We start from the raw sequence: 57,671 nt of genomic DNA on the forward strand, positions 1-57,671 counted from the left end.
CAATGTCATCTTCGCGTGGAATGTGGATGTCGCGCTAGGCGGGGAACCGTTCCGCACCTCGTTTACAGAGGGCGATAACGGATTAGTCGTAGCGACCGATTCGATGAAAAATTTTATATTGTGGCATGCCGCTGAATTTGACGGCTGCACAATTGAATCGTTTTTGCACCAAATGGCAACTCGATTTATGAATCGGTATGGCCATATTGATACGATTGAGCTTGGGGCGGAGCGGCTGCATTTTGACGCGGCTTCCGTCGGCGGAGCAGGCGGCGTAGCGCCAAGCGATATCGTGTTCCGCCATGCGCGGAATGAGCAAGCGACAGCGCGAATCGCTATTCATCGCGGGCAGGTGGGGGGTGAACCTAGCGTTACATTTTTAGAGGGCGGCCTTCGCGGCATTCAGTTAATTAAAGTGAAGGGGAGCGCGTTCGCTGGCTTTATTCGCGATGAGTATACGACACTGCCCGAGACGAGTGATCGCCCCCTGTATATTCATCTAAATCTTACATGGGCTTACTTGAATGTTGATGACGCTATCTCGGATGACCCGGCTCGGTATGTGCCCGCACCGCAAATCGGGGATGTCGTGCAGTCGGTGTTCCATGAGGTGTATTCGCCTTCAATTCAATATCTGCTCCATCAAATCGGGCTGCGCGTACTGGAACGGTTTCCGCAGCTTGCGGCAGTTTCATTCGAATCTAACAATCGGACTTGGGAAACAATCGTCGAGCAAGCGGCAAGTGCGGGCGCTGTGTTTACCGAACCGAGACCGCCATACGGCTTTCAACGGTACACCTTGACGAGGAGCGATGCGGATGAGCACTGGCAAAATCACGACGCACGCATTAGACCTGCTTCACAGTAGGCCGGCGGAGGGGCTTAAGGTCGAGCTTTGGAAAATCGAACCGCCTGAGTGCCGCCGCCTAATGGCCGATGCCGTGCTTAATGAAGATGGCCGAACGAGCGGGCCGCTCCTAGCGGGCGAGGAGCTGGATGCCGGAATCTACGAGCTGCAATTTGCTGTCGGTGATTATTTTGCTGCAACATCTAGTGTGGCTCCAATGCCGCTGCTCTTCACAGTTGTTCCTATACGGTTCTATGTCTGTGATCGAACGCAGCATTATCATGTGCCGCTGCTGGCCGCGCCTGGCGGCTACAGCACGTACCGCGGAAGCTGATAGGAGGCGTCGCGTATGTTCGGGCCAATTGCACAATTGAAGCAGCAGCTCGCTAATCAAATCGATTGGCTATCGCATTATGGTGCAGACAGCGAAGGGGGAGTGACGAGGCTTCTCTATTCGCCTGCATGGGTAAATGCGCAGAATGGATTAGCGCAGCGGATGCGGGAAGCAGGGCTGGATACGTATTATGATGATGCAGGCAATCTATACGGGCGGCTAGAAGGGACCGAGCAGCCAGAGGCCGTTGTGCTGACTGGCTCTCATATTGATACGGTGCGATCTGGGGGGAAGTATGACGGAGCGGCAGGCATATTAGCAGGGTTGTCCTGTCTCAGGCAGTTGTATGAGCAATATGGAAGGCCCAAAAGGACATTAGAAATCGTCTCGTTGTGCGAAGAAGAGGGCAGCCGGTTTCCGGTGACATTTTGGGGATCGGGCAATATGACGGGGCGCTGGAGCATGAGTCGAATTCCTGAGGTGTCAGATATCGAAGGCATCCCGTTAGCGCATGCGATGGCGGATGCTGGGTTTGGCCTAGGGACGCACCGTCCGTGCCGGCGCCAAGATTTGATTGCATTTATTGAGCTTCATATCGAGCAAGGCATGGTATTAGAGCGGTTGGGCCGGCCGATTGGCATTGTTCAGGGAATCGTTGGCCAAGTGAGATTAACATTCGAAGTGTGCGGAGAGACGAACCATGCGGGCACGACACAGATGGGATGGCGCAAGGACGCGGTAGCCGGAATGGCAGAGATGGCGTTAGCGTTGGAGCAGGAGGCTAAGGCAGCGGGAGACCCATACGTTGCAACCGTAGGGAAAATTGTCGTAACGCCGAATGTTTCCAATGTAATCGCAGGCAATGTTTTGTTCACCGTCGACCTGCGCCATCCGAATGCATTCTCATTGGAAACCTTTGCGCGGCAGGTTGTTGAGCGCTTTTACAGCATTGCATCTGATCGGTCGCTTCAGCTTTCTCATCGCCAGTGGATGCATGCTGAGCCAGTGCCGATGAATGATGCCCTCATTCGCGAACTTGAGCAAACATGCCAAAGCCTGCAGGTCAGCTATCATGCCATTCATAGTGGAGCAGGGCATGACGCGCAACTGCTCAGTGCCATTTGCCCTTCGGCGATGCTGTTCGTTCCAAGCCGGGCGGGCATTAGCCACTCACCAGATGAATATACGAGTGCACAGGATCTGGCTCTCGCAACCATTGTGCTTGCTGATACGTTGCACCGGCTTGCTTATGGTAATTAGAAGCAACCTGGACCTTGGTTAGCTGAGTTTTGACAGAACAAGCCCCATAAGCGCGATGACGATGATGACTGTGCCGATTGCGAGCCCTACTATAAGCTTTGGCGAGATGTTCATGAATGAGCACTCCTTCTATAGGTGGTCAGAAAAAATCCCTAAAACCTTGCTGATGCTCGGTTTTGGGGATTTTGTATTTAAGCGGCTCTTTGCGCTTTGCTGATTTTATCGCATTATGAAACGCAGGACAAGTGGCTCTTTTATGTGCAATGGCATTTCTGAACCTATGGATTCCATTTTATTGCATGGGTGATATTCCTTGAAATGATAGAGATTACGGGGGTTATTTTAATGGTATTCTATCAAAATCTATATATTGGCAAGTTCGATACGTTTACTGTGATGACAGAAATATTAATGATAACGCCGTAGTGAAAAGTTTGCTTCTACTAACTACTGTTGGTAGCAGCGCTAACGAACCTGAAAATCGCAATCATGAATCTTAAGATGCTGGCTGTGAAGTAGAAGAAAGAAAAAGAGGCCGAGCGCTCCAACGCTCAACCTGGGGACTAGAATCGAACCTTACAGACCAGTATGAGGGGCGAGTAAGTAACCCTTCTTATCCTCCATTATTATCGTAAGGGCGTGAACGTAATGACGATTGTTATTGTCCTAATCACGCTCGAAGCATTAGTTGTGACGCTAGCTACGTATATTAAAAGTCGGCGCAAATGGAGGGGGTTTCGCCCACTTCGTAACAGTAGCCGCCGATGCGTATGCGACTTCCGACCGTATCTATGCGCTCAATTACACCGATTGAGTGTAGATCCTCGAATAGGATCGGGAGCTCTTCGCTTCAACGGTTCATTTCGTTAGTGAGTGCAGCTCTGCTTTTTATAGATAGTGGAATTTTATCGGACTTTCTTTAATTTATTCGAATACGTAGATAGTGTCGGAAACTTCTTGCTATTAATAAAGATATAATACTTACGAATGACATTTTGAAAATTCCCGGCACTGTCCTTGTCTTTGACATTAAGTAATGCTGCGTACATTCTGTCATCATCACGTACGGTGTAATCAATATTGATCTTAAACTCTTGTTCGATTCTCCTCGCACGAGACATTCGGGAATTGACAGCTTTTTCACTTGTAATGCTCGGATCATTTTCTAGAAATCTACGAAACTCTTCTTCTTGCATATTCAGATTCCTCCTTATTATTTAGCTTATGTGAACGTACAATTCTCACGCATAAAGTACATTACCGATTAACTCTTCGTCTTGAAACGCTACGATATCCGTTTCGTCTAGCGCGACCGTATGTAATTGAATGTCCGATGTGATCGTGCGAAATCCTACTTAAACATCTATTTTATACCCAGTTTTCCACCTCCGCATCATGAAATGCTTCTTGAATTTCATTGGTTAACTCAACGAGCTTTGGGCCGAATGACTCTATTAGTGCTTCCATTTTTGAGTAGTTATGAAAAAATAGTGTCTTTAAACCTTCGTTATAACTAGCAAGTATGATTTCATTAGTGATGGCATGCGAATTTATTTGGAGAAAAGAGATGACTTCACTAAGCAGTTCTACCAGCATTTTCGGATAGGCTGTAGTTATCTTACCAAATACATCTGATGAGTAAGAGCTGAAGTCAATGTTTGGCATCGTATACGCTGCGAAAGCAGAGTTAAAAGAACTGTGTAGAGAATTGGAAAAGAATTCTTGGTTTTGTTCTCTTTTCTTAAAAAATTTTTTCTGAATAGATGAATCGACACCAATTGACTCGAAGAAAGTTCGGAAATTCTTGTATACTTTTTTATCTTTTATGTTCTTCTTCCAGAAATCTTTATTATCATACATTTCAGTGATATTCCCATATCCACTAGCGAAGTCTTTACTTGCAAGGGCGGCATAATAAATATCAATTGATTCAATCATTGGTCGTTGTAAACATTTAATCGAATCCATCATTCCTGCATACATCATATTGCGTATAGATAAAAGATTACCAGTGATTTTAGCCGTCAGGACGACGAATGTGATTTCTGTTTCCACCAGCTTACTATTAACTAGCATTTCGTGGAGATTAATCACAGCCGCTATTCCGATGTCTAGTATATGTACGTAATCAACTAAATGCTCATTAATCAATGCTCTAAGTGCCGGTTGTTTACTATTTATTGTATATTCCAGATCGTTATAAGGGTCATAGTTATGTCTCTCCATAAATTGCGCATCCATTAATCTAGAAATGTCAAATGCCCGCATTAAGTCTCCTCCTTTAAATAACAATCAGATTATGAGTTCATTCGACATTTACAAGCATTTACCTTTTTTTTTGTTAGTATTCTTCATCTATAGGGAAACGAACGATGCAGGTAGACTCTGCATGCCCTTACGTTTATTTTGACGGAGGGATTTGACTCATTTGCTTATGTCGATGAGAACGGTGAGCGCCACTTATCTGTTCTAGCTGACACACACTATGCGCGGGTAAAGAAGCAAGACACCATGTTCAAAGAGCACGCCGAATCTATCGGCCGCAGCCCAGTATTCACGATTACGAATATGTCGACGATCGACGAGGTAATCGAGCGCGTATCCGATAAACGAAGGTGAAACGGCAGTACTCGGACGTTAGCGCGAAAGATCTTGGGTTTGTTTACAAACTGCTTCGGCATGTTCATTTCGTAACTAATACGATCTGTGCGAGCTCTTACGAGTGTCGCGTAGAAATACTTTGCCACTAAATTAAGGAGAACGTCGCAGCACTAAAGGGAATTTTTTTGTTCGAGCTTGATCGTGAGCACATAGAGACAGCAAATCAACGATTGGATTCAATAAGTACTATGTCGGAGGAGTATGCTTAAATGGGGGCATGCAACGTTGATGTAGTGAAAGATGATGACTTTCACTTGCGGCTTTTCGATTGCGTTCCTCGTATAGGTGTCTTCCCCTTGCATGGATCCACAAAAAAGCCTCCTACGTTTATTAACGTAAGAGGCGGCAATTATCCGTATGGTCTTCACCAGTGTTAGCGTGAAGAAAATCCACGTTCATTTAGCTGATTTAACGAGGTTAAAAATAAAAGTGGCGTCCCGGAAGGGATTCGAACCCCCGACCGACGGCTTAGAAGGCCGTTGCTCTATCCGGCTGAGCTACCGGGACACAACGGAAATTATTGTAGCATACCATTGTCTGTTTTTGCAATCTTAATTTTTTATTGGTGAATATCGTTTAAATCGGGGTTAACTCGGACAAAACTGCTATAGAATGCTTGCGAGAAAAGGGGGCGCTTCCATTCGTGTGTTTCATCGCGCAGCATGGTATAATGAACCAACCACAGATTGGCGAAACATTCGTTTCCCATGGCAAGGCGGTGCTAACATTACGGATAAGAACGAACCCCGGGACGACAGTCGAGATAACGTGTATCTTTTCCCGAAGATGCTAGACCACTATCAGATCCAACTGACACGGATGTTGGAAGCCGAGCAATATAGTGATGCGAAGCAATTGATCCGGTTCCTGCTGCAATGCAGAGGCGAGGATGCGCGGCATTATGAAGAATGGGGCAATCTGCTGTCTTGGCTGGAGATGGCATTTCCCGACGATGGTTCGCCGCTTGATTACTCGAGCCCAGCGGACCAAGAGGAAGAGGCTGATCTAAGGCGCGCAGCGCTTAAGCCGGCAGAGCAGGATGAGGCATATGTGAAGCAGGTGCTTTACATTATTCAAAACCATCCTTCTATCGACCAGCAGATGCTTGCTCTTGAACGTGCTGTACACTTGGATCACCCGGATGTGGACCCGACGATAATCCAATGGCTAACGGCGGCCTCCGTTCACCCGGTCGTACAGTTTAAAGCGCTGCAGTGTTTGCGTCGCCGTGATGTAACAGGGAAACTGGCGATGGAACGGCTGGACGAAGACGCGGAATTAGACATTGAGATGACGCCGCTCGCATTGGAAGATTTTCCGATCCCGATTATCCAGACCGTGGAGCGGGTAGAGTCGATGACCGAATCAGATGATCCGACGCTTCCACATTTTGCAAGAGAGCTATGGAAAGAATGCCTGCAATTTTTGTATGGAACTTCCGCTTATAACCGAATGCTCGATGATGAAGAAGAGACAATCGATTGTTGGGCAGCCGCGCTGCACTTGACGTTGCTGATTACGGTTTATGGGTCGGCAGAAGATGATGCGATTCGCGATACATATGGAATTTCAGAACCGCTTCGGTTCCGGTATGAGCAAGCCTGCCGCTCCCTGCGCCAGGTCGCTGGATTCGGACGGTTCGAGGACAGTCCCGAGTCTTGATAATTACGGGGATGTTGTTTATAATAGAATGGTTTATTAAACGTGAGATTTTCGCATTGAATGCGTAATGTTGGAGGGGAAGGCAAACCATGAAAGCAACTTGGGAAAAAATAGACACGAACTTGGTATCGCTCAACGTTGAGGTTGGAGCGGAGCAAGTGACTGAAGCGCTCGATAAAGCGTTCAAGAAAGTTGTACAAAAAGTAAACGTGCCAGGATTCCGTAAAGGCAAAGTGCCGCGCGGCATCTTCGAAAGCAAATTTGGCGTGGAATCGCTTTATCAAGACGCGATTGACATCATCCTGCCGGACGTTTACGCGGCTGCTGTCAATGAAGCTGGCATCCTGCCCGTTGACCGTCCTGAGATCGACGTAGAGCAATTTGCTAAAGGCCAAACGTTCAAGTTCTCGGCTAAAGTAACAGTTAAGCCAGAAGTGAAACTCGGCGATTACAAAGGCCTCGAAGTTCCTTCCGCTGAAGCGGTTGTAACAGAGGAAGAAGTAAACGAAGAGCTGAACCGCCTGCAACAGCGCCACGCTGAGCTGAACGTTATCGACGAAGGTACAGTAGAGAGCGGCGACACGGCTGTTATCGACTTCGACGGTTCCGTTGACGGCGTTCCATTCGAGGGCGGCAAAAGCGAGCGTTATTCGCTCGAAATCGGCTCCGGTTCGTTCATCCCGGGCTTCGAAGACCAAGTTATCGGCTTGGGAACTGGCGACTTCAAGGACGTAGAAGTAACGTTCCCAGAGAGCTACCACGTTGCGGACCTGGCTGGCAAAGCAGCAATCTTCAAAGTGAAACTGCATGAGATCAAACGCAAAGTCCTTCCAGCGCTTGACGACGAGTTTGCAAAAGACGTTAGCGAATTCGAAACGCTCGCTGAATACAAGGAAGATCTCCAAGGCAAGCTGAAAGAACGCAAAGCGAAAGAGAACGAAGCTACGCGTGAAACAGCTGTTGTAGAGAAAGCTGCAGAAGCTGCAGAAATCGAAATTCCACAAGCGATGGTTAACACAGAAACAGACTTCATGCTGAAGGACTTCGAGAACCGCCTGCGCATGCAAGGCATGAACCTTGAACTGTACTTCCAATTCTCCGGCCAAAACGAAGCAGCTCTTCGCGAGCAAATGCGTGGCGACGCTGAGAAACGCGTTCGCAACAACCTCGTGCTTGAAGCAATCGCTAAAGCTGAAGGCATTGAAGTAAGCGAAGAAGATGTGAACGCTGAACTCGAAACGCTTTCGAAAGCGTACAACCGCCCTGCGGACGAGCTTCGCGACATTTTCTCCCGCAATGGCAATCTTGACAACCTGAAGGAAGACGTTTCGCTCCGCAAAACGATCAAATTCCTTCTCGAAAACAGCAAAGAAGCAGTTAACGCTTAAGCAAAGCCTTCTCGGCTAGCTTTAGAGCGTATAGAAGGGTAAGGCACGTTCTTTGAAACGTGCCTTATTTTTCCACTAAACACATACATATAGTATCCCTGCGTTTCACATAGGGGAGTGAATCCCCGTACTTAATGGCAAGAACACGTCGTATACTGTTAGAAGCGACCTCATCTGGAAAAATGACAGCAACGCGTCGACGTGATAAAATAAGGAAGTATCCATTCCGCCTAAAGAAAGAAGGTTGGTCGCATGAATTTAGTACCGATCGTAGTCGAACAGACGAATCGTGGAGAGCGTTCTTACGATATCTACTCCCGGCTTTTGAAGGACCGGATTATTTTCCTCGGGAGCGCCATTGACGATGATGTCGCTAACTCCATAATCGCGCAGCTGCTGTTTCTGGCGGCCGACGATCCTGAGAAGGATATCCACTTGTACATCAACTCCCCTGGCGGTTCAGTAACCGCTGGCATGGGTATATTTGATACGATGCAGTTTATTAAGCCTGACGTGTCGACCATCTGCGTAGGCATGGCAGCGAGCATGGGCTCGCTTCTGTTGACGGCTGGCGCCAAAGGCAAGCGATTCTCGCTTCCGAACAGCGAAGTGATGATTCACCAACCACTTGGCGGCGTTCGTGGCCAAGCTTCTGACATTAAGATTCACGCTGACTGGATCATCAAAACGAAGCAGAAGCTGAATCAAATTTATGTAGAACGCACAGGTCAACCGTACGAGAAGATCGAGCGCGACACGGATCGCGACAACTTCCTCTCGGCAGAAGAAGCCGTTGCTTATGGGCTGATCGACAAGGTGGTTACGTCACTATAGAAAGGGTGATCCCATGTTTAAATTCAACGAAGAGAAGGGCCAGTTAAAATGCTCGTTCTGCGGAAAATCGCAAGAGCAGGTTCGTAAGCTAGTTGCCGGTCCCGGCGTTTATATATGCGACGAATGCATCGAGCTGTGCACGGAAATCGTTGAGGAAGAGCTCGGCCATGAAGAAGAGCTGGACCTCAAAGACATTCCGAAACCGAAAGACATCCGGGGCATCCTTGATTCCTATGTCATCGGCCAAGAAAGTGCGAAGAAGTCGTTGGCAGTAGCGGTATATAACCACTACAAGCGCATCAACTCGCAGAATAAGCTTGAGGATGTTGAACTGCAGAAGAGTAACATTCTTCTGGTAGGGCCAACAGGCTCCGGCAAGACGCTACTCGCGCAGACGATGGCGAAGATTCTTAATGTGCCATTCGCAATTGCGGACGCAACTTCCCTTACGGAAGCGGGCTACGTAGGCGAAGACGTCGAGAATATTTTGCTGAAGCTGATCCAAGCGGCGGACTATGATGTGGAGAAAGCTGAACGCGGCATTATTTATATCGATGAAATCGATAAAGTAGCCCGCAAATCGGAAAACCCTTCCATTACCCGCGACGTTTCTGGTGAAGGCGTACAGCAAGCCCTCTTGAAAATTCTAGAAGGCACAGTTGCTTCGGTACCACCGCAAGGCGGCCGCAAGCATCCGCATCAAGAGTTTATTCAGATCGATACAACGAACATTCTGTTCATTTGCGGCGGTGCGTTCGATGGCCTGGAACAGCTCATCAAGCGCCGGATCGGCAAGAAAGTGATCGGCTTCAATACAGCTGGCGACAGCCAGAAGGAATTGAAACCGGGCGAATACTTGTCAATGGTACTGCCAGAGGATCTGCTGAAGTTCGGATTGATTCCGGAGTTCGTCGGCCGTCTGCCAGTTATCTCGTCGCTTGAGCCGCTTGATGAGGAGACGCTTGTACGTATCCTGTCCGAACCGAAGAACGCCCTCGTAAAGCAGTACCAGAAACTGCTGGAGATGGATAACGTTAAACTCGAGTTCGAAGCTGGCGCGCTTGAAGCAATTGCTCGCGAAGCGATCAAACGCAACACGGGTGCGCGTGGCTTGCGTGCGATTATCGAGGGCATTATGCTCGAGGTCATGTATGAAGTTCCATCGCGTGACGATGTGAGCAGCTGCCTGATTACCGAGCAGGTTGTCAACGAGAAGATTATGCCAGAGTTGACGCCGAAGAAAGGCAAGAAAAAAGAAGAAAGCGCCTAATTATTAGGCGATTATACATTACCGTCGATGCTTCCACCCCGGCGGGCGGCCTTTTTTGGCCGTCTGTCCGCCGGGTGGACTTTGACGTTCATGGGAGAGATACCTCATGTATTTGCGTAAGGACACCGTACCCGTCAAGGTCGGCCCGCTGACAATTGGTGGCAGCGACGAAGTTATCATTCAAAGTATGTGTACGACAAAGACAGCAGATGTGGAAGCTACTGTTGCCGAAATTTTGCGTTTGGAAGAAGCGGGATGCCAGGTTGTACGGGTAACCGTAAACAACAAGGAAGCGGCAGATGCGATTAAGGAAATCAAGAAGCGCATTCATATTCCTCTCGTAGCTGACATTCATTTTGACTACCGCCTCGCGCTTGCCGCGATTGAAAATGGCGTAGACAAGGTGCGCATTAACCCCGGCAATATCGGCCGCCGCGAGAAAGTCGAAGCAGTAGTTAAGGCTTGTAAGGAGAAAGGCATTCCGATTCGGATCGGCGTAAATGCGGGCTCCCTAGAGAACCATTTGCTTGAGAAATATGGCTACCCGACGCCAGAAGCAATGGTAGAAAGCGCGTTGTTCCACATCGGCATTTTGGAAGAGCTTGATTTCCACGATATTATCGTGTCGTTGAAAGCTTCGGACGTGCCGATGGCAATTGCGGCATACTCGATGGCAGCAGAGAAAATCAAATATCCGCTGCATTTGGGCATTACGGAAGCAGGTACGCTGCATACCGGAACGATTAAGAGTTCTGCAGGCATTGGGGCGCTCTTGGCGATGGGCATCGGCAACACGGTTCGCATTAGCTTAAGCGCGGATCCAGTCGAAGAAGTGAAGGTAGCGCGCGAGCTGCTCAAAACCTTTGGCCTTATTACGAATGCGGCGACGCTCGTCTCCTGCCCGACCTGCGGCCGATTGGATATCGATCTGTTCTCGATTGCCAATGAAGTCGAAGACTACATTTCCAAAATCAAAGTGCCAATCAAAGTATCCGTGCTGGGCTGTGCAGTTAACGGTCCTGGCGAAGCGCGCGAGGCGGATATTGGCATCGCCGGCGCTCGTGGGGAAGGCATGCTGTTCCGCTACGGGGAAATGATTCGTAAGGTCCCGGAAGCGGAAATGCTGGAAGAATTGAAGAAAGAAATCGATGAGATCGTACGTGTCTACGAGGCGACAGGCGAAATCCCTGGCCGCAAACAGCATTCGCATATCAAGTAAACGTAAGATGCGTTTCGCCTCTCCTTTTTTGTATATTCAAACACCCGCAGGGAATACTGACAAGTATTAGGCCTGCGGGTGTTTTTTGTATTGGCCATGTGCCAACATTAAGGAGGGGATTTGAAATGACTCTAAGTTTTGTGTTGATGCTGATCCAGGTGTTTTTTGCTGTCGTTATCGGCTTATATTTTTGGAACTTGCTTCGCAACCAGAAGACCAATCGATCTGCCGTGGACCGCGAATCGCGCAAAGAACTTGATAAGCTTCGCAAGCTGCGCTCGATCTCGCTGACGAAGCCGCTTGCTGAGAAAACTAGGCCGCAGGCGATGCAGGATATCGTTGGCCAAATCGATGGCCTTAAGGCGCTTAAAGCGGCACTTTGCAGTGCGAATCCTCAGCATGTCATTATTTATGGGCCGCCTGGTGTAGGGAAAACAGCGGCAGCGCGTGTCGTGTTAGAGGAAGCGAAGAAAAATCCAGCTTCGCCGTTTATGGCGGAAGCGAAGTTTACCGAGATCGATGCGACGACTGCGCGCTTTGATGAACGGGGCATTGCAGACCCGTTAATCGGCTCTGTCCATGACCCGATTTACCAAGGGGCAGGGGCTATGGGCGTCGCGGGCATTCCACAGCCGAAGCCAGGTGCGGTCACCAAGGCCCATGGCGGCATTTTGTTCATTGATGAGATTGGGGAATTGCATCCGATTCAGTTGAATAAGCTATTAAAAGTGCTTGAGGACCGCAAAGTATTTTTGGAGAGCGCCTATTACAACTCCGAGGACGCAAATATTCCAATGTATGTCCATGATGTGTTCCAAAATGGGCTGCCTGCTGATTTTCGCCTAGTTGGCGCAACGACCCGTTCACCACAGGAACTGCCAGCCGCGCTGCGTTCGCGTTGCATGGAAGTTTATTTCCGTCCGCTGCTCGCTGATGAAATCTCGCTGATCGCTAAGAATGCAGTGAAGAAGATCGGCTTCGAGCCGTCTGCCGATGCGATTGAAGTGGTAAAACGTTATGCGACGAATGGGCGGGAAGCCGTCAATGTGATTCAGCTTGCAGCAGGCCTGGCTTTATCCGAGAAACGGGATACGCTGACTGCGGCTGATATTGAATGGGTTGTGAATAGCAGCCAAATTCCGCCGCGACCAGACCGCAAGGTGCCTTCAGAGCCCCAAGTCGGGTTCGTTAACGGCTTAGCTGTGTATGGACCGAACATGGGGACATTGCTAGAAATTGAAGTAAGTGCGATCCCAGCCCGCACGGGCAAAGGGACTTTCACAATCACGGGCGTGGTTGACGAAGAAGAACTCGGCGGTGGCTCGCGTACGCTGCGCCGCAAGAGCATGGCGAAGGGGTCAGTGGAGAATGTATTGACTGTGCTGCGCCGCTACGGCCTTCGTCCACATGACTATGATCTGCACATTAACTTCCCTGGCGGCACGCCGATCGACGGCCCTTCAGCGGGCATTGCAATGGCGACGGCAATTGCCTCCGCGATCAAAGGGGAGCCGGTTGATAACAAGCTGGCAATGACAGGCGAGGTTGGCATTCATGGCAATGTAAAACCGGTAGGTGGCGTGCTTGCCAAAGTAGAGGCGGCATTCCAAGCTGGAGCTGAACGAGTGATCATTCCGCGTGAAAATTGGCAAGCGATTTTCGAAGGCCTAGAGGGCGTGAATATTATTCCGGTGGACCGTGTGGATGAGGTGTTTGCGTTACTTTTCCCTCAGGCAGAGGAGAAATTCCATCAGTTGGATTCCGTCCCTGCGACAGAGCTGTATATCTCTCCTTCAGTGCCGTATTTGCAGGCTGATTCCGCGGAGTGATAAAATGGTATAGACATCATTAATGGAGGTGCTGGAATGGGGCCTGGAAAATCGAAAGGTCGTAGATTGCCCCTGCTTCCGCTCAGGGGGCTGCTCGTATATCCCAGCATGGTTCTCCACCTCGACGTGGGACGGGAAAAGTCGGTACGGGCGCTTGAGCGCGCGATGGTCGATGATCATATGATTCTGTTGTGCTCGCAGTCTGAAGTAAATATTGAAGAACCGACGCAGGAAGACATTTACCGCATCGGTACGATCGCGCGCGTTAGGCAGATGCTGAAGCTGCCTAACGGTACGATCCGTGTTCTCGTCGAAGGTGTCGTTCGCGCCGAGGTGCTTGATTATTTGCCGAACGAAGAGTTCTACGAGGTTATGATTAAGGAGCTGCCCGAGCAGGAATCCGAGGATTCTGAGACCGATGCGCTCATGCGGACAGTGTTGAGCCAATTCGAGAATTACATTAATTTGTCTAAGAAAGTAACGCCAGAAACGCTCGCCGCCGTATCGGATATCGATGAGCCAGGGCGTCTAGCCGATGTCATAACGAGCCATCTGTCGCTCAAGATTCGCGATAAGCAGGATATTCTTGAAACGGTGGATGTCCGCCAGCGGCTAGAGAAACTGCTGGACATTCTTCATAATGAGCGCGAAGTGCTTGAGCTGGAGCGGAAAATCAATTCGCGCGTGAAGAAGCAGATGGAGAAAACCCAGAAGGAATATTATTTGCGCGAGCAAATGAAGGCGATCCAGAAGGAGCTTGGCGACAAGGAAGGCCGTGCGGGCGAGGTCGAGGAGCTGCGTAACCAGCTTGAAGAAGCAGGGCTGCCTGAGAAGGTGAAGGAGAAGGTCGAGAAAGAAATTGACCGTCTCGAGAAAATGCCGTCGACCTCTGCTGAGGGTGGCGTTATCCGCAATTATATCGATTGGTTATTGTCATTGCCTTGGAACAAAGGAGACGAGGAAGGAATCGACTTCGATCTAGAGCGTGCTGAGGAGATTCTGAATGAGGATCATTATGGCCTGGATAAGCCAAAGGAGCGTGTGCTCGAGTATCTGGCTGTTCAGAAGCTGGTGCAGAAGCTCAAAGGGCCGATTCTATGCCTTGTAGGCCCTCCAGGCGTCGGCAAAACCTCGATTGCCCGTTCGATTGCCAAATCGCTTGGGCGGAAGTTTGTTCGCATTTCGCTTGGCGGCGTGCGTGATGAAGCGGAAATTCGCGGCCATCGGCGTACATATGTCGGTGCAATGCCAGGGCGCATCATGCAGGGGATGAAGACGGCAGGAACGGTGAATCCCGTATTTTTGTTAGACGAGATTGACAAAATGGCGATGGACTTCCGAGGGGACCCGGCTGCTGCGTTGCTTGAGGTGCTGGATCCTGAACAGAATTCGACATTCAGCGATCACTTTATCGAGGTGCCGTTCGACCTATCTAACGTTATGTTCGTCACAACGGCAAACGGCTTGCACAATGTGCCAAGGCCGCTGCTAGACCGGATGGAGATTTTGTCGATTCCAGGCTACACAGAGCTGGAGAAGCTGCAGATTGCTGAACGTTACTTGCTGCCGAAGCAGAAGAGGGAGCATGGCCTGGATGAGAACCAGTTGACCGTAGATGATGGAGCGCTGCAGCAGGTCATTCGCGAATATACGCGAGAGGCTGGCGTGCGTAACTTGGAGCAGCAGCTTGCAGCATTATGCCGCAAAGCAGCGAAGCAGATTGTTTCCAAAAATCATGATGGCTCTGTCATCGTCGTTGATTCAGACAAAATCAAAGAATGGCTCGGGCCGATCAAATTCCGTTACGGGCAAGCGGAGCAGGATGATCAGATCGGTGCGGTTACGGGCTTAGCATGGACGGAAGTCGGGGGTGATACGCTCGTCATTGAGGTAACCGTCATGCAAGGCAGCGGCAAGCTAACGTTAACGGGCAAGCTTGGCGATGTCATGAAGGAATCAGCACAAGCTGCATTCAGTTATATGCGGTCCAAAGCGGCTGAGCTGAACATCGATCCGGAGTTCCACGAGAAGAATGACATCCATATTCACATCCCAGAAGGGGCTATACCAAAGGATGGGCCATCAGCAGGCATTACGATGGCTACAGCGCTTATTAGCGCGTTGACGAATCGCCCGGTTTCCCGTGAAGTTGCGATGACAGGCGAAATTACGCTCCGCGGCCGTGTGCTGCCAATCGGCGGACTGAAAGAGAAGTCGCTCGCTGCCCATCGCGCGGGCATTAAAAAAGTGCTTCTCCCCAAAGGGAACGAGCATGATTTGGTCGATGTGCCAGAAAGCATCCGTGCAGAAATGACCTTTATTCCGGTCGCGCATATGGATGAAGTGCTGCAGCATGCTTTATTGCCGCTGCCGGTACCAGAACAGAAAGCAGGGACTCACGTTACATGAAAATTACATCAGCAGAATTTATTATTAGTGCAGTAAGGCCGGACCAGTATCCGGTGGATGCCTTGCCAGAGATTGCTCTGGCAGGGCGTTCGAATGTCGGGAAATCTTCATTGATTAACCGAATGATTTTGCGTAAAAACTTGGCGCGGACAAGCTCGCAGCCGGGAAAAACTCAGCAATTGAACTATTACCGCATTAATGAGCAAGTTTATTTTGTCGATTTTCCTGGTTATGGCTATGCAAAAGTGTCGAAGACGGAGCGTGAAGCATGGGGACGAATGATTGAGACGTTCCTTAAGGTGCGTGATGAACTCAAGCTCGTGCTTCTAATTGTTGATATCCGGCATGCCCCGTCCAAGGATGATTGTTTGATGTACGATTGGCTGAAACATTATGAGATTCCAATTTGCATTGTTGTAACTAAGGCAGATAAAATTCCGAAGAGCAAATGGGATAAACAAATCAAGCTCGTAAAAGAAACGCTTCAAGCAGATCCACGGGATAAGGTCATTATGTTCTCATCTGAGCTGGGGCTTGGACGCGAACAGCTTTGGGATTATATCCTTACCGCAACCAGCGATTAAGCGAGAAAGTCGCGTGACTTTCAATCAAAATCAAAGGATAAAGGATTTTTAAGCAGGCTGTTCGGGGAAACTAACGGATTTTTCTGAAATATGCGCGAATATCGCGAACGCTCGGCAGGAATAAACGTTCGGGATGACGTATAATAAGATTAGGTAGGGAGTTAAACAAGTGCAAGCTTAAAGAATTGAGGAGATTTTTATGGCTGAGCGGTTAGCCACACAGTATGTCAAAGCCAAACTGCAGTTGTCGAGTGAGGAAATGTCTCAATTTGTCCGTTTTTTCGAGGACCAGCAAATTCACTACGGTGTGAAGGTGCTTGAGAATGGGAGCCAAGAGGTCGTTCTCGAAGACTTAGCAGGGAGGGAAGAAATCCGCCTTGTATTTGAGCGCCAGCATGATAACTACGTTTGCGAACTTTCATGCCGCCTAGTCCATCCTGGATTAACGAATGCTATGCGTAAAGCGATTGCAGCTTTCCGCGGTGATGCGATCGTCAATCGAATCTACAGCAATTATACGATGATCTATCATTATGATAAGGGGCAAGTCCGTCGGATTGTAGAAAGTAACCAGAACGGGACTCGCGTCGTGTTCGAACATAAAGATACGCTTGGCCAGCTGGAACGCCAGTTCCGCAGCCAGCTTGTCGAGCACGAGATTAAGATGGTGCAGGGCGCCATTAACGAGTTGCTTGATATTCGCAATCAGACGGCTGACCCATGCCAGATTCGAGAGATCGATGAACGGCTTCGCCAGTTGACTCACCAGCTATTCGTATTAGAAGCATAAGAAGATTGCAGGAATGGTTCAAGAACCGCACAACGTGCGGTTCTTTTTTATTGGGTGCCCTGGCATGACAAATAACTAGCCCAACTCCTGTCTAACTTTTGCACCTAAGAAGCACGTTGAACATACGTTGTATACGGAATTAAAGTTGGTTTCTTTTATCGAATTTGCCCTATAAAATCGCCCAAAAAAAACAGTTGCATTTCAGGTCGATAGATGTTATTTTTATTTTCGTTGAACAATAATAGGAACCAGGATTCACTCAGGACATAGTAATGTTGCGAGAGATTATTCCCTCGGGAAGTGAATGACGTAGGTCCTAGCGGATGAAATTTTTTCAAACATTTTATTCCTAGGAAGGGGGAACCGAAAGATGGAATACTCAACTTTCGGAAGACACGTTGCTGTTGACGCTTGGGGAGTAGATTTTGACTTGTTGAACAATGCAGAAGCGTTGCAGTCACAAATGGTGGAGGCCGCTGAAGCATGCGGTGCAACTGTGCTATCGGTTCAAGCCAAACAATTCGATCCTCAAGGCGCGACTGTGCTCGTGCTCCTGTCGGAAAGCCATCTCTCGATCCATACGTATCCAGAGAAGGGTTTTGCGGCACTCGACTGTTACACCTGCGGTGAAACTGTGGATCCGCAGCTGGCAATTGATTACATGCTTGCTGTATTAAAGCCAACGGCTTCGCATGCGAAGAAGCTTGTACGCGGCATGGGTGAACTGCAAGTTGTTGAACCGGTAATGAAGCAAGCAGAACTCGTTAAATAATACGGGAGCTGCTGTAAGGGAACGAAGAACGCATTAAGCGTCGCATAGAGGAAATGGCCATGGAGCGATCCGTGGCCATTTCTTTTCACTTTATACAGATTGCTGCCCGCTTAGGAATAATGGGAAGATTCCCTGACCACACTAGGGGCAGGTGTTGTTTCATACTTTTTTCATAAATGAAAGCGTACGGGTTGTAGAACTATGCTATAATTTATCGAGACTAGGCCGGATACATTCCAAGAAGAAGGAGGCAGGGACGAATGCACATCATCGTAGTAGGCTTGAATTATCGGACAGCGCCCGTCGAGGTGAGGGAACGATTCACTTTTGCTGAACGGGATTTGCCAGCTGCATTGCGGCAATTAAAGCAGACCAAGAGCATTCTCGAAGGCGTTATCGTCGCAACCTGCAACCGAACGGAATTGTATGCCGTCGTGGATCGGCACCATCTGTGTGGCCATTATATTCGAAGCTTTATGGAGCAATGGTTCAAGCTGCCGCGGCAGCATTTTACGAATCATCTTTATATGTATGAGGATGATCAAGCGATTGAGCATCTGTTCCGAGTGACAAGCGGCTTAGATTCGATGGTCATCGGTGAAACGCAGATTTTGGGTCAAGTGAAAGATGCCTTCCTTCTCGCGCAAAAAGAGAAAGCGACGGGCACTTTATTTAATATGCTGTTTAAACAAGCGGTCACGCTAGCTAAGCGTGCGCATTCAGAGACGACAATCGGCGAGTCGGCTGTGTCCGTCAGCTATGCAGCTGTGGAGCTGGGCAAACGGATTTTTGGCCAATTCGCTAAGAAGACGGTCATGATTATTGGCGCTGGCAAAATGAGCGAGCTTACTGGCAAGCACTTGGCTGCTAATGGCGCGGATCGTGTTATTGTAGCGAATCGGTCGATCGAGCGTGCGACTGAGCTGGCGGACAAGCTAGGCGGTTCGCCTTGTACGATGGAAGAAGCAGTCCACCGGCTGCATGAAGCCGACATCGTTATTAGCTCAACTGGCGCTGATGGGTTCGTCCTGAAGCGGGAGCAGGTAGCGATGGCGATGCAGCGCCGTAAATCCCGTTCATTGTTCATGATTGATATTGCAGTTCCTCGTGATTTGGATCCATCTATCGCTGCAATTGATAATGTGTTCTTGTATGACATTGATGATCTGGAAGGCATCGTAGAAAGCAACCTGGAGCAAAGGCGCAAGGAATCCGCGAAGATCGAGGCGATGATCGTGGAAGAGCAGGAGTCGTTCAGGAGCTGGTATAAGACGTTAGGTGTCGTGCCGCTTATTAAAGCGTTGCAGACTAAGGCGGAGGTTATCCATTCGGAAACGATGGAGAGCTTGATGAAGAAGCTGCCTGATCTGGGTGAACGCGAGCTGAAGGTTATACGCAAGCTAACGAAAAGCATGATGAATCAAATGATGAGCGATCCGATCTTAGGAATTAAAGAAACGGCCGGCGAGAAGCATGCCGGAGAAGCGATGGATTTGTTCGTGAAGCTATTTGCCCTCGAACCGTTGCTTGATCAAGCGCAAGGATCAGCTGTCGTGAAGCCGGCATTATCTGCGCCATCATCGGCTGCGGAGTCGACTTCGGCTCATGTACCGGCTGGCGTTGCGGCTGCAACGCCGTAAGGAGCCGCCGCATGCACGCGGCGGTTTTTGCTGTTTTACGTGACTGTGAAGGATGGAGGCGCTTATGGTTACGTCAAATTGGTTTTATGATGCCATGCTGTATGTGTACGCCCTGAGCCTTCTGTTTTATTTCTCTGACTTCGTGGATGCGAATCGGAGTGCCAAACGGATCGGTACAGGGCTTCTCGTGTTTGTCTGGACGCTGCAGACCGGGTATCTGGTCTATCGGTTAGTTTCACATTTGGACATTTCCTACATATCAGGGTTTGAATATTGGTTTGTATTTTCTTGGCTGTTAGTAACGGTTTCTCTAGTCATCAGCCGGTTTTTCCGCATTGAATACATCGTATTTATCGTTAACTTAATTGGGTTTGCTGTGCTTACCGCATTGCTTCTTGTGAATCCAGGTCCATCGCTTTCGACTGAACCATTCGAAGCGGCCCGTGATCTGCTTATCGTACACATCAGTTTGATGACATGTGCGTTTGCTGCATTGACGTTTTCGGCTATTTTTGCTGGGATGTACATGTTCTTGCATCGCAAGCTGAAGAAGAAACGTTGGACCAGCCCAGTTAGAAGATTGCCTAGCCTGCAATTAATTGACCTCTATTCTTTCCGTCTCGTCTCAGCTGGCGCCCCGCTGCTCGCGATGTCGCTTTCCGTGGCGATCGTGTCAATTGCCGTGGAGCGCGAGTGGGCATACTTGTTAGATTGGAAAGTAATTATTTCGCTGGCAGCGCTCGTGATGTACGTCGTGTATTTGGTCCGGCGCAAAGTGAAGGGCCAGATCGGCTTTGCTGCCGCACGGCTGAATTTATGGTCATTTGGAACGCTCATCTTAAACGTACTGCTGAATCCGATTTCGCATTTTCATTAAACAATCTAGATGTGAAGGAACGGAGCAAGGAGGGAGAAGGGATGAGCAGTTTCGGCTATTATCCGATCATGGTGGACTTGTCTGGCAAACGGTGTTTGGTTGTCGGAGGTGGCGAGGTTGCCAGCCGAAAAGTAAAGGGGCTTCTTGAAGCAGGAGCGGACGATGTGGCAGTTGTGAGCCCTCTTCTTAATGAAGAGCTGGCTGAGCTTCAACAAAGCGGCCGGATTCGAGTAGAACTGCGTGGCTATGTGCCTGAAGACGTCCTCGCTGCAAATCTTGTATTCGCCGCTACGAATCAGCCGCAATTGAATGCGGATATCGCCGAAGATGCGCGGCGCTTAGGGATATGGGCGAACTTGGCTGATGACGGGGCAAAAGGCTCTTTTATAACGCCTGCTATACACCGCCAAGGCGATCTTGTGATCGCATTAACGACAAGCGGCGCAAGCCCAGCGCTCGCCTCGCAAATTAAGCAAGAGCTAGTGAGTGCGTATGGAGATGAATATGCACCGCGGTTGACTGCACTGCGGCTGTTGCGAGAGCGGCTATTGGATGCGAGCGTTGGTGCAAATAACGCATACGGGCTTTCGCCTGTTGATCGGCGAAAGCTGCTGCGGCTCGCAGCTGCGGATGCTGCAGGCTGGAAGCAGACGGCTGAGGCACTTCGGCAGGAGCCAAGCCAAGCCGCCATACAATTGGAACGATGGATGGATTCGCTGCGGATGCAGCTTTTATAGGAGGGTATAGGAAGTATGACGAATCAAGCTATAGAAGGAACGCGAGTCATCCGGGTAGGGACAAGGCAGAGTGCGCTTGCATTAACGCAGACTGGACAAGTGATTGACCAACTGAAGGAGCTTAGCGAGCGCCATGGGATGTCTTATACGTTTGAAACGGTGAAGATTGTAACCAAAGGCGATCGAGTTCTTGATGTTACACTCTCTAAAGTAGGCGGAAAAGGGCTGTTCGTGAAAGAGATCGAGCAGGCGCTGCTGGACGGCGAAATCGATCTGGCAGTACACAGCATGAAGGACATGCCGTATGAGCTGCCAGAGGGCCTTATGAACGGCTCTGTGCCGAAACGGGTTGATCCGCGTGATGTGCTAATTACGGCTGATGGCGGAGGCTTCGATTCTCTGCCTAACGGAGCTAAGGTAGGCACGAGCAGCTTGCGCCGTGCAAGCCAGCTCAAAAACCGTAGGCCAGACATCGAAATCGTCTCGATTCGCGGCAATATCGATTCCAGGCTGAAAAAGCTGGAGACGGAGCAATTCGATGCGATTGTCCTTGCGGCGGCAGGCATGGCGCGAATGGGTTGGGAAAACCGCATTAGCTCGCCCCTGCCGGTTGATATATGCGTTCCGGCTGTAGGCCAAGGCGCATTAGGCATTGAATGCCGGGAGGCAGACGCGGAAGTGCGGCATCTGCTGTCCCTTCTGAATGATCCGGTTAGCGAACTCGCCGTGCGCGCGGAACGGAGCTTCCTTGGCGCATTGAATGGCGGCTGCCAGATTCCGATCGGTGCTCACGCAGTGGTGGAAGTGCCTGAAGGGCAATCGAATCTCGAAGGCGCGTTGATCGAGCTGGTCGGTATCGTTGGTTCACCGGATGGCGATATTTTGCTCAAAGAAATTGGTAAAGGCACAGATCCTGAAGCGCTCGGGTTAAGCGTTGCCGCTGCGCTTCGGGCGAATGGCGCAGATCAAATATTGTCGCAGGTGAGAGGATGACGAGTGTGAAGGGGAAAGTATATTTGGTCGGTGCCGGTCCAGGCGATCCGAAGCTAATTACGATGCGCGGTGTGGAGTGCCTGCAGCGTGCAGATGTTGTTGTATATGATCGACTGGCGAGCCCACGCTTATTGGCGCACGTAAAGCCAGGCTCTGAGCGTGTCTATGTAGGCAAACTGCCTGACCGCCATACGATGAAGCAGGAAGAGATTAATCAGCTGCTGGTTGATCTCGCATTGGAAGGAAAGACGGTTACTCGCCTTAAAGGCGGAGACCCGACGATTTTCGGCCGTGTAGGTGAAGAGGCGGAGCTGTTGGAAGCCAATGGCATCGAATTCGAGATCGTGCCGGGGATTACATCGGCCATCGCGGTTCCTGCTTACGCAGGCATTCCGGTTACCCATCGTGATTTGGCTTCGTCCCTTTCCATTATTACGGGGCATGAGAGCCCTGAGAAACTCGATCGTTCCATCCATTGGGATAAAGTGACGAATGCAACGGGCACGCTTATTTTCCTAATGGGCGTAGCCAAAATTGGCTATATTAGCGATCAGCTTATTCAACATGGCAAGTCGCCATCGACACCTGTTGCACTCGTGCGCTGGGGGACTCGCGTTGAGCAAGAAACACTCGTTGGTACGCTAGAGAATATCGCTGCTAAGGTGGAGGCAGCTAACTTTAAGCCACCGGCGGTAATCGTCGTAGGCGAGGTCGTTAATCAACGCGAATCGCTTCGCTGGTACGAGAAGAAGCCATTGTTCGGCACGCGCATTCTCGTTACGCGCGCTCGTGCGCAATCAAGCGATTTGGTACGGTTAATTGAAGAGCTTGGCGGCGAACCATGTGAGTATCCAGTCATTGAAACGCGCGATCCATCAGATGCTGCTGCGATCAACGCAATTGAGCAGGCGCTGAAGGAAGCAGATACGTTTGATTGGCTGATGTTTACGAGCGTGAATGGCGTAGAAGCGTTCTATCGTTGGTTGCAGCGTTATGGCGTAGATATTCGCAAATTTGCGAAAGCGCGCATTGCAGCCGTTGGCCCAAAAACGGCAGAGGCGCTGCAAGCGCGAGGATTAGCAGTAGATGAACTGCCAGCGCAATTCCGCCAAGAAGGGCTTGTTGAGCAGTTGGATGCATCGCTTAAGCCAGGCCAGCGTGCTTTGATCGCCCGTGGCGATCTTGCGCGTGAGGTGCTGCCTCGTGAACTGAACGCGCGTGGCGTGGAGACGGTTGAGCTTGACGTCTACGAAACGGTCATTGCCGAGTATCAGGATGATATGGCGCTGGAGCTGCTGGAAGAAGGCGCTGTGCATGTCATAACGTTTACGAGCTCGTCTACCGTAACTAATCTAATCGAGCTTCTTCGCCGTAACGGCATTGAAGAGCCGGAGAAACTGCTCGCTAAATCGCATATTGCCAGCATCGGGCCAGTAACGACTGCAACTGCAGCCGCTGCTGGGCTACAAGTGTCGATCGAGCCGGAAGAAGCGACGATTGAAGCGTTGGTGGCGGCTATTGCTGCACAACGGCTTGCTGATCGCGCGAACCGCGCTTAGAAGCACGCCAGTTGTTTCATTGGTTTCATATAATGCATCTAGCAATCGTTGTTATAGATATCCATGAGATGAAGGAAGCAGGAGGTACGGCAAATGAGCTTTCCAACGGTTAGGCATCGCCGCCTTCGCGGATCTGCAGCGCTGCGCAGCATGGTTCGCGAAACGATTTTGACAGTGAATGATTTTATATATCCGATCTTTGTAACCCATGGCACGAATGTGAAGGATGAAATTTCGTCCATGCCGGGTGTTTACCACTTCTCGATGGATCGCCTGGAGGAAGAGATTCGTGAGGTTGTCAGCCTCGGCATTCCGTCGATCCTGCTATTCGGCGTACCGGCTAGCAAGGATGCGATTGGCTCCTCGGCTTATGACCACAATGGCATCGTACAGGAAGCGACGCGTGCGATCAAAGAATGGGCGCCAGAGCTTGTCGTTATTGCGGATACGTGCTTGTGCCAATTTACGGACCATGGCCATTGCGGCGTTGTTCATGTGCATGAGCCTACAGGCATTGCCGAAGTAGATAATGACCAGTCGTTGGAACTGCTCGTGAAAACGGCCGTTTCCCAAGCGGAGGCAGGCGCTGATATTATTGCCCCTTCCAACATGATGGATGGCTTCGTTTCCGCCATTCGCGAAGGATTGGACGCTGCAGGCTACTCGAACGTGCCGATTATGTCCTACTCCGTCAAATATGCTTCTGCCTTCTATGGCCCGTTCCGTGATGCGGCGCATTCAGCGCCGCAGTTTGGTGACCGGAAGACGTACCAGATGGACCCAGCCAATGCGCGGGAAGCTCTTCGCGAAGCGGAGTCGGATGTGCTGGAAGGCGCTGATTTCCTGATGGTCAAGCCAGCGCTTGCTTACTTGGACATCGTGCGTACGTTGAAGGATCAATTCGATTTGCCGCTCGTTGCGTATAACGTGAGTGCGGAGTATTCGATGGTGAAGGCAGCAGCGGCGAACGGCTGGCTTAATGAGCGGGCAATCGTATTAGAGACGCTGACAGGCATGAAACGAGCTGGCGCTGATTTGATCATGACGTATCATGCCAAAGATGCAGCGCGCTGGCTGCAAGGCTAAGCCTGCTTTGGCGGCATTCGGATAGAAGGAGACGATAACGATGAGCCAAACGATCGATCCCAATCGCCAGCGGAAGGACGAGCGCTCGAAAGCGGCGTTTGAAGTGGCGAAGCAATACATTCCCGGGGGCGTTAACAGTCCTGTTCGGGCATTTAAATCTGTCGGCTTAACGCCGGTTTATATGGAGCGCGGAAGCGGTTCCCGTGTTTATGACATCGACGGCAACAGCTATCTCGATTACGTTGCTTCCTGGGGGCCGCTTATTATGGGCCATGCCCATCCCGAGGTTGTAGAAGCGATTAAACGTACGGCTGAGAACGGGACGAGCTTCGGCGCGCCGACTGAGCTGGAGACGTTAATGGCCCAGCTGGTATGTGAGCGCGTGCCATCCGCGGACATTGTGCGCATGGTAAACTCGGGCACAGAAGCAACGATGAGCGCTTTGCGTTTGGCGAGAGGCTATACGAAGCGGAGCAAGATTTTGAAATTCGAAGGCTCCTATCACGGCCATGCGGACAGCTTGCTTATTAAAGCGGGTTCGGGCGTTGCTACACTAGGCTTGCCGGACAGTCCAGGCGTACCGGAGAGCGTAGCGACCCACACGATTACAGTGCCTTACAATGACATTGAATCGGTCAAATTGGCTTTCGAGAAGTTCGGCGAGCAAATCGCCTGCGTCATCGTAGAGCCGATCGCGGGCAACATGGGTGTCGTACCGCCGTTGCCGGGCTTCCTGCAAGGTTTGCGTGACGTGACGGAGCAGTACGGCAGCCTGCTTATTTTCGACGAAGTTATGACCGGGTTCCGTGTTCATTATCACTGCGCACAAGGGCTTTATGGCGTTACGCCGGATTTGACATGTTTAGGCAAAGTCATCGGCGGCGGCCTCCCTGTTGGCGCATACGCTGGACGCCGTGATTTGATGGAGCAAATGGCGCCTGCGGGCCCCATCTATCAAGCGGGCACTTTGTCCGGCAATCCGCTCGCGATGGCAGCAGGCTACACGACGCTGAAGCTGATGACGCCGGAAGTGTATGAACGGCTGGAGCGGCTATCGGTTAGGCTACAGCTTGGCTTCGAGTCCAATGCAGCGAAGCTTGGCGTAGCGAGCACGATTAACCGCGTAGGTTCGATGGTATGCCCATTCTTCACTGACACGCATGTCATTAACTTCGACACGGCCAAAACGTCTGATCTTGAGAAGTTTAAGAAGTATTTTGGCGCAATGCTGGATCTCGGCGTAAGCGTAGCCCCTTCACAATTCGAGGGCATGTTCGTCTCTGGCGTTCATACGGAAGCGGACATCGATTTCACGATTGAGGCGCATGCTGAAGCGCTTAGCCGTTTATAGAGATGGCGAATCCGTCGACGTTTGATTGGAAGAAGGGTGCCGTTCGGGAAGGCCGCAAGCTCATTCTTACAAGGAGTGGCTGTAGTAGGCCGCTATCGGAGAGTTGGCCGCAAGCGGGCAGCCGTCCGCATGATATTAAGCTTTGGCTGCAGCAGCAGGAATGGTTTCCGCTCAAATGGGTGAATTTGCTGTTTTCCGTTGGCGGCATTCAGCAGGATGGAGAGCGAATTGTGCTCGATGCGTTCCCTCCTGCCGATCTGGACAAGGATCCGCTCTATCGCCTTGCATCCGAGGGGGCAGCTGTACAGGCTCTCGCGGCTTGCCGCGTGCTGTATGAGGATGATAGCGTGCTTGTCATGCATAAGCCTACTGGCGTGCCTGTACATGCATCGAAGCCTGGAGAGCGCGGTACATTGGATGAGGCTGCAGCAAGGCATATGCTGAAGAAGGGGGATCCCCTTCCGGTTCGGCATATCCATCGGCTGGACAATGAAACGTCTGGCCCTGTGCTGTACAGCAAGCATGATCTTGCTCAGTTAAGGCTGGATGAAGCGATGCGCCAGAAGGCGATTGAGCGCGTCTATCTCGCTTTTGTGCAAGGGAAGATTAGCAAGCCCAGAGGCGTTATTAATGCGCCGATCGGCCGCGATCGTAAGCAATCATCACGCCGGTGCGTCACTCATAACGGTGATCCCGCGGTCACCCGCTATGAAACGATGGAACGTTATCCCAAAGCGACGCTAGTTCGAATACGGCTTGAGACGGGACGAACGCATCAGATTCGTGTTCACATGAGCTATCTAGGCCATCCTTTAATCGGTGATTCGCTTTATGGCGGTGAAACTGTTCTATTGAAGCATCAAGCGCTGCATGGCGAAATGCTGGTGTTTAATCATCCGCTGCACGGTGCGCCGATTAAAGTGCAATCCCCGTTGCCAGAATGGCATTCACTGCTAAAACATACGTTATCTGAACCATCATCTCCTTGGTTATAAATAGAAGGCCGTTCCTTAATGGAACGGCTTTCTTGTTTTCTGGCATATGCTGTGAATTTCATAGTCATGCTCTATGCGCCCTTGCCATATGATAGGTATTGGATGAGAAGATAGCCCAAGCATGCAAGGTGGAAGGGAGGACTGGAGCGTGCCGGATCAAACGAGCGGATTGCGCTTTGATGTGTATGAACGCGTCCATTTGCCAGATGAGGTTGCAGCGATTGAGGAGCTAGAGGAGATTGAGCTTGTTCCCCGCATTCAAGTCGTTCAACAAGGTGAGCAAGCATTATTAAAGGGCCAGCTGCTGCTGACAGGCGTTTATCGTTCACAGCATGATTTGCAGCAGCCACAATCACTTGAGCATTGGATTCCGGTCGAAATTACGTTGCCGATGAATCGGGTGCAGAGCATTGCGGACATCTCGGTTGAAATCGATCATTTTGATGTCGACCTGCTGTCAGCTCGGACGTTGAATATTACAGGCATTCTGTCCCTGCACGGCATTCAGGTGGAGCAACAAGAGGATGTACAGCAGGGGTGGCGTGATGAGGAGCCGATTACGGTCGTGCATCGCCGTGAGGCGGAGCCCCCCGCTCCCGTAGAGGAAAATTGGCAATCACGGTATGATAGCCCTGAGGTGCCGTTCGTACAGGCGCAGCAGGATGACTACGGACAGGCTGAGACGTGGACGGTACAGCCAGATGGGCAGGGTGAAGCAGCGTTCCAGCCACCGCCACCACAGCAATATCCGCCGCCTTGGACGCAATCTTATTACCAGCCTCAAGGAAGGCCTGAGCTAGAAGCGAGTTGGCATTCGCCGACCCCTAGCGCTATTCCAGAGAACGAACCGATTCATGAGCGGGAGCAAACGCCGCCTGTTATCAATTGGTCAGCATTCGCGACACAGCATCCGATCGAGCAAGTGGAGGAGCCGGCAGCGGAAGCGGTGGAGTTCATCGAACGGCTGGATCCATGGGCGCCCTCCACAGCAGCGGCCGAAGCCGAAGAGGAGCCAGTTAATCGTGGGGCTTTCGCAAATGCGAATGTGCCGCAGCAGTATGGCGATATCGCGCTTCCATCTGCACGAGAGGATTCATTTGAGGTGGCGGGACCGGAGGGAATCGATAACGAGCGGTCGATTTCATCGCCGTCTCCGTGGCCATCTGCGGATCAGGAGCCAGCGCTTTCTTCCGGTGCGGCAGCAGAGCTGTCACCTTCGCCATTAGCAGGCATTGCAGATGTGAGGCAGCAACAGGATGCGGAAGCTGAGCGCAAGGAATTGAAGGTTGCATTCGGCCGCAAGCGTGCGGAGGAAGTGCCGATTGAGAAAGAGCCTGTCGGGTTTCGCTCGTTGCTTCAATCATCCCGCCGTGAGCAGGAAGCTCGCGAGGCGTCTGATTTGGCTAATGCGGCGGCTAAGGAGCCATCGCGTGTGACGACAGGGGATGAGATCGAGTGGAAAACGTTGTTCTTAGGCAAGCTGGCCGATGAGCAAGGGTTCCGTAAAGTAAGGATGTGCATTGTGCAGCGCGAGGAAACGCTAGAAGATATTGCGGAGCGGTATGGGAAAAACTCGCGGGAGATTTCGCTCCATAACCGGCTGCAGGACCAGATCATTATTGAAGGGCAAGTGCTTTATATCCCTTAATTTTGCCCGCACTGCCCTTATTGCTTGGATGGCTCATATGAATGTGAAAAGGCGCTGCCAATCGCTCACGAAGAAGAGCGGCTGGCAGCGCCTTTGTTGGCTACGGATTTACGGATTTAATTTGTTTAACAATTTCAAGGCGTTGGCGTTTGAGCTCCCACATTTGCAGCTGGATGCTCTTCATGTACGTTTCGTTTTGGGAATGGGAGCGCATTTCATCGAACAGGCCGAGCAGCTTCTGGTTGATTTGGTCAAATTGTCCCCATAGCTGGCGTTTCAACTGCTTTTCTTGAAGTGATTTTATATATTCATCCTTGCGGGACAACTGCTTAAGGATCGATTGCTGCCACTCTAGATCGCCGGCCTGAATCGCATAGTTGTACAAATCGAGGTGGTCGTTAATCCAAGTTTCGATTTGCTGGTTGACGATTACATTCATCTCGCATCACCCACGGGGTTTTAATATGGTTTATATACCGAGTATTATACTAGGTTTTTAGGGGAATACAATCTTTTTTTTGCACAAAAAATCCGGCTGCTTGTCCCTTGACTTTTAGGAGAAGCGGCGGTTAAGATAAATGAGATTTCAATCTATTCATGTCAGGGGAAATTTTAATGATTACTGGTGTTCTTAACTAATCAATTGGATAAATTGCGAAGGGTCTAACCTTTTATCGTAAAATGGCGCAAAACCTTGTTTTAGCAGGGTTAGTTTTGTGTTGCATGCGATAGGGTTGAATGTTTCGTACCAATTAGTTAAGAACATGAGAGATTTCCGCCTGAACGCGACAGTTCCGTTCAGTCCAATCGCCGTGCTCTAGCAGCACGGCTTTTTTGCGTTTATCGCGCGATTGGATTGGCCATAGGGACGTCGCGGCTGTTTGGGGACGGAACGCTACTCGCGTTTCGTCCTCTTTTTTTTATATTCTCGTAAGGCTGAAAAGGAGCTGTATGGACATGATCAATGAAGCGACAAAACGAATGCTTGAATTGGACCAGTTGTTAGGGATGGCTGCAGATTTCACGGTATCGCCGGCAGGGCGGCGTTTGGTAGAACGGCATTCGCCGAGTACGGACGGAAGCCGTGTGCAAGCTTGGCTAGAAGAAACGGAGGAAGCGGCGAGGTTGCTGGCGCTGGGCAGCAGTGTCCCTTTGTCGGCTATGGAAGGGATTGACCTGATCGTCTCGCTGCTTGGCAAAGGAAAGGTATACGCTGAGCAAGAGCTGCATCAGCTTGGCGTTTGGTTAGCGTCGGTAGCTCATATGAAACGCTATATGGAGAGCAAGCGGGACGTAGCTCCGCGGATTGCCTCTTATGCCGATTCCATGGACGACTGCCCAGAGCTGCGCAAGGAGCTGGCACGCTGCCTTAGAGGCAATCAATTGATGGATGAGGCAAGTGCAGAGCTTGGCCGCATTCGTCGCCAGCTGTACGCATTAGAAGCTAAGATCGAGAAGAAGCTGGAGCAGGCGATGGGCAAATACAAGTCGGCGCTGCAAGAATCGATCATCAGCAAACGGCGCGGCCATTATGTGATCGCTGTGAAGCGGGAATTGCGCAAGCAGGTGCCAGGGACTGTCTGGGACGAATCGGCTAGTGGCCAAACCTTGTTCGTAGAGCCTGTCGATGTCGCCGGGCTTCAACAGGAATGGGATAGCTGGAAGGCGGACGAGGAGCAGGAATGCTACACGATAAAAGCGCAGCTCTCCGCCATGGCGGAGGCAAGGACAACAGAGCTCGCATGGAATGTGGATGCGATGGGGTCATTTGATTTCATTACGGCTCGAGGCAAGCTGTCGCGAACCTACAATGGGCAGAGGCCGAAGCTGAGCTCGGAGCCTGTCATTCGGCTGCGAGGGGCAAAGCACCCCCTTCTGCCAAGTGAGCACTGCGTTCCGCTCGATATAGAGATGGGATATGATTGGAAGCAACTCATCATTACAGGGCCAAATACCGGCGGCAAGACAGTTGCGCTCAAAACGGCCGGGCTGCTCGTGCTGCTGCACCAAGCTGGCTTCTTGATTCCGGCGGAAGCAACGAGTGAGCTGGGGCTGTTCCATTGTTTAATGGCCGATCTTGGTGACGGGCAAAATATCGAGCAATCGCTCAGTACCTTTTCCGCCCATATGACGAATGTAGCTGCGATGGTCAAAGCGGCTGACCGCCGGACGCTGCTGCTGCTGGATGAGCTGGCTGCCGGGACCGATCCGGGCGAAGGCATTGCGCTGTCGATTGCGGTGCTGGAGCATTTGCTTTCGCAAGGGGCGCTTGTGGCGGCTACGACACATTTTAACGAAATTAAGCGTTATGCAGCCCTGACAGCAGGATGCATGAATGCGAGCATGTCGTTTGATCCCGAGACGCTGCGGCCGCTCCATCGGCTGATCATTGGGGAAGCTGGCGAAAGCCGGGCATTCGCAGTAGCTAGACGTTTCGGATTGCCGGAAGCGATCGTAGCCAAGGCAGAGGCGATGGCATCGCAAGCTTCGAAGAATGCCGAACGAAGCTTAATCGACGTAAGCTTGATGGAGGCAGCAATCGAGGCGAATAGAGCGCGCCAGCCAGCGAAATCGGCAGATTCACGGGCCAAGGCGAAAAAGCAGGCTCGGCAGGAACAGGCAGAAGGCGGAGAGGAAACGCCGGCCAAACGAAAATCATTTCAAACCGGCGATTGCGTTTGGATCTATCCGCTGAAACGAACGGGAATCGTCTATCAGGAGGCTGACGAGCGCGGCAACGTAACCGTGCAGGTGGAGGGGAAAAAGCTCTCGTTCAATCGAAAGCGGCTATCGCTGTATATTGACCGAAGCGAGCTGTACCCCGGCAGTGATTATGATATGGCGATTGTGTTCGATTCGAAGTCGGATCGGAAGAAACGGCATCTGATGAGCCGCAAATATGTAAAGGATATACGGATCGAGAATTCGCCTGACACTAGCGAGTAACCTCTATGCGTTGACTTGCGGCGTCAAGAGCAGTATGATTACCATATACGCGATCATTCCGCAAGTGATCATTTTTGATCTGGGCGATTGATAGCAAGTCTATATTGGCAACAACATGGAAAGGGAAGCGCTGCAGTCGTGCCTTCAGAGAGCGGAGCCGTTACGCTGAGAGGAACCGCAGGACATTCGACGCCGCGTGTCGCCCCGGAGTTGCCCGGGCTGAACGGTATGCTAATGAAGCAACCGCTAGGCTCGGCCGGTCACAGCCGTTATCTGTTCAAGTGCCATGCAGTGCGTGAAGCGCATCGATTTGCATGGAATGAAGGTGGTACCACGGAAGCTAGAACCTTTCGTCCTTTGCGGCGGAAGGTTTTTTTATTTTTTCAACCTGATGGAGGTAGTGTAAGATGTCAGAGAATCAACCAACGACCGCGATGCCGACAACTTATGATCCGAAGAGCGCGGAGCACAAATGGTATGAATATTGGATGAAGGGCGGCTATTTTGAAGCAGGCAAACGCCCGGATGCGCCCAAATACACGATTGTAATTCCGCCTCCGAATGTTACGGGGATGCTGCATATCGGCCATGCGCTCGATTTCACGCTGCAGGATATTATGACGCGGACGAAGCGGATGCAAGGCTTTGACGCGCTTTGGCTGCCGGGCAGCGACCATGCCGGCATCGCTACTCAGACGAAGGTAGAGCAGAAGCTTCGTGAGCAAGGGCTGTCCCGTTATGACCTTGGCCGTGAGAAGTTTCTGGAGAAAGTATGGGAATGGAAAGAAACGTATAACAATACGATTCGCGAGCAATGGGCCAAAATGGGCTTCGGGCTCGATTATTCCCGTGAACGGTTCACGCTGGATGAAGGGCTGTCCCGCGCGGTACGCCAAGTATTCGTGAAGCTGTACGAGAAAGGCTTGATCTACCGCGGCAAAAAAATTATTAACTGGGACCCGGCTGCCCGCACTGCCCTGTCCGACATTGAAGTCGAATATAAGGAAGTAAACGGCAACCTGTACCATCTGCAATATCCGCTCTCAGATGGCAGTGGCTATCTGACGGTGGCAACGACGCGTCCAGAGACGATGCTGGGCGATACGGCGGTTGCGGTACATCCCGAGGACGAGCGCTATAAGCACCTGATTGGCCAAACGCTCATTCTTCCGATTATCGGACGGGAAATTCCGATCGTTGGGGACGATTATGTCGAGAAGGAATTCGGATCGGGCGCAGTAAAAATTACGCCAGCACATGACCCGAATGACTTTGAGCTTGGGCTTCGCCATGACCTGCCGCAAATTACGGTTATGGACGAGAGCGGCACGATGAACGACCAGGCGGGGCCTTACGAGGGGCTTGACCGTGCAGAATGCCGCAAGCGGATCGTGAAGGACTTGCAAGAGCAGGGCGTATGCATCCGCATCGAGGAGCATGTCCATCAGGTGGGCCACTCCGAGCGCAGCGGCGCTGTCGTTGAGCCATACTTGTCCACACAATGGTTTGTTGCGATGAAGCCGCTTGCCGATCGTGCGATTGAAGCACAGCGCGAAGGCAAAGGCGTCAACTTCGTGCCGGACCGCTTCGAGCGGACATATTTGCAATGGATCGAAAATGTGCGCGATTGGTGTATTTCCCGCCAACTCTGGTGGGGGCATCGCATTCCGGCTTGGCATCATGCCGAGACTGGCGAAATCTATGTTGGAACAGAAGCGCCGGCAGGTGCGGGTGAAGAAGGCTCCCCTTGGAAGCAAGATGAGGACGTGCTTGATACGTGGTTTAGTTCCGCGCTATGGCCGTTCTCGACGCTTGGATGGCCAGATGAAGATGCTGAAGACTTCAAACGGTTCTATCCGACGGATCTGCTCGTAACTGGCTATGACATCATCTACTTCTGGGTTGCGCGGATGATTTTCACAGCACTTGAGTTTACGGATCAAATTCCGTTCAAAGACGTGCTGATGCATGGCCTTGTCCGTGACGAGAACAACCAGAAGATGTCCAAGTCGCTTGGCAACGGCATCGACCCACTTGACGTTATCGAGAAATATGGCGCTGATGCGATGCGCTTCATGCTTTCGACGAATAACACGCCAGGCCAGGATCTCCGGTTCCGTTGGGAGAAGGTCGAGCAAGCCCGCAACTTTGCCAACAAGATTTGGAATGCTTCGCGGTTTGCATTGATGAACTTGGAAGGCGTATCGGCTGCAGATATCGATATTACTGTACCGCTGGGAACGGCTGACCGTTGGATTCTTCATCGCTTGAATGAGACGTCGCGTGATGTAACGCGCATGATCGATAGCTACGATTTTGGCGAAACGGGCCGCCTGCTCTACAACTTTATTTGGGACGATCTATGCGACTGGTATATCGAGTTTGCGAAGCTCAACCTATATGGCAGCGACGCAGCGGCGAAGAAAGCGACACAGTCCGTGCTTGCTTACGTGCTGGACCGTACGCAGCGCTTGATCCATCCATTCATGCCGTTTATTAGTGAAGAGATATGGCAACACTTGCCGCATGAGGGCGAAACGATTACGCTTGCAGCTTGGCCGGTATACGAAGCTGCTTTAGAAGCGCCAGAAGCGGTTAAAGAAATGGAACTGCTGATGGATCTCATCCGTTCCGTTCGTAACATTCGTGCGGAAGTAAACGTGCCAATGAGCAAGAAGATTGAGCTGATCATTAAGCCAGCAGGCCAGTCTGAGCTGGCGATTGTAGAGCGTAACCGCGAGTTTGTGGAACGTTTCTGCGGCACTTCGAAGCTCGATATCGCGCTTGCTGTCGAAACGCCTGAGAAGGCGATGACGGCAATTGTGACCGGTGCTGACCTATACTTCCCGCTCGCGGGCCTGATCGACATTGCCCAGGAAATTGTCCGTCTGGAAAAAGAGCTGAAAACGCTGAACGGCGAAGTTGAGCGGATCGAGAAAAAGCTTGGCAATGAAGGCTTCGTAGCTAAAGCTCCGGCTAAAGTTATTGAAGAAGAAAAAGCGAAAATGGCGGATTACGCTGATAAACGCGACAAAGTGCTGGCCCGTATCGCCGAGCTTCGCGGATAAAGGCCGGAAGGAAGGTAGCGGACACATGAACAACAACCAAACGGGGGCGGCAGGCGCCGCTCCGCTTCAATCCTATGCCGAAGCAGCGGATTGGATTAACGGCTTGATTCCATTTGGCATTCGTCCAGGTTTGGAACGGATGCAAGTGCTGATGGAACGGCTTGGAAATCCAGAACGAAGGCTGAAATTTATTCATGTCGCAGGCACGAATGGCAAAGGCTCGACTTGTGCATATTTGACATCTGTCCTGCTTGCATGCGGTTATGATGTAGGGACGTTCACGTCCCCTTACATTACGAAATTTACGAATAGGTTCCAATATAATGGCGAGGATATTCCAGAGGAGACTCTCACGAATCTAGCGAATATGTTGAAGCCGCATGTCGAGGAAATTACAGCAACGGAACTTGGCTCCCCAACGATGTTTGAGGTGTCGACAGCGATTGCGATTCTCTATTTTGCTAAAGTTTCATTCCCTGATTATGTAGTGTGGGAAACTGGGCTAGGCGGCCGAATGGATGTAACGAACATTGTGGCGCCTGTGCTTTCGCTCATTACGAATGTCGGGCATGACCATATGGATGTGCTCGGCAACACGCTTGAAGAGGTTGCTCGCGAGAAAGCGGGCATTATTAAGCCAGGCGTGCCGGTCGTGAGCACGGCTACGCAGCCAGAAGTAATCGCTGTTTTGAAGGAGAAAGCGAAACAGTCGAAGAGCACGCTTTATTTGCTCGGCGAACAATTTAACTATGATCGGCGTACTGTAGAAGAAAATCGGCAGACGTTCGGTTTCTCAGGCCCGTTCCGTTCCATCGAATCGCTTGAAATTACGTTGAACGGCGGCCATCAGGTGGACAATGCCGCATTGGCGATTATGGGGCTTGAAGTGCTTCGCCAGTACTCGGCGCTGCTACTTGATGATGATGATCTGCTGAAGGGGCTTCGTACAACCGCTTGGCCAGGACGGCTGGAGATGGTGTCGCAACAGCCGCGCATTCTCGTGGACGGCGCACATAATCCCGAGGGAGCCCAAACATTAGCTGCTGCGCTTCGTACGACTTATACGTATAAACAGGCGCATGTCATGATGGGAATGCTCGAGAATAAGAATCACAGGGACGCATTGCGGCATATACTGCCAATAGCGAATACGTTGATCGTGACCGAGCCCGATTTTCGAAAGAAAATGGATGCGGCATCGCTTGCGTCCATCGTACGGGAGGTTGCGTCAGAAGAAGGTTTGGCGGTGGAAGTGATCGTCGAGCCGGATTGGCGTGCAGCGCTCGACAAGCTAGAGAAATTGACAGCGCATGGCGATCTTGGCGTCGTTACGGGAACATTGTATCTCATTTCTGACGTGCGCGCCCGGCTGCTTCATATCACGGATTCTGAAAAAGGTTGGTGAACCGTCTTTGAATACGGCAGAACATGTGCATTTTATCGGCATCGGCGGTTATGGGATGAGCGCAATTGCGCGTGTCATGCTGGAAATGGGTTATAAGGTGACGGGGTCCGATGTGGTCCGGGCAGAGCTGACGGAGAAGCTGGCGCAAAAAGGCGCTGGCATCTTCATCGGCCATGAAGCGGAACATGTTAAGGGCGCCGATCTCGTTGTGTACTCAACCGCGCTCTCGAAAGACAACGTAGAACGGAAAGCAGCGGAAGAGCTGAACATTCCGGTGCTGCACCGCGCGCAGATGCTTTCCCGGCTTATGAATGCTGGCAAAGGAGTCGCCGTGGCAGGCGCTCATGGCAAAACGACGACTTCGTCTATGATTGCGCTCGTTATGGAAACGTGCAAAATCGATCCAACGTACATTATTGGCGGCGAAATCGTCAATGTGGGCACGAACGCTAAAGCTGGCAAAGGGGAATACGTTGTTGCAGAGGCGGATGAGAGCGACGGCTCTTTCCTGCAGTATCATCCTACAATCGCGATTGTAACGAATATTGAACCAGACCATCTTGAAAATTACGACGGTGATTTCAACAACCTTAAGGCTGCTTATGTACAATTCTTGCATCAAGTAAAGCCTGATGGCAAAGCGATCGTATGCTTGGATGATGAGAACTTGCAAGAAATGCTGCCTGCTCTCCGTGATGGCGTGCTTCGTGACGATCAGGTCGTGACGTATGGCATTGATCATGAGGCGAACTACCGTGCATCCGATCTTCAATTAGGCGACCGCAAAGTGAACTTCAAGTTGCATCGGGATGGCGTGCTGCTGGGCGATGTTGAGCTTTCCGTTCCAGGCCGGCACAACGTTTATAACGCGATGGCTACGATTATCACTTGTTTGGAGGCTGGCCTTTCATTCGACTCGGTAGCTGAAGCGATTCGTTTATTCCGCGGAGCAAAACGTCGGTTCCACGTCCTCGGCGAGAAGAATGATATTCTTGTCATCGATGATTACGCGCATCATCCAACGGAAATTCAAGCGACGATCAGCGCAGCTAAAGCGACTGGAAAACGGATTGTAGCTGTATTCCAGCCGCAGCGTTATACGCGTACTTATTTCTTGCTGGAGCAATTCAGCTGTGCATTTGGCGAAGCGGATGAAGTGATTATTACGGATATCTATTCGCCAGCTGGCGAGCAGCAGATCGAAGGCGTGCATTCCCGCAAGCTTGTAGAGATGATCGTTCAGAACAGCAACCCGAATACCGCTTACGTACCGACGAAGGAAGAAGTGTTGGAACAGCTGAAAGCATCGAAGAAGCCGGGCGACCTAATCATTACGATGGGTGCAGGCGATATTTGGAAAGTGGCTGCGGCATTGGCGGAAAGTTTATAAATATTGTGAAATAAAATAGGCAAGCTCGTGTATTGCGAGTTTGCCTATTTTTTTCTTTTCATTACGAAATTATTGTCTTATACTAAGGAAAAATATACATGAGGATGGTTGTATTGAAACAGAAATTATCGATATTATTATTGATTTGCATGGCAATTATGTTAGTGCCTGCCACTGCGTTCGGAGCTGCCGCTGTAAGCGTTACGGTAGACGGCACTGCGGTTAAGTTTACCCAAGCACCTGTGCGTAACACGAACGTTACGATGGCGGAAGCGAAGCCTTTAGTTGCCAAAATCGGCGCAACATATGCCTTCGACACGAAGTCGAAAACAGCTACGATTAAAAGCGGCGCCTCGGTGCTGAAGCTGACCGTTGACAGCAAGACGGCTGTCGTAAATGGAGCAAAAAAACCATTAACTGTCGCTCCTTACAGCTTGAAAGGCTACATTATTGTCCCAGCTGAATTTGTTGTCCAGTCGCTTGGCGGCATTGCCAAATGGGACGGAAGCAGCAAACTGGTTGTAACTTCTCCTGCGGCTGTCACGAAGCTTAGCAAAGCGAAGGCGCTTGATGTTGTACAGAAGTATCTGCAGGCGCATGAAAAAGAGGACCTTAAAGCGATTCAAGCAGCATGGTTGCCGAAATATTGGGATACAGATTCCGTAGAAGACATGACTGCCGCGTTTGAACAATTTGATATGCAAATTAAAGTAACGAGCAATGTCGTAACAGCGTTCTCTGCTTCGCAAGTTACGATTGCAACTGAGTTTAGAGTGCATTATGTGAGCGAGTCGTACCTGCCGGATGAAATGGTTTACGAGACATTCGTGCTAGTAAAAGATAGCGCTGGCGCTTGGAAGATTAAGAGCGAAGATTTTGAAGATTCGCATGTAGAGCTTCCTTCGGCACCTGCTGCTGCGACGCCGGAATTCACTTCAAGCGTGAATGGTTTCGTTAAACAATATGTGGCCGCTCTTAATGTTGAAGATACGGACGCGATCAGCGCCATGTTCACTGCACAATCGGAGAGCAAAGAAGACCAGCTTGATTACTGGGATGAATTGTTCGCAGACTATGACTCTGTCTTCACAGTGGAAGATCCCTTCTTCCTTAGTGTAGACGAGACAAAAGGCAAGGCTGCCGTACTGGTCAATTACGAAATTGAAGATGAAGAGGAAGAATACAATTACGAATCTATCCTTTATCTTTCGAAAGATTCAGAAGGCCAATGGAAGATTAGCGAAGTATTAGATCTGTTGTAAGCGAATAGATTGGATGAATTCATACAAGCAGTGAAATTCCGGGAGGAAATTCACTGCTTGTTTTTTTGTGGCGTGATAAGGCCTTCCCGTCATAAATCTCGCAGCCTGCTCATAGATTAGTAGTACAGAACGGACAAGATCGAATGTTTATGAATGCTTGCGAAGGAGCGAAGGATGATGAAACGAGAGACACGAATGACATTCCGCTTTGATGCGAATGAAGCACAGCCGGACCGTTTAGCGGCGGATGAGAAACGGATAAAACCGCATATAGAGCCAAGCTCTCAAGATCCCTTATTCCATTCGGACATTCAAGCTTTGGAGATGCTCATTAGATCAGAGAACGGTGCAATTAAAGAGCCTTCCGAGCATTGGGAAGCAGGCGGCTTAGGGCATGGCACTGCGAAAGAATCTGCACAGGAAAGCGCGTGGCATTTTCCTGAACCGATTCATCGGAACAGGCCAAATCTGGACCGTACCGAACGAAAACTAAATATCGCTCCGAATCGTATACAGGAAGAGGACGCAGCCGCAGAAGATGCAGATGCTCACAATGTGATGCCAATTGCCCCTGCTGGGAGCCAAGCTGGCCACATGGCAGTTTCCCCTATTCGAGAAGTTATCGCTAAGCCTGACTTGTCAGGCCTTTCGTTAGATGAATCCTTTGTCGAATTATCGGGCGGGCGTTTCGGCACGAGGCCCCTCGGGGTAGATTATACAAGGACGCATTCGCGAGGCCCTTCTTGGCTTAAAGTGTTTGCTTCTGTGACGGGGGCCATTGCGACGGGGGCATTGTTCGGATACTTGGCGCTCTCCCTGTTTGCTGGACAAGGCCCGTGGGCAGACGATCCAGAAGGCCAATCGGCTACTGGTTTGACGGCTTCGGCAGGAAGTTCGGACAGCACGAACAATGGAGTGCAGCCTGTCATTTCGCTTCCGAACTCACCGGATGCCTCCGCCAATAAGGGCGATAAGCAAGGCGGCACAGCGCCAGTAGCTTCGGCTGGACAATCGGCTTCGGCCAAGCTTGATTTGCCTGCTTCGGCCTATTCCACACTTCAATACGGCGTATTCAGCTCTTTGGACGGTGCTGATGCGGCTGTACAGGAGCTTAAGGATAAGGGGCTAGCTGCTTACCGATGGGATACCGGGCAAGATTACCGTGTCTATGTGGGCGTGTCGTCAGAGCGTGATGGCGCACTTTTGCTAAGCCAATCTCTAGGCGGTTTAGAGGTGTATGTCAAAACGATCGAACTGCCTGCTGTTGGCCGCATGGCATTTGCAGGAGAGGCATCCCAGCTTCAGCAATATTGGGAGCAGACGAACGCGCTGATCGCAACGCTAGATCGGTTAACGGTGGAGCAGCTGGAGCTTGCAACGCCCCAACCATTGCGTGCGGCGCAATCAACAGCATGGTCGAAGCAGCATGAGCAGTGGCTTGCAGTATCCTCATCAATCGCTCCCAAACTTGTGGATGAACAGCAGAAGAAATCAGCAACCCGTTTGGAGCAGGCGATTAATACAGCTGCGGTGTCCTTGGCGGAATATAACAAAAAGCCAGCAGTGGCACATTTGTGGAACGCACAGTCTGCGCTAATGGCTGCGATATTCGCCGAAAAAGGCTGGCTCGAATCGAACCCTGGATTGTAAACCGTTTGGATACCGCTTATAATGTCCATAGGTGTCAATTCATGGCGAGAGGCGTTGAAGGATGAAGAAGAATGGCTGGACGCTCCTTCTATTTATCGTGCTCGGCTTACTATCGGGAGCACTCGTAGCAAAATGGCTCAAAAAGGTATCAGGCCTTTCTTTTCTCACGAATACTTCGAAGATTACCTGGTCGCCTGATGCGGATTTATATGTATTCAGCTACGATCTGACGATCAGGCTGGAGCTTAGCTTGCTTAGCATACTTGGGGTAATTGCGGCAATCTGGCTGTATCGCAAGCTCTAACCTAAGATGGCAGCGGCGCTGCAAGCAAGTCAAGAGAGGAAGTGCCTTACTGTGGCCCATAACGGAATTCGTTCCGAAACCAATCATATAAGCCAGCTCGTGCTGGCCTCATCGTCTCCGCGCCGGCAGGAACTGGTCGCATCTCTCGACCTTTCCTTGCCGGTTCGTATTTTGTCTACGGATGCGGATGAGTCTGTGCCCTCTACATGGCCGGCTGCTCAGGTTGTGGAAAATTTGGCGCTTCGCAAAGCGGAAGCTGCCATTGAAGCGCTTCAGAGGGAGGTGGCTTCAGCTGGTTCTGCAAGCAGCTCATCGCTCGTCATTGGTGCCGATACGATCGTAGTATTGGATGGCGAAGTGCTCGGCAAGCCTGTCGATAAACAGGACGCAATTGCTGCTTTAAGCCGGCTTCAGGGCCGTGCACATGAGGTGTATACTGGCGTGGCGCTCGTCGATTCGGTAACGGGAAGCCGCTCGGTACAGCATCAGCGGACGCAAGTATGGATGAAGCAGCTGTCAGCCGAGCGGATTACAAGATATGTAGAGACCGGCGAGCCGATGGATAAGGCAGGCAGCTATGGCATTCAGGGGCTTGGCGCAACGAATGTGGAACGAATTGAAGGCTGCTATTTTAACGTCGTTGGATTGCCGTTGTCCTTGTTGTCGGACATGCTGGCTGGGTACGGCATAGACGTATATTGATAAGAAGGCAGGTTGGGACATGGAGTTAAGGGCGCAATTGATGCGCGATGTCCCCCATGAAGAACGACCTAGAGAACGCATGATGGCACATGGGGCTGAAGCGCTCAGTCATTCGGAATTGTTGGCGATCTTGCTGCGTACCGGCACAAGCCGGGAATCGGTCGTGGAGTTGGCGTCACGCTTGCTCCATGAGTGCGGTGGGCTTCGCAATCTGGTTGATTTCAGCTTAGAGCAGCTAATGGAGCTTCATGGTGTTGGGCCTGCTAAGGCGTTACAATTGAAAGCGGGAATTGAGCTTGGACGGCGGATCGCCGCTTCCCGGTTCGGAGACCGGCCGGTTATTAAACGTCCCCAAGATGCAGCAGAACTTATCATGGATGAGCTTCGCTATCAGTCCAAAGAGCATTTTATGTGCCTGTTTCTGAATACGAAAAATCAAGTGGTTGCGAAGGAATTGCTGTCTGTCGGAACGTTGAATGCTTCCCTGGTCCATCCGCGCGAAGTGTTTCGTGAGGCGATTAAACGCAGCAGCGCTTCGATTATCTGTGCCCATAACCATCCTAGTGGGGATCCAACGCCCAGCCCGGAGGATATAACGCTAACGAAGCGTTTATCGGAAGTGGGAGACCTAATTGGAATTGAAGTTTTGGACCATCTTATCATTGGAGATGGAAAGTTTGTTAGTTTGAAGGAGCATGGCTTGTTGTAATATAATATGTAGGATTGTGTTATGAAGAGAAGGGAGCTTTACAAACATGTTTGGAGGATCGAAAGATTTAGGGATCGACTTAGGAACTGCGAACACCCTAGTCTATGTGCGAGGCAAAGGAATTGTCGTTAGGGAGCCATCTGTGGTGGCCTTACGTACTGATACGAAGACAATTGAAGCGGTAGGCGAGCATGCGAAGAAAATGATCGGCAGAACACCAGGCAACATTCGGGCGATTCGCCCAATGAAGGATGGCGTTATTGCAGATTTCGAAACAACCGCTACAATGATTAAATACTTTATTCGCCAAGCGCAAAAGCAGCGTGCGTTGTTCCCGCGCCATCCGAACGTCATGGTATGCGTGCCTTCGGGCATTACGGCCGTGGAGAAGCGTGCGGTGGAAGACGCGACGAAACAAGCGGGTGCGCGTGAGGCGTACACGATTGAAGAGCCGTTCGCAGCAGCAATCGGCGCTGATCTTCCAGTGTGGGAGCCGACAGGCAGCATGGTCGTTGATATCGGCGGCGGTACGACAGAGGTTGCTGTTATCTCGCTCGGCGGCATCGTGACAAGCCGTTCCATTCGTGTTGCGGGTGATGAGATGGATGAGGCGATTATCCAGTATATCAAACGCGTATACAATCTCATGATTGGCGAGCGGACAGCTGAGCAGCTAAAAATGGAGATCGGTTCGGCGATGCCGTTCGACCGTACGGAATCAATCGAAATTCGCGGGCGCGATCTTGTGAGCGGCTTGCCGAAGACACTCTCCATTACATCCGAAGAAATGAGAGAGGCGCTCACGGATACGGTTAATTCGATCGTGGACGCAGTTAAGATTACGCTGGAAAAATGCCCGCCTGAGCTGTCTGCTGACATTATGGACCGCGGCATTGTATTAACGGGCGGCGGCGCGCTGCTTCACAGCTTGGACAAGCTGCTGGCTCGTGAGACAGGAATGCCTGTTATCGTTGCGGAGAATCCGCTCGATTGTGTTGCGATCGGCACAGGGCGTGCGCTCGACAACATTCATCTATTTAAGAACAAATCGTCGTCTTCCCGCTCGAAGCGCTAGGCAACGGACGGTTTTTCTTACGAATTAGTTAACCAATGGGCGGTGATTGAACTGTTTAATCTGATGAGAAACAAACGGCTGTTCGTCCTCATGATCGGATTGATCTTGTTCATCGCAGTGCTCGGATTTTCGCTTAACGACAGGAAGCTGTCGGCACCCGAAAAGTTCGTCAATGATTCCGTCGCCTACGTACAGCAATGGTTTTACAAGCCCGCTGGCTATATAGCGGGCTTGTTTGAGGATATTGGCAGCATCCGATCCCTGCATGAAGAGAATGAGAACCTCCGTACGATGGCAGCGGCTTATACGCGTGACAAGATTAAGTACAATAGGATTGAGCAAGAAAATGTACGGCTGCAGGAAAAACTAAAGTTTACAGAACGGCAAAAAAAACTGAATGATTATGAATACTTAATTGCGCAAGTTGTAGCAATAAGCCCTGATCCGTACAACCCGACGATTCGCATTAATCTTGGGTCTGAGAATGGGATTAAGAAAGACATGGCGGTTGTTTCGGAAGATGGGTTGGTAGGCATTGTCGATAAGGTGTCGGCATTCTCCTCCAGCGTGCAGCCGATTACTTCCCTTGATGAGAAGTCGCCGAGCTCCAAATCGATTTCCGTAACGGTGCTTGGCCGCGAGCTTGAGTCATTCGGCATTATTAGTACTTACGATAAGGAATCAGGAAGGCTCATTATGAGCCGTATTCCTGAGAAGGATCCTATGATGGTCGGCGATACGGTCATCACATCTGGCTTAGGCAACGTGTTCCCGAGCGGCCTTGTAATTGGCACGGTTGAAACACCGCCGCAAGCAGGTGATTTTGGGCTGACGAAAGTGGCTTCCGTTAAGCCGTTAGCCGATTTTGACCGCCCAACGGAGCTCTTCGTCGTGAAGATGTCAGAGACAGGGGATGAAACGCCATGACGACCGGGCGACTGGTCGTTTTGATGTTCGTTCTTTTCTTAATCGAGGGTACGCTTGTGCCGTGGTTCATGCCTGAGCAGCTCACGGGAAGGCTTATTCCCCATTTCACATTCGTTATTGTGTTGTATACCGCGATGTATGGCGGGCGCCATAAAGCGCTCGTGCTCGGGCTTGTTTTTGGTTTGCTGCAGGATATTGCCTATTACGGCCATTTGCTTGGCATTCATTCGTTCTCGATGGGGCTGCTTGGGTATTTGACAGGCCTGCTGCTAGACAAGAAACGGGTGACGATGATGAGTGCGTTGTTAGTCGTCACGGTATGCTGCCTCGTCTATGAGTCCGTTATTTACGGCGTCTATCTCGTATTCCGTTTTACTCGCGAAACCTATAGTTATGCGATGGTTGATCATATTTTGCTCAGTACGTTTCTGCAATTAGGATTTGCCTTGGTTGTTTACGTGCCGGTCCGTCGGTGGGTAGACCGTTCGGGCTATGCCGCAAAATCGGAAAATGAAGAAGAATAAGCGCGTTCGGCAGGATTCGAGGCATGTCGAAAAGAAAGAGTAGATTGGAGGAGGGACGTTCGTTGACCGAGAAACAGCATATTACGATTAAGGGCGTTAAAGAAGGTCTCGTGTTCCTTCTCGATGATCGCTGCGAATTTTCGGCTTTGCTCGATGAGTTGCACTATAAGCTGGAAAAAACGCATCAACAGCTGCTTTCAGGACCGCTAATTCACGTTCATGTCAAATTAGGCAGCCGTGAAACGACTGAGGATGAGAAGGATCGGATTAAATCGGTGTTGCGCCAGAGGGGCAACTTGCTCGTGCAATCCATTCAAAGCGAAGCCGAGCAGGAATCAGCAGCCAACAGCAACAAGCAAGAGATGAAAGTCATGTCAGGCATTATTCGATCCGGTCAGGTGATCACGCATGATGGAAGCTTGCTTCTGCTTGGTGATTTGCATCCTGGCGGATCCATTATATGCACAGGGGATATTTACGTCATGGGAACACTGGCTGGCATGGCGCATGCTGGAGCAGAAGGGAATGCAGATGCGATTATCGCGTCCTCCTTGTTGCGCCCGACACAGCTGCGTATTGCTGAAGTGATAAGCAGGCCTCCAGAGGAATGGATGACTGGAGATGCTGCCATGGAATATGCATTTTTGCAAGAAGGCGTAATGCAAGTCGACAAGACGACCCAATTGTTCCGAATGCGTAAAGAACCGATCGTGTATAAAGGAGTGTAGATCATGGGAGATGCGATAGTCGTAACTTCAGGAAAAGGAGGCGTCGGCAAGACGACGACGTCTGCGAATTTGGGCACGGCACTTGCACTGCTCGGCAAAAAAGTATGCATGGTCGATACGGATATCGGATTGCGCAATCTGGATGTCGTCATGGGACTTGAGAACCGTATTGTTTATGACCTAGTCGACGTTGCAGAGGGGCGCTGCCGGCTGCAGCAAGCGCTCGTGAAAGATAAGCGGTTCGAAGAATTGTACATGCTGCCGGCTGCGCAGACGAAAGATAAGCATGATGTCTCGCCAGATCAGGTGCGTGACATGATTCTTGAATTAAAGAAGGATTTTGATTTTGTTATTATCGATTGTCCAGCAGGGATTGAACAAGGCTTCCGTAATGCAGTTGCTGGCGCGGATCGGGCAATTGTCGTTACGACGCCGGAAAATGCGGCGGTTCGCGATGCAGACCGTGTTATCGGACTGCTTGAACAGACGCAAGTTGCTTCGAAGCTGGTCATTAACCGGATTCGGCCAAGCATGCTGAAGACTGGCGATATGCTCGATATCGATGAGGTGTGCCAAGTGCTCGCGATTGATCTGCTTGGCATCGTGCCAGATGACGAGAAGGTCATTAAGTCTGCGAACGCAGGCGAGCCAACCGTCATGGATCCTTCATCGCGTGCTGCAATTGCTTATCGCAACATTGCTCGCCGCATTTTGGGTGACATGGTCCCGCTGATGCCGCTTGAAGATAAGACGGGCATGCTTAAACGATTCCGCAAGTTCCTCGGAATAGGATGAAGCTAGTGTGATTAATAAATTCAAAAAGCTAGACTGGGGCATACTCGTGTTGTTGCTGCTGTTTATGTGCATTAGTACGATGATCGTTCACAGCGCTACATCATACGATCCACGATATGCCTCTTATGATACGAAGACCGTCATTTTTTATTGCATAGGCTTTGGCGTCGTTTTGCTTATGTCCATGATCGATTATCGCTTGCTTCTCAAAGGTTGGTATATCTGGTATGCGATCGGGCTTGTTTCGCTAGTGCTCGTCTTTTTCTTAGCCAAAGAAATTAACGGTGCACGAAGCTGGTTTGAGTTCGGCGGATTGCAGTTCCAGCCTGCGGAGATGGTTAAGATCGTGTTGATCATCGGGATTGCTTTCTTAATGGGAAGGCGGCAGGGAGAACCGCTGCTGCTGACGAATGATGTATTGCCAGTGGCGCTGTATGCATTTATTCCGTTCTTGCTCGTTATGATGCAGCCTGACCTTGGCAACGCGATCATTTATTTGATTATCGTGCTGGGCATGCTCTGGATCGGCAATGTCAAATATACGCATGTGCTTGTCGGATTGTCGGTTGTTGTCGGCTTTATTCTCGTGTTCGGCATTTTGTTTAATACGTACAATGCGCAAATCAAGACGTACCTGACCGAGCATGAGAAGCTGCACTGGTATCAACGGATTAACGGGTTTATGAACCCGGGTAATGCGTCTGAGAAGGAAGTATACCAAGCAACCAAAGCAAAGATCGCTATTGGTTCCGGCGGCCTGGCAGGCGATGGATACTTAAAGGGCGATTCAAAAAATAAAGCGTTCATTTCGTATCCATATTCTGATTCCATCTTCGTCGTCGTCGGGGAAGAGTTCGGGTTCCAAGGCTCAGCGGTGTTGCTGCTGCTATACTTCTTATTGATTTATAGGATGATTCTAATCGCCTTCCAGTGCTATGACAAACGGGGGTCGTTCATGATTATCGGGATTGTCTCGATGTTCGTGTTCCAGATTTTCGAGAATATCGGAATGATGATCGGCTTGATGCCGATTACTGGAATTACGCTTCCGTTTGTCAGCTACGGCGGCACTTCCTTGCTGCTTAACATGCTTTGTATTGGGTTGGTGTTTAGCATTAAAGTGCATCAAGAGAAGTACGAATTAGATACGTAAGCGGCCAAACTCTCCTTTCGTCAGCAGATGAAGGAGAGTTTTTTTGATCGATAAAATGCTGTCGTGGCATGGCTTTCCTGTATATAATAGGATGTAGTTTCCATATTGCAGGGTGTCCGAGCCTATTATTAGGAGTTGAGAGCGTGGAAGAGTCGAGGCATTTGCCAGACATGCATGAGTCGCCTTGCCATTACCGGCGTGCGCTTGAAGTTATATCGAATAAATGGACGGTGCTTGTTTTTTATGAACTGGAAACGGGCGCGAAGCGGTATCATTATTTGAAGAAACAGGTCGAAGGCGTTACCCAAAAAATGTTGACACAAACCTTAAGGCAGCTAGAGCGGGACGGGCTTGTGCATCGGGAGGTTTATCCGACGGTTCCTCCGAGCGTTGAATATTCGCTTACGCCGCTTGGCGAGAGCTTGATTGAGCCGATGCGAATGCTGCACAAATGGACGGAGTCCCACTACGGGTCCGTGCTAGCAGCTAGGGAATTGTACGACCAGCATGCATGACATTGACATGAATTGTTAGGAATTATGAAATGAAGTGCATGACATACGCAATTTCTCGCTGTATGATGTGACTATAACTAACATGGTGATTGGAACATAACCGGCATACGCTACAAGCAAAAATGCTGCCTGTGCTGAAACATGCAACGGCGAATAGGAACGAGGCCTTAGTCAAACAAGGGACAGTTTGGAGGCTGATACGATGATGGCACAGCTCGAATGGGTCGTGAAAGGCGGGGATGCCGTCCTTCCGGATGGGGTGAAGCGGCTTGATATTGGCATTGCAGGCGGCTTAATCGTGGCTATAGGGGAGCACCTGGACACAACCCACGCCCAAATCATTGATGCGGCAGGATTGACTGTCATGCCAGGTGCGATTGATGTCCATGTGCATCTCAATGAGCCTGCTCTTGGCCACTGGGAAGGGTTCCGCACCGGGACGTTGGCCCTTGCTGCAGGCGGATGCACAACTTTTTTCGATATGCCGCTCAATGGAAGGCCACCGACCGTGTCGGTCCCTGCGTTGCGCCTGAAGCAGGCATTGGCTGAATCTGCGTCGCGTATCGATTACGGCCTCTGGGGCGGGCTGATGCCGGGCTATCTGGATCAGATTGAGCCATTGGCAGCGGCAGGCGTCATTGGTTTCAAAGCATTTATGTCCTCGCCGGGCTCGTTCGAGGAAGGGGATTTTTGCGAGGTCGATGATCTTCATCTGCTCAGAGGCATGGCGCGAATCGCGCCAACTGGACGGCTGCTTGCACTTCATGCGGAGAGCGAGCCGATCGTATCTGCCCTTGCTCGCGAAATGAGGCAAGAAGGCAGAGTAGATGCCCGTTCTTATGCGATGTCGCGGCCCGTTTGGGCGGAGCGTGAAGCGGTGAGGCGTGCGCTGTTAGCAGCTGAGATGACCGGATGTCCGGTACATTTCGTCCATATCAGCAGTGCTGAGGCTGTCATGGACATTGCGGAAGCGCGGCGTTCTGGGGTGGATGCCTCGATTGAAACATGCGCGCATTATTTAACGCTGACGGTTGATGATTTTGTACAGCTCGGAGCAATCGCCAAGTGTGCGCCTCCGCTAAGGGATACGTCTAATCTCGAACGGATGTGGGAGCTTATTGCAGACGGCACGATTAATCTGGTGTCCTCGGACCATTCGCCTTGCCCGCCTGAGATGAAGGCAGGGGATAATTATTTTGACATCTGGGGCGGCATATCTGGCGCGCAGAGCACGATGGAGCTGGTGCTTGGCGAAGGCTGCCTGAAGCGGGGAATTTCGCTTGAGAGAGCAGCCCGCATACTTGCGGAAGCGCCAGCTCAGCGGTTTGGAATTTCGGATCGCAAAGGGTCGATACAGGTTGGGCTAGACGCAGACTTAGCGCTTGTCGACTTGAATCATGCGTACACGTTGAAGCAGGAGGACCTATTGGATCGGCATCGCCAAAGCCCATATGTGGGCAGAACATTCGGCTGCCGCGTCATCCGCACCTTAGTGAGGGGGCAGACGGTATACGAAGTTAGCGGGATTGGGCGCGGCGATAAGCAAGGGGGAGGATTGCCTATTCGGCCAACGCCTCTTTTTGCTAATAGGCAACCAAGGAGGCAAGATAGCTGATGGATGATAAAATAAAGCTATTGGCTTGGCTCGACCAAAATGATGAGCGGTTGTATGCAATGATTCAATCGCTTGTGCGTGTACCTTCCGACAACCCGCTAGGCGATTGCAAGCCGATTGCCGCAGAAACCGCTGCACTCCTTGCCCAACATGGCTTTGATCCGGTGCGGCTGCCTATACCCGCTGAAGCAATTCACGCAGCGGGCATGCAATCTGCTGATAATATAGTAGCAGAGCTCCTTGTTGGCGATGGCTGCGGCCCAGTCATTGTCTTGAATGCGCATGGCGACGTCGTGCCTCCAGGCGAAGGGTGGCACTATGATCCGTATGCTGGTGATATTGTGGAAGGCAAACTTTATGGACGAGGCGCAGCGGTGTCCAAGTCGGATATTGCGGTCTATACGTTCGCAGCGATGGCGCTTCGCGAAACCGGTGCCGCAGGTGCTGGGAAGCTCGTGCTAGCATTTACCTTTGATGAAGAAACCGGAGGCGAGATCGGTCCACAGCGGCTGCTGCAGGAAGGGCAAATTCGTCCGGATTACGCGATTTGTGCAGGGTTTACCCATTCGATCGTCCATGCGCATAACGGGTGCTTGCACTTGGAAGTTACGGTTAAGGGCAAGTCGGCGCATGCCGCCATCCCTGACACAGGCACAGACGCTATCGAAGCGATGAATGGGCTGCTCCAAATGTTATATGCGCATCGCGCTGAGCTGCAAGCGATTCAATCGAACATCACCGGCATTCAATCGCCGACGCTGAATGTTGGCTTGATTAACGGCGGCATTAATACGAATGTAGTGCCGGATCGATGTACGATTCGGCTGGACCGCCGCATTATACCGGAAGAGCAGCCGGAACAGGCGGAGCGGGAGCTGGTTAAGCGGCTGGAAGAAGCTGCGGAGCAATACCCAGGCGTTACGATAGAGATACGCCGCATCTTGCTGGCGCTGCCCTTCGGCCCTGTGCCAGAGAGCTCTCCGCTTATTGGTGCACTCCAGCATAATGCTAGCCAGCTCCTTGGGGAGAGGCTGCCAATTGAAGGCGTGCCGCTATACGCGGATGCGAGGCATTTTTACGAAGCGGGCATTCCGGCCGTGATGTTCGGGGCAGGCCCCCGCACATTAGCAGAAGCGAACGGGCATCGGGCGGATGAGCATGTCGAGCTGGCGGATGTTTCCGCCGCTGTCCGGATTGTCGCCTTGTCGTTATATGATCTATTTAACCTTGCGTGATGAGGGCAATTGAAGGAGATTAAGCATGAACATAGTAGTTCTGGACGGATATACGCTTAACCCGGGCGATTTGAGCTGGGTGCCTTTGGAGCAGTTGGGCAGCTTGACCGTGTACGAGCGTACGGAGCGTGAGCAATTGCTGGAGCGCGCGCAAGGTGCGGATGTGCTTTTGACGAACAAAACGCCTCTTGACGCAGCCGTCCTGGCCGAACTGCCTGCGTTGCGATACATTGGCGTACTTGCGACGGGCTATAACGTCGTTGATACGAGGGCAGCTTCCGAGCGTGGCATTGTGGTGACGAATATTCCTGGCTATAGTTCCGCTTCGGTTGTCCAACTCGTCTTTGCTTATTTGCTGGAGCATTGCCATCATGTGCAGCGCCATAGCGATGAAGTGCAGGCGGGAAAATGGAGCGCTAGCGCCGATTTTACATTCACTAGCTATCCGCTGGTGGAGTTAGTTGGCAAGACGATAGGGATTGTTGGTTTCGGGCAAATTGGCCAGCAAGTGGCACGGGCCGCGCTTGCCTTCGGGCTGCATGTGAGGGTCTATTCCCGCACAGCGAAGCAGGTAGAGGGGCTTGGGCAAGTTCAATTCGTTCCGTTCGATGAGCTGTTGGAGCATTCGGATTTTATTACGCTGCATTGCCCTTTAACGCCAGATACGCAGGGGCTTGTGAACAAGGATTCGATTGCACGAATGAAGCCATCGGCTTTCTTCATCAACACGGCGCGAGGGGGGCATGTGGTAGAGGCGGATCTTGCAGAAGCGCTGAATGCGGGCGCTATTGCGGGAGCGGCTTTAGATGTTCTCACGGCCGAGCCGCCGCATGCGGATAACCCGTTGCTTACCGCGCGCAATTGTATCATTACGCCGCATATCGGCTGGGCTACCTTAGAAGCGAGGGCACGCTTGATGCATATAGCTGTTCATAATTTGAAGAGCTATATGGCTGGTGAAACGGTTAATCGCGTGAATGCTTAATTGGACTGGGAAACAGATAAACAAAAGGCAGCCGAAGATGCGTCAGTTAGAGCATCCTCGGCTGCCTTTCGTTTCCAAATAATCGTGTGGCAGCTTGCCTTCACTCTGTTCATAGTTGTCCTAGCTCTGTCATACATATAGGACAAGTGAAGGAGGGCGATGAAGATGAATGATCGCATCCGCGAGAGGCAGCAGCAGCGGATTCGCCGCATTATTGAGCAAGGGCGAGCAATTCCGTCTTGGGAAGAACCATATTTGGAACGTCCGCCATATCCGCAAGTTGAACAGACGAGCGTGCCGCCGCCTGCTGTTGTACAGCCTATATCCAACCCATCGCCGGCATCGTCCCAGCCTAGGCAGGCACAGCCTTCGAAGCCATCTCAGGCGTGGCCGCCTGCGCAACCGTCTCCTGCGAGAAGGGTGGGCATCAAAGATCCGAGATCAATGGGGCTTTACGGGCAGGACCCGGAGAAGCTATGGAAAGCAAATGGCGCCCCGTGGCTGGGCTGGGAAGCGGGTCCGCAGGGGCCACAGGATCCATCTGTCCGTTTGCATACTGGCGGCAGCGGATCGAGATTATGGCGTTTGCTCGGCCTGCAGTTCGTAGCTAGCGCTATTATATTTGGTGCGGTGTGGGGGATGTTTAAGCTGCAAGAAGGGCCGGCAGTGAAGGGGCAGGCATTCGTCACAGCTGCGCTTACCTCGGAAATTAATTTCAAAGGCGTATCCGACTGGTATTCCCGCACATTCGCGGGCTCGCCAGTATTTATACCGCTATTCGGCGATAGCGATGAAGTTCAGACGGTCGGCGGAGGTGCGCAGGCTGAGATGGCTGTGGTGTCTCCGCTGCCAGAATCCTCTTTGGTGAAGTCGTTTGCGGAATCGCTAAGCGGCATTGAGCTGGCTGGCCAATCCGCTGAAGCGGTAGAAGCCGCAGAGACAGGGCAAGTTATTTTGATTGCGCCGGACACAGGCAAAGGCCAGACCGTCGTCATTCAGCACGCGGGAGGAAGGCAGACACATTACGGCCTGCTTGGGGACGCAACGGTCAACAAGAACGATTGGGTAGAGGCGGGGGACGTCATCGGGCATCTGCGCACAACAGATGAAGGCGAGGCAAGCTTGCTTTATTTTGCAGTTAAGCAAGAAGGGCGTTACGTCGATCCGACGGACGTGATTCCGCTTGATTAAAGCGTTTGGCATCGTATGGTCCGTTCATCCGCTGTTCGTGATCGTGATGTTGCTGTCGGTTGCGGCGGGACGGTTCGCTGAGTTATTGACGCTTTTCGCCCTTGTATTCGTGCATGAGCTTGGGCATGTCGTAGCAGCGCGCGCGTTTGGCTGGACGATACGCGAGGTCAAGCTGCTTCCGTTCGGCGGCGTTGCTGAGGTTGAAGAAGCTGGGGGCATGCCTTCGCGCGAGGAAGCTATCGTCGCTTTGGCGGGACCGCTTCAGAACGTATGGATGGGGCTGCTCGCTTGGGGGCTAGGCCAGACAGGCGTATGGGATGCAGGGTGGACGCAGGATTTGATCTCGGCCAATGCGATGATTGTGTTGTTCAATCTGCTGCCCATTCACCCCTTAGATGGCGGGAAGCTGCTGCAGTGCTTGCTGGGCTTAATGATGGCTTATCATCGGGCACTTTCTTGGACAGTCGGCATTAGCATTGTGCTCAGCCTAATGCTCGGATTGGCAGCATGCGCTTACCAGCTATGGCCAGGTGGCCATATTCAACTGAATCTGCTTACGATCGCAGTGTTCCTGCTCGCAACGAACATGACGCAGCGGCGCCACTTGCCGTTTCTATTCATCCGGTTTCTCGTCAATCGGGATCGCTATGCCCAGCGCAGGATCGCCAGAGGCGCTAATGCTTCGCCCATCATCGTCCATCCCGAAGAAGCTGTACATTCGGTTCTGCGCCTTTTGTTGCGCGATAAAGTCCACTTGATCTATGTCACTTCCTTGCGTGGGGAGCTGTTGGGCGTATTGCCGGAGTATGAACTGCTGCATGGCTTCTTTACGTCTCCTAATCCTAATCGCGTGATAGGTGAGCTGATCGTTTGAACCGTAAACGGATCATGCTATAATCGTCCTGAATGATCATGGGACGGCAGGTGAGCGTTTATGAAACAATTACTGGTCAATTGCCGTGTTGACGGCGTTCATGCAGCAGTGTTGGAGGATGGGGTGCTGGCGGACTATGCGTCGGAACGGCAGGATCCTGAACAGCCTGGGCGTTCGCAGCCTGGTGCGCTTCTTGGCAATATTTATCGTGGGAAAGTGGTCAATGTGCTGCCCGGCATGCAGGCTGCGTTCCTTGATATCGGATTAGCGAAAAATGCTTTCCTATACATTGATGATGTGCTAGGCGTCAATCTAGGAAAGGGCAAGGATAAAGAAAGGCCCTCTATCCGCGATGTGCTGAAGATTGGACAAGAGCTTGTCGTCCAGGTGATGCGGGAGGCAAGCGGAGCCAAAGGGGCGAGGGTCACGATGCATGTTTCATTGCCGGGCAGATGGCTTGTGTATATGCCTAGCGCAGGCTATGTTGGCGTGTCGCGCAAGATCGAAGATGAGAAGCAGCGGGAGCGTCTCCGGTTGTTTGGCGAGCGAATGCGCCTTCGTGAGGAAGGGGTTATATTGCGAACGGCAGCGGCAGGCGTATCGGATGCTGCATTAACAGACGACCTGTCATTCCTGCGCGATCGCTGGCTCCAAATTTCTGATTATGCGAAGCAGCGCAAGGCGCCCGCTGAGCTGCATCGGGAGGCAGGGCTCGTCTATCGGATCGTGCGGGACATGCTGACTGCGGATATGGACGAGATATGGGTCGACACGGAAGAGGTATACGAACAGACCATTGCATTAGTCCGCGAGATGGTTCCAGGCAGCGAAAAGAACGTTAAGCTGTATCCAATGGGAAGGCAAGCGGGGCTGTTCGATTATTATGGCGTCAACCAGCAAACGGATTTAGCGCTTAGCCGGATCATTCAGCTTGCCAGCGGCGGCTATATCGTATGGGACGAGACTGAGGCGTTGACCGTCATCGATGTCAACACGGGCAAATATACCGGAACGGACAAGCTGGAGGACACGCTTTACCGTACGAATGCAGAGGCAGCGGAAGCGATTGCTCGCTTGCTGCGCCTTCGGGATACAGGCGGCATTATTATAATTGATTTTATCGACATGCAAGAAGAGAAGAACCGGCAGCGCATTTCACAGCGGATGGAGGAGCTTGTGCGCCGTGACCGCATTAGATGCACTGTAGTCGGCTGGACAAGGCTCGGGCTGATGGAGATGACGCGCAAGAAAGCAAGAGCAGCTGCATCTGCCCAATTGCCGGAATAAAGGCCGCATTCATTCAATGTTCGGATAAGGGTTGAACAAATGAAGTGGGCGTGATACAATACTCGGGTGTATATTCGCGGCATGAACCGCGATGCGCACAAGGTACCGCTCCGATCGGGTATAGAAGCGCAATGCGCTTGGCGCATGCCACCTAGATTCAGGCGAGTCTTCGACTATAAGGAGGTGCACCATCCATGTACGCAATTATTGAAACGGGCGGCAAGCAATACAAAGTCCAAGAGGGCGATGTTCTTTTCATCGAGAAACTCGAGGCTGGCGCAGGCGAAAGCATTACTTTCGATCGCGTTCTTGCCGTATCCAAAGGCGACGCTCTCGTCGCAGGAACGCCGGTTGTAGCCGGAGCATCGGTTTCTGCTAAAGTTGAGAAGCAAGGCCGCGGTAAAAAAATCATCGTTTACAAATACAAAGCGAAGAAAAACTACCGTCGTAAGCAAGGCCACCGTCAACCGTACACGAAAGTGACGATTGAATCCATCAAAGCGTAATCGGTTCACGAGATGATTACGGTCACATTGGTGCGGAGCACTGCTAACCGGCGAATCGTATCGTTCGCGGTCTCCGGACATGCGGATTATGCGAAACGTGGACGAGATATCGTCTGTGCAGGCGTTTCTGCAGTTACCGTGGGCACAGTGAATGCGATCGAAGCAGTTGCAGGCGTAACGCTTCCGGCGTCGATGCGGGACGGATGGGTGCAGTCGGATATTCCGATGCAGCCCGATTCGTCCATCGACGAGCGGGTACAACTGCTGCTTGAGGGCATGGCGGTCATGATTGATACGATTCGGCAATCGTACGGCAAGTACGTTGCTATTCAAGAACAACTCGTCGAATAAAGGAGGGAAACCACCATGTTGAAATTAGATCTTCAGTTATTCGCTTCCAAGAAGGGCGTAGGCTCGACGAAGAACGGACGTGACAGCCACTCGAAACGCCTCGGCGCTAAACGCGCAGACGGTCAGACGGTAACGGCAGGAAGCATCCTCTTCCGTCAACGCGGAACGAAAATTCACCCAGGCACTAACGTTGGAATCGGTAAAGATGACACGTTGTTCGCATTGGTAGAAGGCGTCGTTAAGTTCGAGCGTTGGGGACGCGACCGCAAAAAAGTTAGCGTTTATCCAGTTACTGTTGCAGCGGTAGCTGCAGCAGTTGAATAATAACGCTTCATCTAGTGCCCGGCCTGATGTTATAGGCCGGGTTTTTTAATAGGATAACAGTTCATCCGCATTAATTGGCATGTACCGCACTACATAGAAAGTGGGATATTCGCGAATGAAACGGGTAGGTTCGGCTAAACTTTACGTATCGGTATCGTTGCTGCTGCCAGCAGCCTGTTTGTTCATATGGCGAACAGCATGGTGGCCAATTGTCGTTTTTGTCGTTTGGTCGGCGATTACGATTGTGCTATGGGTGCATTCGGAACGCAAGGAGCAGCGGGACAGGCAAGCTAGGCTTGGGCATGCACTCCAGACTTCGGCGATTCGAACGCTTAATCATCATCGGCATGACTGGATGAATGACCTCCAAGTGTTGTATGGCTATATTCGGATGAATAAGCAAGATAAGGCTGTTCAGTGTGTGGAGGGTATTCGGGAGCGAATGATTGCAGAGAGCCGTATCGCAAAGCTCGGCGTGCCTTCGCTCGTAACGTACTTGCAGTCCTTCCGTACGATGACCCATTCGATGCAGTTGCATGTCGTCATAGATGGTGAACTGGATATGGAAGAAATACCGATCGATAAGAACGGCGTTGCCGAAACGCTAATCGATATCATGAATGTTTATCGGTTCGGCATGAAGCAAAGCACTGGAGAACCGGCTAAGCTCACACTACAGATGGCTCGGGATAACAAGTCACTGCATGCCGTTTTTTTCTATGACGGGGAATGGAATGACATTGAGGATTCAATGCACAAAATAAAACAGCGGCTGAAAAATTCGCCGCTGCAGCCGATCAGTTCGGAGCAGTCGCTTGCAGAGCTGCCGCTTAAGGCTGAACTGCGCGGTTGAACGGAGGCCAAAATCAACATGTTTGTAGATAAAGCGAAGATTTTTGTAAAAGGCGGAGACGGCGGCAATGGCATCGTGTCCTATCGCAGGGAGCTCTACGTGCCAGACGGCGGGCCTGCTGGCGGTGACGGCGGACGCGGGGGCAACGTTATTTTTCGCGTGGATGAAGGTTTGCGTACGTTAGTCGATTTCCGTTACCAGAAGCATTTTAAGGCGAAGCCAGGCGAGCGTGGCAAAGTTAAAGGCATGCACGGCGCGGGCGCGGAAGATATGATCGTACGCATACCGCCGGGCACGGTTATCGTGGACGACGATTCGCAAGCGATTATTGCCGATATGACGCGCCACGGACAAGAAGTGATCATTGCGCGCGGCGGGCGCGGCGGACGTGGCAATATGAGATTTGCGACGGCGAACAATCCTGCACCGGACATTTCGGAGAACGGTGAAGAGGGCCAAGAGCGTTGGGTCGTGCTCGAGCTGAAAGTAATGGCGGATGTAGGGCTCGTTGGATTCCCAAGCGTCGGCAAGTCGACCTTGTTGTCCGTCGTA

At 51.2% G+C, this 57,671-nt stretch carries 52 protein-coding genes and 1 tRNA gene (2 of these 53 cut by a window edge); 49 read left to right on the forward strand and 4 right to left on the reverse strand.

Translation table 11 applies throughout. The annotated features are described in order from the left end of the window. The 3 genes in view from pucL to allC are tightly spaced (at most 15 nt apart) and all read left to right on the forward strand, a layout consistent with a single transcriptional unit that may run on beyond the window. Positions 1-868 carry the 3' portion of a factor-independent urate hydroxylase gene (gene pucL / locus GON22_RS11435; protein WP_160396232.1) on the forward strand. 125 nt of this gene lie to the left of the window's left edge, so only the last 868 of its 993 coding nucleotides appear in the window; its start codon lies off the left edge, out of view; the stop codon is at positions 866-868. Next, positions 819-1,181 (forward strand): hydroxyisourate hydrolase, encoded by a 363-nt coding sequence (uraH, locus tag GON22_RS11440; RefSeq protein ID WP_160396233.1) that lies wholly within the window; start codon positions 819-821, stop codon positions 1,179-1,181. Before pucL ends, uraH begins: the two co-directional genes overlap by 50 nt. A gap of 15 nt (positions 1,182-1,196) precedes the next feature. Beyond that, a complete protein-coding gene (gene allC / locus GON22_RS11445) occupies positions 1,197-2,441 on the forward strand; it encodes an allantoate deiminase (protein ID WP_160396234.1) in 1,245 nt (414 codons plus the stop codon). A 905-nt stretch (positions 2,442-3,346) separates the two neighbouring features. Here the strand turns inward: allC and GON22_RS11450 are convergent. From GON22_RS11450 to GON22_RS11460, 3 genes are all read right to left on the reverse strand, one after another. Further along, positions 3,347-3,637, reverse strand: a complete 291-nt coding sequence (locus tag GON22_RS11450; protein ID WP_160396235.1) for a hypothetical protein — start codon at positions 3,635-3,637, stop codon at positions 3,347-3,349. A gap of 172 nt (positions 3,638-3,809) precedes the next feature. Further along, a complete protein-coding gene (locus tag GON22_RS11455; protein ID WP_160396236.1) occupies positions 3,810-4,709 on the reverse strand; it encodes a hypothetical protein in 900 nt (299 codons plus the stop codon). Positions 4,710-5,532: 823 nt separating this feature from the next. Continuing rightward, positions 5,533-5,609 (reverse strand) — tRNA-Arg (locus GON22_RS11460). A gap of 138 nt (positions 5,610-5,747) precedes the next feature. On the opposite strand from GON22_RS11460, the gene GON22_RS11465 reads away from it, so the two are divergent. The 19 genes from GON22_RS11465 to GON22_RS11555 all read left to right on the forward strand — a co-directional run bounded on the left by GON22_RS11465 (position 5,748) and on the right by GON22_RS11555 (position 28,745). Beyond that, positions 5,748-6,764: a hypothetical protein gene (locus tag GON22_RS11465; RefSeq protein WP_336604292.1), complete on the forward strand. Its 1,017-nt coding sequence runs from the start codon at positions 5,748-5,750 to the stop codon at positions 6,762-6,764. Between the two features lie 89 nt (positions 6,765-6,853). After that, positions 6,854-8,152, forward strand: coding sequence for a trigger factor (gene tig / locus GON22_RS11470; protein WP_160396237.1), 1,299 nt, complete (start codon positions 6,854-6,856; stop codon positions 8,150-8,152). Between the two features lie 252 nt (positions 8,153-8,404). After that, positions 8,405-8,986 carry an ATP-dependent Clp endopeptidase proteolytic subunit ClpP gene (gene clpP / locus GON22_RS11475; RefSeq protein ID WP_006039797.1) on the forward strand — a complete coding sequence of 194 codons (582 nt, stop codon included), beginning with the start codon at positions 8,405-8,407 and terminating at the stop codon, positions 8,984-8,986. A 13-nt stretch (positions 8,987-8,999) separates the two neighbouring features. Beyond that, positions 9,000-10,256 carry an ATP-dependent protease ATP-binding subunit ClpX gene (clpX, locus tag GON22_RS11480; protein WP_160396238.1) on the forward strand — a complete coding sequence of 419 codons (1,257 nt, stop codon included), beginning with the start codon at positions 9,000-9,002 and terminating at the stop codon, positions 10,254-10,256. Between the two features lie 106 nt (positions 10,257-10,362). Continuing rightward, positions 10,363-11,475 carry a flavodoxin-dependent (E)-4-hydroxy-3-methylbut-2-enyl-diphosphate synthase gene (ispG, locus tag GON22_RS11485; RefSeq protein WP_160396239.1) on the forward strand — a complete coding sequence of 371 codons (1,113 nt, stop codon included), beginning with the start codon at positions 10,363-10,365 and terminating at the stop codon, positions 11,473-11,475. A 125-nt stretch (positions 11,476-11,600) separates the two neighbouring features. Then, positions 11,601-13,304 (forward strand): ATP-dependent protease LonB, encoded by a 1,704-nt coding sequence (gene lonB, locus GON22_RS11490; protein WP_160396240.1) that lies wholly within the window; start codon positions 11,601-11,603, stop codon positions 13,302-13,304. A 36-nt stretch (positions 13,305-13,340) separates the two neighbouring features. Beyond that, positions 13,341-15,713 (forward strand): endopeptidase La, encoded by a 2,373-nt coding sequence (gene lon, locus GON22_RS11495; RefSeq protein ID WP_160396241.1) that lies wholly within the window; start codon positions 13,341-13,343, stop codon positions 15,711-15,713. Then, entirely contained in the window at positions 15,710-16,297 is a 588-nt protein-coding gene (gene yihA / locus GON22_RS11500; protein ID WP_160396242.1) for a ribosome biogenesis GTP-binding protein YihA/YsxC, read from the forward strand. The genes lon and yihA overlap by 4 nt, the downstream gene beginning before the upstream one ends. A 199-nt stretch (positions 16,298-16,496) precedes the next feature. After that, on the forward strand, positions 16,497-17,087 hold the full coding sequence (locus tag GON22_RS11505; protein ID WP_160396243.1) for a non-ribosomal peptide synthetase module: 591 nt from the start codon (positions 16,497-16,499) through the stop codon (positions 17,085-17,087). A 370-nt stretch (positions 17,088-17,457) separates the two neighbouring features. Then, complete coding sequence (speD, locus tag GON22_RS11510) at positions 17,458-17,859, forward strand: adenosylmethionine decarboxylase (protein ID WP_160396244.1); 402 nt, start codon at positions 17,458-17,460, stop codon at positions 17,857-17,859. 260 nt (positions 17,860-18,119) lie between these two features. Further along, positions 18,120-19,499, forward strand: a complete 1,380-nt coding sequence (hemA, locus tag GON22_RS11515; protein ID WP_160396245.1) for a glutamyl-tRNA reductase — start codon at positions 18,120-18,122, stop codon at positions 19,497-19,499. Positions 19,500-19,563: 64 nt separating this feature from the next. Then, complete coding sequence (locus tag GON22_RS11520) at positions 19,564-20,376, forward strand: cytochrome C assembly family protein (protein ID WP_160396246.1); 813 nt, start codon at positions 19,564-19,566, stop codon at positions 20,374-20,376. 41 nt (positions 20,377-20,417) lie between these two features. Next, positions 20,418-21,113 carry a precorrin-2 dehydrogenase/sirohydrochlorin ferrochelatase family protein gene (locus GON22_RS11525; protein ID WP_160396247.1) on the forward strand — a complete coding sequence of 232 codons (696 nt, stop codon included), beginning with the start codon at positions 20,418-20,420 and terminating at the stop codon, positions 21,111-21,113. 15 nt (positions 21,114-21,128) lie between these two features. Then, positions 21,129-22,106, forward strand: a complete 978-nt coding sequence (gene hemC / locus GON22_RS11530) for a hydroxymethylbilane synthase (RefSeq protein WP_160396248.1) — start codon at positions 21,129-21,131, stop codon at positions 22,104-22,106. Positions 22,107-22,111: 5 nt separating this feature from the next. Next, on the forward strand, positions 22,112-23,665 hold the full coding sequence (cobA, locus tag GON22_RS11535; protein ID WP_160396249.1) for a uroporphyrinogen-III C-methyltransferase: 1,554 nt from the start codon (positions 22,112-22,114) through the stop codon (positions 23,663-23,665). 93 nt (positions 23,666-23,758) lie between these two features. Continuing rightward, positions 23,759-24,751 carry a porphobilinogen synthase gene (gene hemB / locus GON22_RS11540; protein WP_160396250.1) on the forward strand — a complete coding sequence of 331 codons (993 nt, stop codon included), beginning with the start codon at positions 23,759-23,761 and terminating at the stop codon, positions 24,749-24,751. Positions 24,752-24,791: 40 nt separating this feature from the next. After that, the gene (gene hemL / locus GON22_RS11545; RefSeq protein WP_202113198.1) at positions 24,792-26,102 is read left to right on the forward strand and encodes a glutamate-1-semialdehyde 2,1-aminomutase; all 1,311 of its coding nucleotides are present in this window, start codon (positions 24,792-24,794) and stop codon (positions 26,100-26,102) included. Positions 26,103-26,104: 2 nt separating this feature from the next. After that, entirely contained in the window at positions 26,105-27,097 is a 993-nt protein-coding gene (locus tag GON22_RS11550) for an RluA family pseudouridine synthase (protein ID WP_160396251.1), read from the forward strand. A 148-nt stretch (positions 27,098-27,245) separates the two neighbouring features. Continuing rightward, the gene (locus GON22_RS11555) at positions 27,246-28,745 is read left to right on the forward strand and encodes a LysM peptidoglycan-binding domain-containing protein (protein ID WP_160396252.1); all 1,500 of its coding nucleotides are present in this window, start codon (positions 27,246-27,248) and stop codon (positions 28,743-28,745) included. A 100-nt stretch (positions 28,746-28,845) separates the two neighbouring features. Here the strand turns inward: GON22_RS11555 and GON22_RS11560 are convergent, their stop codons facing one another. Continuing rightward, positions 28,846-29,184 carry a hypothetical protein gene (locus GON22_RS11560; RefSeq protein ID WP_160396253.1) on the reverse strand — a complete coding sequence of 113 codons (339 nt, stop codon included), beginning with the start codon at positions 29,182-29,184 and terminating at the stop codon, positions 28,846-28,848. A gap of 518 nt (positions 29,185-29,702) precedes the next feature. Between GON22_RS11560 and GON22_RS11565 the strand changes: the two genes are divergently transcribed. The 27 genes from GON22_RS11565 to obgE form a co-directional block, all read left to right on the forward strand. Continuing rightward, a complete protein-coding gene (locus GON22_RS11565; protein ID WP_160396254.1) occupies positions 29,703-31,691 on the forward strand; it encodes an endonuclease MutS2 in 1,989 nt (662 codons plus the stop codon). 407 nt (positions 31,692-32,098) lie between these two features. After that, positions 32,099-34,759, forward strand: coding sequence for a valine--tRNA ligase (locus GON22_RS11570; protein WP_160396255.1), 2,661 nt, complete (start codon positions 32,099-32,101; stop codon positions 34,757-34,759). 25 nt (positions 34,760-34,784) lie between these two features. After that, positions 34,785-36,164, forward strand: coding sequence for a bifunctional folylpolyglutamate synthase/dihydrofolate synthase (locus tag GON22_RS11575; RefSeq protein ID WP_160396256.1), 1,380 nt, complete (start codon positions 34,785-34,787; stop codon positions 36,162-36,164). A 7-nt stretch (positions 36,165-36,171) separates the two neighbouring features. After that, entirely contained in the window at positions 36,172-37,554 is a 1,383-nt protein-coding gene (murC, locus tag GON22_RS11580; RefSeq protein ID WP_160396257.1) for a UDP-N-acetylmuramate--L-alanine ligase, read from the forward strand. Between the two features lie 113 nt (positions 37,555-37,667). After that, a complete protein-coding gene (locus GON22_RS11585; protein ID WP_160396258.1) occupies positions 37,668-38,816 on the forward strand; it encodes a copper amine oxidase N-terminal domain-containing protein in 1,149 nt (382 codons plus the stop codon). A 177-nt stretch (positions 38,817-38,993) separates the two neighbouring features. Continuing rightward, positions 38,994-40,466 (forward strand): SPOR domain-containing protein, encoded by a 1,473-nt coding sequence (locus GON22_RS11590; protein WP_160396259.1) that lies wholly within the window; start codon positions 38,994-38,996, stop codon positions 40,464-40,466. Positions 40,467-40,527: 61 nt separating this feature from the next. Then, positions 40,528-40,770 (forward strand): DUF4321 domain-containing protein, encoded by a 243-nt coding sequence (locus GON22_RS11595; protein ID WP_160396260.1) that lies wholly within the window; start codon positions 40,528-40,530, stop codon positions 40,768-40,770. Between the two features lie 51 nt (positions 40,771-40,821). After that, positions 40,822-41,472 (forward strand): Maf family protein, encoded by a 651-nt coding sequence (locus GON22_RS11600; protein ID WP_336604293.1) that lies wholly within the window; start codon positions 40,822-40,824, stop codon positions 41,470-41,472. A gap of 19 nt (positions 41,473-41,491) precedes the next feature. Then, the gene (gene radC, locus GON22_RS11605; RefSeq protein ID WP_160396262.1) at positions 41,492-42,181 is read left to right on the forward strand and encodes a RadC family protein; all 690 of its coding nucleotides are present in this window, start codon (positions 41,492-41,494) and stop codon (positions 42,179-42,181) included. Positions 42,182-42,227: 46 nt separating this feature from the next. Further along, a complete protein-coding gene (locus GON22_RS11610; RefSeq protein ID WP_160396263.1) occupies positions 42,228-43,256 on the forward strand; it encodes a rod shape-determining protein in 1,029 nt (342 codons plus the stop codon). A gap of 63 nt (positions 43,257-43,319) precedes the next feature. Beyond that, positions 43,320-44,183, forward strand: coding sequence for a rod shape-determining protein MreC (mreC, locus tag GON22_RS11615; RefSeq protein ID WP_202113199.1), 864 nt, complete (start codon positions 43,320-43,322; stop codon positions 44,181-44,183). Further along, on the forward strand, positions 44,180-44,707 hold the full coding sequence (mreD, locus tag GON22_RS11620) for a rod shape-determining protein MreD (RefSeq protein ID WP_160396265.1): 528 nt from the start codon (positions 44,180-44,182) through the stop codon (positions 44,705-44,707). Before mreC ends, mreD begins: the two co-directional genes overlap by 4 nt. Before the next feature lie 62 nt (positions 44,708-44,769). After that, the gene (locus tag GON22_RS11625) at positions 44,770-45,435 is read left to right on the forward strand and encodes a septum site-determining protein MinC (protein ID WP_237179115.1); all 666 of its coding nucleotides are present in this window, start codon (positions 44,770-44,772) and stop codon (positions 45,433-45,435) included. A 3-nt stretch (positions 45,436-45,438) separates the two neighbouring features. After that, positions 45,439-46,230 carry a septum site-determining protein MinD gene (gene minD / locus GON22_RS11630; protein ID WP_160396267.1) on the forward strand — a complete coding sequence of 264 codons (792 nt, stop codon included), beginning with the start codon at positions 45,439-45,441 and terminating at the stop codon, positions 46,228-46,230. A 7-nt stretch (positions 46,231-46,237) separates the two neighbouring features. Continuing rightward, positions 46,238-47,383 carry an FtsW/RodA/SpoVE family cell cycle protein gene (locus GON22_RS11635; protein WP_160396268.1) on the forward strand — a complete coding sequence of 382 codons (1,146 nt, stop codon included), beginning with the start codon at positions 46,238-46,240 and terminating at the stop codon, positions 47,381-47,383. Between the two features lie 170 nt (positions 47,384-47,553). Beyond that, on the forward strand, positions 47,554-47,898 hold the full coding sequence (locus GON22_RS11640) for a winged helix-turn-helix transcriptional regulator (protein WP_160396311.1): 345 nt from the start codon (positions 47,554-47,556) through the stop codon (positions 47,896-47,898). 202 nt (positions 47,899-48,100) lie between these two features. Further along, a complete protein-coding gene (gene allB / locus GON22_RS11645; RefSeq protein ID WP_237179116.1) occupies positions 48,101-49,513 on the forward strand; it encodes an allantoinase AllB in 1,413 nt (470 codons plus the stop codon). After that, a complete protein-coding gene (locus GON22_RS11650; RefSeq protein ID WP_237179117.1) occupies positions 49,513-50,748 on the forward strand; it encodes an ArgE/DapE family deacylase in 1,236 nt (411 codons plus the stop codon). Before allB ends, GON22_RS11650 begins: the two co-directional genes overlap by 1 nt. Positions 50,749-50,773: 25 nt before the next feature. Beyond that, complete coding sequence (locus tag GON22_RS11655; RefSeq protein WP_160396269.1) at positions 50,774-51,733, forward strand: D-2-hydroxyacid dehydrogenase; 960 nt, start codon at positions 50,774-50,776, stop codon at positions 51,731-51,733. Between the two features lie 165 nt (positions 51,734-51,898). Continuing rightward, positions 51,899-52,924, forward strand: coding sequence for a M23 family metallopeptidase (locus GON22_RS11660; RefSeq protein WP_160396270.1), 1,026 nt, complete (start codon positions 51,899-51,901; stop codon positions 52,922-52,924). Continuing rightward, entirely contained in the window at positions 52,917-53,798 is an 882-nt protein-coding gene (locus tag GON22_RS11665) for a M50 family metallopeptidase (protein ID WP_160396271.1), read from the forward strand. The genes GON22_RS11660 and GON22_RS11665 overlap by 8 nt, the downstream gene beginning before the upstream one ends. A 60-nt stretch (positions 53,799-53,858) precedes the next feature. After that, positions 53,859-55,085 carry an Rne/Rng family ribonuclease gene (locus tag GON22_RS11670; RefSeq protein WP_160396272.1) on the forward strand — a complete coding sequence of 409 codons (1,227 nt, stop codon included), beginning with the start codon at positions 53,859-53,861 and terminating at the stop codon, positions 55,083-55,085. A 194-nt stretch (positions 55,086-55,279) separates the two neighbouring features. Beyond that, complete coding sequence (gene rplU / locus GON22_RS11675; protein ID WP_006039836.1) at positions 55,280-55,591, forward strand: 50S ribosomal protein L21; 312 nt, start codon at positions 55,280-55,282, stop codon at positions 55,589-55,591. Positions 55,592-55,603: 12 nt separating this feature from the next. Next, positions 55,604-55,942 (forward strand): ribosomal-processing cysteine protease Prp, encoded by a 339-nt coding sequence (locus GON22_RS11680; RefSeq protein ID WP_160396273.1) that lies wholly within the window; start codon positions 55,604-55,606, stop codon positions 55,940-55,942. A 15-nt stretch (positions 55,943-55,957) separates the two neighbouring features. After that, entirely contained in the window at positions 55,958-56,266 is a 309-nt protein-coding gene (gene rpmA / locus GON22_RS11685) for a 50S ribosomal protein L27 (RefSeq protein ID WP_160396274.1), read from the forward strand. A gap of 115 nt (positions 56,267-56,381) precedes the next feature. Continuing rightward, entirely contained in the window at positions 56,382-57,119 is a 738-nt protein-coding gene (locus tag GON22_RS11690) for a Spo0B domain-containing protein (RefSeq protein ID WP_160396275.1), read from the forward strand. Positions 57,120-57,137: 18 nt separating this feature from the next. Then, positions 57,138-57,671, forward strand: the start of a protein-coding gene (gene obgE, locus GON22_RS11695; protein ID WP_160396276.1) for a GTPase ObgE. The gene runs 786 nt beyond the window's last position; only the first 534 of its 1,320 coding nucleotides appear in the window; its start codon is at positions 57,138-57,140; its stop codon lies off the right edge, out of view.

It is taken from the genome of Paenibacillus sp. MMS18-CY102 (genome assembly GCF_009789195.1).
In the GTDB taxonomy this organism is placed as follows: Bacteria; Bacillota; Bacilli; order Paenibacillales; family Paenibacillaceae; genus Paenibacillus_T.

Bases quoted from the DNA above. Each gene is read 5' to 3' on its own strand.
- hemB (WP_160396250.1), top strand. From the start codon at position 23,759: ATGAGCTTTCCAACGGTTAGGCATCGCCGCCTTCGCGGATCTGCAGCG.
- GON22_RS11690 (WP_160396275.1), top strand. From the start codon at position 56,382: ATGAAACGGGTAGGTTCGGCTAAACTTTACGTATCGGTATCGTTGCTG.
- GON22_RS11565 (WP_160396254.1), top strand. From the start codon at position 29,703: ATGATCAATGAAGCGACAAAACGAATGCTTGAATTGGACCAGTTGTTA.
- GON22_RS11610 (WP_160396263.1), top strand. From the start codon at position 42,228: ATGTTTGGAGGATCGAAAGATTTAGGGATCGACTTAGGAACTGCGAAC.
- GON22_RS11655 (WP_160396269.1), top strand. From the start codon at position 50,774: ATGAACATAGTAGTTCTGGACGGATATACGCTTAACCCGGGCGATTTG.
- GON22_RS11450 (WP_160396235.1), bottom strand. From the start codon at position 3,637: ATGCAAGAAGAAGAGTTTCGTAGATTTCTAGAAAATGATCCGAGCATT.
- GON22_RS11660 (WP_160396270.1), top strand. From the start codon at position 51,899: ATGAATGATCGCATCCGCGAGAGGCAGCAGCAGCGGATTCGCCGCATT.
- radC (WP_160396262.1), top strand. From the start codon at position 41,492: ATGGAGTTAAGGGCGCAATTGATGCGCGATGTCCCCCATGAAGAACGA.
- GON22_RS11520 (WP_160396246.1), top strand. From the start codon at position 19,564: ATGGTTACGTCAAATTGGTTTTATGATGCCATGCTGTATGTGTACGCC.
- uraH (WP_160396233.1), top strand. From the start codon at position 819: ATGAGCACTGGCAAAATCACGACGCACGCATTAGACCTGCTTCACAGT.
- clpX (WP_160396238.1), top strand. From the start codon at position 9,000: ATGTTTAAATTCAACGAAGAGAAGGGCCAGTTAAAATGCTCGTTCTGC.
- allC (WP_160396234.1), top strand. From the start codon at position 1,197: ATGTTCGGGCCAATTGCACAATTGAAGCAGCAGCTCGCTAATCAAATC.
- clpP (WP_006039797.1), top strand. From the start codon at position 8,405: ATGAATTTAGTACCGATCGTAGTCGAACAGACGAATCGTGGAGAGCGT.
- GON22_RS11595 (WP_160396260.1), top strand. From the start codon at position 40,528: ATGAAGAAGAATGGCTGGACGCTCCTTCTATTTATCGTGCTCGGCTTA.
- GON22_RS11550 (WP_160396251.1), top strand. From the start codon at position 26,105: ATGGCGAATCCGTCGACGTTTGATTGGAAGAAGGGTGCCGTTCGGGAA.
- lonB (WP_160396240.1), top strand. From the start codon at position 11,601: ATGACTCTAAGTTTTGTGTTGATGCTGATCCAGGTGTTTTTTGCTGTC.
- rplU (WP_006039836.1), top strand. From the start codon at position 55,280: ATGTACGCAATTATTGAAACGGGCGGCAAGCAATACAAAGTCCAAGAG.
- ispG (WP_160396239.1), top strand. From the start codon at position 10,363: ATGTATTTGCGTAAGGACACCGTACCCGTCAAGGTCGGCCCGCTGACA.
- GON22_RS11590 (WP_160396259.1), top strand. From the start codon at position 38,994: ATGAAACGAGAGACACGAATGACATTCCGCTTTGATGCGAATGAAGCA.
- GON22_RS11455 (WP_160396236.1), bottom strand. From the start codon at position 4,709: ATGCGGGCATTTGACATTTCTAGATTAATGGATGCGCAATTTATGGAG.
- lon (WP_160396241.1), top strand. From the start codon at position 13,341: ATGGGGCCTGGAAAATCGAAAGGTCGTAGATTGCCCCTGCTTCCGCTC.
- minD (WP_160396267.1), top strand. From the start codon at position 45,439: ATGGGAGATGCGATAGTCGTAACTTCAGGAAAAGGAGGCGTCGGCAAG.
- GON22_RS11680 (WP_160396273.1), top strand. From the start codon at position 55,604: ATGATTACGGTCACATTGGTGCGGAGCACTGCTAACCGGCGAATCGTA.
- hemA (WP_160396245.1), top strand. From the start codon at position 18,120: ATGCACATCATCGTAGTAGGCTTGAATTATCGGACAGCGCCCGTCGAG.
- allB (WP_237179116.1), top strand. From the start codon at position 48,101: ATGATGGCACAGCTCGAATGGGTCGTGAAAGGCGGGGATGCCGTCCTT.
- GON22_RS11505 (WP_160396243.1), top strand. From the start codon at position 16,497: ATGGCTGAGCGGTTAGCCACACAGTATGTCAAAGCCAAACTGCAGTTG.
- hemC (WP_160396248.1), top strand. From the start codon at position 21,129: ATGACGAATCAAGCTATAGAAGGAACGCGAGTCATCCGGGTAGGGACA.
- GON22_RS11650 (WP_237179117.1), top strand. From the start codon at position 49,513: ATGGATGATAAAATAAAGCTATTGGCTTGGCTCGACCAAAATGATGAG.
- hemL (WP_202113198.1), top strand. From the start codon at position 24,792: ATGAGCCAAACGATCGATCCCAATCGCCAGCGGAAGGACGAGCGCTCG.
- yihA (WP_160396242.1), top strand. From the start codon at position 15,710: ATGAAAATTACATCAGCAGAATTTATTATTAGTGCAGTAAGGCCGGAC.
- GON22_RS11575 (WP_160396256.1), top strand. From the start codon at position 34,785: ATGAACAACAACCAAACGGGGGCGGCAGGCGCCGCTCCGCTTCAATCC.
- GON22_RS11640 (WP_160396311.1), top strand. From the start codon at position 47,554: ATGCATGAGTCGCCTTGCCATTACCGGCGTGCGCTTGAAGTTATATCG.
- GON22_RS11670 (WP_160396272.1), top strand. From the start codon at position 53,859: ATGAAACAATTACTGGTCAATTGCCGTGTTGACGGCGTTCATGCAGCA.
- GON22_RS11560 (WP_160396253.1), bottom strand. From the start codon at position 29,184: ATGAATGTAATCGTCAACCAGCAAATCGAAACTTGGATTAACGACCAC.
- speD (WP_160396244.1), top strand. From the start codon at position 17,458: ATGGAATACTCAACTTTCGGAAGACACGTTGCTGTTGACGCTTGGGGA.
- tig (WP_160396237.1), top strand. From the start codon at position 6,854: ATGAAAGCAACTTGGGAAAAAATAGACACGAACTTGGTATCGCTCAAC.
- rpmA (WP_160396274.1), top strand. From the start codon at position 55,958: ATGTTGAAATTAGATCTTCAGTTATTCGCTTCCAAGAAGGGCGTAGGC.
- GON22_RS11525 (WP_160396247.1), top strand. From the start codon at position 20,418: ATGAGCAGTTTCGGCTATTATCCGATCATGGTGGACTTGTCTGGCAAA.
- mreD (WP_160396265.1), top strand. From the start codon at position 44,180: ATGACGACCGGGCGACTGGTCGTTTTGATGTTCGTTCTTTTCTTAATC.
- mreC (WP_202113199.1), top strand. From the start codon at position 43,320: ATGAGAAACAAACGGCTGTTCGTCCTCATGATCGGATTGATCTTGTTC.
- GON22_RS11570 (WP_160396255.1), top strand. From the start codon at position 32,099: ATGTCAGAGAATCAACCAACGACCGCGATGCCGACAACTTATGATCCG.